The following is a 53,963-nucleotide window of genomic DNA, read 5'->3' on the forward strand; positions in this document are numbered from 1 at the left end:
GCTGGTCGCGCTTCTTCCTGCGCGGCTGCTGTTCCTCGGCTGGAGCGGCCTGTTCGGCCGGCGCCTGCTCGGTCTGCTGCTGCTGGTCGCGCTTCTTCCTGCGCGGCTGCTGTTCCTCGGCTGGAGCGGCCTGTTCGGCCGGCGCCTGCTCGGTCTGCTGCTGCTGGTCGCGCTTCTTCCGGCGTGGCTGCTGTTCCTCGGCGGGCTGCTCGCTCTGGGCAGGCGCGGCCTGCTGTTCAGGCTCGGCCTTCTTGCGCTCGCGCTTCTGTTCGGGTTCCGCCTGCTGCTTTTGTGCGCAGCCTTCGGCCGCTTCGCCTTCGGCGCATGCTGCTTGCGCCAGGATGAATGGGGCTGCCGTGCGCTGGGCAAGGCCGGACGCGACACTTCCCTGAAGCGGGAACGCGCCCAACGGCGCGGATGCCATCAACAGGCCAAGTGCCGTGCCTGCCAGAATCCGTGGTTGGCGTTTCATCGAAATTCTCCTTGTGGGGTCCCATCCTTGCCGAAACCGATCTTGTGCCGATTGGTTCCAGTCTGGCACGGATAGAGGCCGTACGGGGCGATTGACCGACCTTTTGAAGGCAACTTCATGTCATTCACCTGGCGATAGCCGCAATTGCGACCATTGCCGCGCTTGACCTTGCCCGCGGCTGGGGCCACATGCCGGAAATGGAAACGCCATTCTGGAAAACCAAGGCGCTGGAGGCGATGAGCCCGGCCGAGTGGGAATCGCTGTGCGACGGCTGCGGTAAATGCTGCCTGTCAAAGCTCGAGGACGAGGACACCGGCGAGATCTACTGGACCAGCGTCGGCTGTCGGCTGTTCGACGCCGACACCTGCCGCTGTTCGGACTACGTCAACCGGCTGGCGCGCGTTCCCGACTGCGTCGGGCTAACGCCACAGAATGTGCGAACCATCAGTTGGCTGCCCAGCACCTGCGCCTATCGGCTGGTGGCCGAGGGCCGCGACCTCTACTGGTGGCACCGGCTGGTGTCGGGCAGCGCCGAGACCGTGCATGAAGCCGGCATCTCGATGCGCGGCCGGGTCAAGGCGAGCGAAACCGATCTTGCCGAGCCGGAAGACTATTTTGACTATGTGCTGGACGAGGAGCCGTAGGACCAGCGACGGTGAGCAGGAGCCTCCCGTTCGAATGCATTCGGCCAATCAGCGGGGTCGGAACCGGGGCGTCGAGTCAGACGTTCTGGCCTTCACCAAGGGCTGGGGACGACGGCAAATGGCCGGAACTTTCCTTCTTCCCGCCATATGAACCGGAGATGAACGGCAGGTTCGTAAAGAGTTCAGACAGGCAAGCGCATTCTCCCCCTCATCGGTTCACAAGGGGCGAAGGCCCGCAAAAGGAGAGAAGACGATGTTCAACACGATCAAGACGGCAGCCCTTTCGGCCCTGGTCGGTCTCGGCACGCTGGCGGCTGTTCCCGCTCACGCCGACAGCCTTTACCTCGGCTTCGGCAACAACAACGACCCGCGTTTCGGCGTCTATACCGGTGACGACGGTTATCGCCATCGCCGTGACGAGCGCCGTGGCGACTGGCGCCGTGGCTGCTCGCCGGACCGCGCCCTCGACAAGGCCGAACGCATGGGTCTGCGCCGTGCCCGCATCGTCGACGTCAGCCGTCGTACGGTGAAGGTGATGGGCCGCCAGGACGGCGACCGCGTCGTCGTCGTGTTCGCCAATGAGCGCGGCTGCCCCGTCATCTATCGCTAAGGCCGGCTTTGGCGGATCATAGAGGCATGATCGTCTGCGAGGATCAGCCGGGAGACACGACCTTCAGTGAAGGTCGGTCTGGCAGCATGATCTCCTACCAAGATCAGCCGGGACTAGCCGAGCCCCTTTCCGTTTGAAGGGTGTGGCTCGAAAAAACCCCGCGGGAGCAATCCCGCGGGGTTTTTCATGCACGCTATTGGCTGATGATTGCCGTGGTCAGGCTCAGCCACGGATCGTCAGAGCCGCCTACTTCAGTTCGAAGGTGACGGTGACCTGCACATTGTAGGCGTTCTCACCGGCTTGCACCGGAGCCGCAACACCGGCCGCGGCGTCGAAGGCCTTGGCGTTGATCGGCATTGGCGTCGGCGCCATGTTCTGATCGGTGATCTCGAGCACGCGACCGAGGCTGACGCCGGCGGCCTGGGCCAGCGTCTTGGCCTTGGCCATGGCGTTGGCGACCGCCTTCTTGCGCGCCTCGGTGACCGTGGCCGCCGGGTTGTCATTGGTGAAGGCGATGCCGCCGCCCTGGTTGACGCCGAGCGACACTGCCTTGTCGAGGATCTCGCCGGTCTTGTCGACATCGCGCACCCGCACCGAAAGCGTGTTGGTCACCTGATAGGCGACGAGTTCGGCTTCCTGGCTGCCGTCCGGCTTGTTGGTGTAGTTGTAGCGCGGGTTGATCTGGATGCCGGCGGTCTGCAGGTCGCGGTCCTGGATGCCGGCCGACTTCATCGCCGCGATCACGGCGGCCATGGCGTCATTGTTGGCATCGAGCGCCGCGCGCGCGGTCTTGGCCTCGCGCATGACGCTCAGCGTCAGGACCGCCAGATCAGGCGCGACGGTTGCTTCGCCTTCGCCTGACACGATGATGCGGGGTGGCGTCGGCAAATCGGTGGCTCCAGCCATCGCCGGAAAAGCGATTGCAGCGGCGAGCGCGAAAGGCAAAAGGTGTCTGGTCATGAAAATCTCCTTGGTCTGCGATCAAGTCGCAGAGGTCGCGTAGAGCGCGATTATGGGTTGATTTGGGCGATCTCCGTAAGCCCGTCGGGAAAGCCTTGTGCCGCGACGGGAAAAACATTAATCCAGCCGGCGTGGGGCCTGTAGCTCAATGGTTAGAGCCGGCGGCTCATAACCGCTTGGTTGGGGGTTCGAGTCCCTCCGGGCCCACCATCCAGTCCACCCCATTTCCGGGGTTTCCATCCGTCTCAGAATAGCTCCGACATTTCCTTGCGTTAGCGCCCGGTAGCGGGCAACACTTGGCTGAGACGACGCAGTGAGCGCCCAAAACACCTGACTTTTGGCCATCCGTCTCTGTCGGGTTAATTCCGTAGCCAAGTGTTTCGCGAAGGGATGGTTGGCTGAACGGCCAGATGCATGCCGGATGGTTAGAGGCCGAGGAGTGAGGCCTGGTCAGCCCAGGCAAGGGGGAGGTCCGACAATCGGGACAGCCGGTGCGCCGTTAGTTCAATAGGTTGATCACCTGCAACGATGTTGGCCGCAATTTTCGGAGAGAGGAAAGCGAAGGGCAGGAGGCGGCTGACCTCGGATGTATCGGTGCCGTTGAGCATGGCAACGTCGGTGAGGCTGCGGCCGGCTCCATCTGTAAGTTGGCCGAGATACAGGTGGGCGCGGCGCAGAAGATCGATTAAGGCGGCATCGGGTGCCCGGCTGATGTTAGGGCCGTCGGTAAGCACGATACGTGTTTCGACGCCGCGACGCCTCATTCCGATTGGGCATTCGATGGAAGTTATCTGGGCGCCCTCGTTTGGTGGCAGCGCCCGGTCGAGAAGCAATTCTGATAGCGAGCGGCGATCCAGCTCGATGGTCAATAACCCAAGCTTGAGGGTGATCCTGCGAACGATCTTTTGGAGCAGAGATCGCTGCGCATCCGTAGTGCCTGAAGCCCAACACGACCGCATCTTGTCAGCTCGCCGCATCGCAGACTGGATTTCGCCAGCGTCTGCACATTGCCGAATCCAATCAGACATTTGGGCTTGATCGCTGAGAAACCGATTCAGGCGATGCTCAACAACTGATTCAAGTGCGGGTGCCGGAAGACGCCAGCCCTCGGAACCTTTCCTGCGTTCATCGACGAACTGCTTTGAGACATAGTAGCGGTAGCGAACACCTTGCTTGTTGGCATGAACCGATCGCAGTTTCTCGCCGGCTTCATCAAAGAGCAGACCGGAGAGTAGATGCGGTTGCGTGACATTGGAATCGCTTCGCCGCCGCGGCGCCTGCGAGGCGAGAAGTGCCTGGGCCTCTTCGAACATGGCTGACGTGACAATCGGCTCGTGCTCTCCATCGTAGACCTGATCCTTGTGCCTGATCTTGCCGACGTAGATCGGGTTCGAAAGAAGGTGATAGAGATTGCCGCGACCAAACGGCATGGTGACGGCAACTGATCCGTCTTTGCGCTGTCGCGATCGTGTCGAGGGTCCCTCGCTCGCAGCCTCATCAACGAGATCCCGGACCGACTTCAGGATGAGATAGCGAGCGAATAGGTGTCTGACTGTTTGCGCCTCGGTTTCGTCAATCACCAGTTTGCGGTTATCGACGCGATAGCCAAGCGGCACGACGCCGCCCATCCACATACCTTTCTTCTTCGACGCGGCAATCTTGTCGCGTATACGTTCGGCTGTAACCTCTCGCTCGAACTGAGCGAAGGACAAAAGTACGTTGAGCGTGAGCCTGCCCATTGAGGTCGTGGTGTTGAACTGCTGCGTGACTGACACGAAGGAGACGGAACTGGCGTCGAAGATTTCAACGATCTTGGAAAAATCCATCAGCGACCGGGTGAGGCGATCGATCTTGTAGACGACCACCACATCGACTTTCTTGTCCCGGATGTCCTGCAGGAGACGCTTCAGGGCAGGGCGCTCCATGGTGCCGCCCGAGATACCGCCGTCGTCATAGTGGTTTGGCACGAGCTTCCAGCCTAGACCGGCCTGTGATGCAATGAAGGCCGCACAAGCTTCGCGCTGAGCATCGAGCGAATTGAACTCCTGTTCCAATCCCTCTTCAGTCGACTTGCGAGTGTAGATGGCACAGTTGAGGCGGGTCATCGTCATAGGCTAAAGAACCTTGGGCCGGACCAATGGGCGCCGGTAATCCGGCGGGCGACAGCCGAAAGCGATCCGTACGTCTTTCCGTCAAGCACAAAGCCGTCGTCAACGACTTCGACGATATGCATCCGGCCATTCCACTCCCGCATCAGGCGGGAGCCGGCTTTGGGTGGAATAGATCGCGGCGGCGACGCCTCTACCTTGTCCGATGACCCTGGCCGGACTGATGGAACTCCGTCCCAATCCGACCCAGTATTGCCCGGTTGGATAGCATTCACGTTGATCCGACGCGCGTTGCCTGTCCCGAGTATTTTCTTGACGGTTGAAGGCAAACCGCCCAAGCGCTTGGCTTGGAGATGCCAGGCTGCCGACCGCTCAAGCAGCCCACGTTTGATCCCTTTGGGCGGCGAGCAGCCATAGGCCTTTGTCCAGGCTGCTGTGAGTTCATCGCGCGTGAGATCGCCGACCTCGGCGATCTCATTCTCCAAATCGGCTCGCTTGCGCATCAAGGTCAACCGGCGGTCTTTGCCTCGACAATGCGATATCGCCGTTGTCCGTCCTTGCCGGTTTCGCTGAGCAGTTCGTGGCCAAGTTTCTTCTTGATGGTACCGGAAAGGAAGCCCCGCACCGAGTGCGCCTGCCATCCCGTCGCATCCCTCAAGACTTGGATGGTGACACCCTTGGCCGACTTCAGCTTCTTGAGGACGATGTCGGTTTTGGTAGGTGTTACGGGAGCTTCGTCCTTTGCCTTCTTGACGATCACCGAGACGGTCACACCGGACTTCTCGCGCAGCTTCCGGGTTGGGGTGCTGTTGTCGAGGCTGGCCGCCGTCTCGCCTGCTTCGGTGTTGTCGGCCTTGGCGGTCGTGGTATTGAGGATAGCCATTTCAGATCTCCATCAGTTATAAGCTCGGACCATTCCGGCGCTTGTACTGGCCGAAGCCCGCTGTCCGGCGGGCTGGAGATTCTGCTCGGCTTTTCTTAGTTGGCCACTTCTCTGCGGTGCTGAACCAACCAATGCTTGCTGCGACAATGAAGTCCAGTCCAATGTTGGAGGCTACGGTTTTCCAATAAATGCTACCTACCGCTTCTGATGTGCGCCGCCGCAGCGCGCTAGCCGCTCTAGAGAGATAGCCGGTGGCCGGCGCTGGCCAATTAAAAAGCAGGCGCCGCTACTTTATAGATTCTTTGTAGTTTTGCTCTGTATATTCTATGTTTCCGGCTTTCGGCTCATTCGGGGTATTCAGGCGATGGCACAAAAATCCTCTGCGCTCAAATTTGTCTCCGCAATAGATCAGTTAGAATGGACAACGCCTATTGAGAATGTCTCTAGGTCGACTGACGAATTGGTCATCGGTCTAGTAGGAGCTGTCGGTGCAGGAGTCTCAAAGACAGCAGCGGAGCTTAAGCTTACATTGGAAAGAGAATATGGGTATGTCGTCGACATCGTAAAAGCGAGCGATATTATTCGCGAGAACGCTGGAAAAACGGCCACGACTTCTCCGGCTACAGAGGGATCGGAGCGGATTAAGCAACTCCAAGCAATTGGAACGGAACTCAGAGAAAAATACGGCGAAGCCTACATTGCTGCAAAGGCAATTGAAAAGATTGCCATTCAGAGAAAAACCAGCGATGGATATGACGAAAGCACACAGGTTCCGCAGCCAAAACGTCTCAGGCAAGCAACCATCATAGATTCTCTTAAGCACCCTAAAGAGACGACGCTCCTCAGAGATGTCTATGGCGGAATTTATTGGCAGTTCACCGTTTTTGCCCCTGAGGCGATTCGAGAAGCGCGACTAAGCAATATCGGTATTGCTAAGGATGAGCTCCCTGGTATTTTTACAAGAGATGAGAACGATAAAGAGGGAGATCACGGTCAAAAAGTGAGCAAGACCGCGTACCTGTCAGATTTTTTTGTTCGGAATGATGGAGAGAACGATGTTCGCCTAATTTCAGTATTGAAAAGATACGTAGAGGTTGTATTCAATATTTCTGTACACACGCCAAATACCGATGAAGCTGGAATGTATGCGGCCGTGTCAGCAGCTAGCAAGTCTGCGTGCCTGTCACGACAAGTTGGCGCGGCTATCTACTCAGCCGGCGGGGAGCTGATAAGCGTAGGCTGGAACGACGTGCCAAAAGCGCTAGGCGGTCTGTACTCTGCAGACGACGGGGACGATGACCATCGTTGCTATCTCTGGGGCGGCAAGCTCTGCCACAACGATCGCAAAAAAGAAGAGCTCTATGACAAGATATTCAAAAAGCTCGCTGCTGAGGGCTTGCTTGCCAGTGGTGTCGACAAAATTAAGCTGCGATCCGCGCTCGTGGCGACACCAGTGAAGGACCTCATTGAGTACAGCCGGTCCATTCATGCGGAAATGGAAGCGATAGTTTCGGCGGGCCGAACGGGGAAGACTGGCATGGTCGGAGGTACTCTTTATACGACAACGTTCCCTTGTCACAACTGTGCGAGGCACATCGTTGCCGCTGGCATATCGAAAGTGTTTTACGTGGAGCCTTACGCGAAAAGCCTTGCTTTAGAGCTTCATAGCGATGCCATAAGCATGGTCGAGGGCGACACCAAGAAGGTGGCATTCCTTCAGTATGAAGGTGTCGGCCCAGACAGCGTGCTCAAACTGTTCCATCATGGAGTCGAAAGAAAAATTGATGGTAGAGCGCGAGTCCAGGATAAAAAAACTGCGATTCCTGTGCTACCCCCTCCTATGGACGGATTCACAACGCACGAAAAACGCGTTATCGAACGTCTTGAGAACGTTGAAAGCCAATCTGTCGGCGGGGGAGCAGGATGACGCGCACGGGTAAGGGTCCACAACGCGAATTCCTGTATGTTTTCGACTCGAAAGCTTCGCGCGCGCAGTCAAGCGCCGAAAATAAGGAAACTGATCGCTCCGTGACGGGCCGACGTTCGTTAGTTTCCAACGAAGAGGCAAAGGCGGTGCGTGAAAAGCTAATTGCCGAGCTAAAAAAGTTCGGATGTTAAGCTAACGCTCGGCACCTTTTGCTAATTCGGCTACCGCGATTCTCCAATTGCGGCTTTGTGCACACCCTTGGGGTAAGCAACCGGTGCGGTGCTGATCGATGTACCGGCCAACAGCGGGCCGGCCCTTTGCAAAAGCCGTTTACCTGGCGACCCATCAAGGATTTAGCTATCGGGGTTGCGCGGCTGATTTGCCTGAGTCTTCGCACCATTCGACAACCCCGCCGCGTATCCAGAAATGGGCGTGCGATCCCGCCGTCTGCCAGACGGACGGGTGGATAGTCGGCCGGTCGGCCCAATCACGCGTGAGCCGCCAGTGCGGTCGGCGACTGGTCATCAGTGAAAGCTGGATGACCTCCGTCGGATCGGCCGGACAAAGAAAATACGCCCATTTCATATGTGCCCCGCTCGTCACGATATAAACGCGCCCAGGTTTCATCGCGCCGTCGTCGGGATGATCTCTCACTATCGTGACCGTGAAATCGGGTTGTCGCGCGAGGCCGAGCGAGACAAGGAGCCAGAGCAGGATCGAGCGAAGCATTGCCATGTTAACCCGCCCGGCCAAGGAACGGATCTTCGTCGCCTCGTCCCCAAATTGCTGATGAAGAGCAAACCGGGCAGCCTTCGCGCGGGCGATGACCGGGATGCCGGTCTTCTCCGAGATGAAATTTACGGACGCGATTGGCGGCTGATCCTCGCGCGCCCCGGAATCCTTGCAGCCGGTGGATCATCTCGTTCACCGCCATGCAGGCAAGTTCCGTCGTGAAGGTGACGACCGCCGGTGCGGGATTTCCTCCGCCGGCGACATACGCCTCGATCTTGCGACGCTCGTACTCCTCGGGATTGGTACGGCGAAGCGCCTCCGCGCTGGCGATCACTGGCCGGATTACATCCCGGCAGATCAGGCAGGTATAGCCTGGAAAGAGAACGCTCACGCGGCCATCGAACGCGTGGATCGTCGGTATGTCCTCGTCGCCGACATCGATGGACAGGCCCATGTCGATGACGGGTATAAGATAATAGTAGGCGAGGCGGTTCAGAAACAGCCTGCCATCGTGATCGTCAGTGGCGCCGAAAATGACATCGCACGATCGGAGAGCGTCGCGGCATCCAGGATCACCGACCCAGGCTTCCATGGGGATCACCCGAACGCCAAGCGCCATCCGCGCGATTTCGCGCGCGACAACCTCGACCTTCGGCGTCATCGCATCCGCGTCGGCTTGTGTCGAGCCGTGTAACCTATTCAGGTTCGTGCGATCAATGATGTCGTTGTCTATCAGTACGATTTGACCGACGCCAAGGCGCGCGAGGAGCATGGCGGTGGCGCTTCCGGTTCCGCCGCAGCCGACGATGCCGACCCGCATGGAACGCAAGTCGGCGTTCAGCGCGTTGCCGAACGCGAGTGCCTGGCGCTGGATCGCGCCGGACCCGCGAAGGCCGGCACACCACGTAGGCGGCATGTTCGTGCCCGTTTGGCCGCAGCAGGTGATCGTGCAATTCGCGCGAATGCGTCTCCGTCATAGTGAGGCTGAATGTCGTCATGCCGCCCTCGCCAACGCGTCCTCGACGCGCTTGAGCATCGTCCAGATGCCGTCGATGCCGGGGCGCCATTCGCTGTTGTGACGCGACCAGCGCTGCCAGTTCTGCCCCTTGAAAATCACCGGCTGATCTGCCGCGTTCGGATATTTTCCGGCTGGAATGAGCCGGACCCAGGGCATGAGATGGAACATATCAGGGGCCACGTCCGGATAGGCCGGTGGCAGTATGATGAGAATGTCAGCCGCGAGCGCGTCGAAGCGTCCCGAGGGCAACGGAACGGATTTTAGGATGATGGCTTTCTGCCCGCCATCTTGCACTTCCTCGAAGATGACGCTCTTCGATTCTAGATATTCGCGATCGGGCGCGGGCAGAAAGCTCATGGGTCAGCCCTCCGTCGTCGTTTTCTTACCGGTGAAGAACTTTTCCGTGGCCTTCTCGCGCAGATCGACCTTGCGCTCGTCTGCCACGAGAACATCCTCGGGGCCGGGAACGTCCTGCCACGCGTCGAACGTGGCCTGATCGACGCCGGCGAGCCGCTTGATCTCGGATCCCGTGATGAATGGCTCGTGCCAATCATGTGGCCGCCGATCGACGATGATCTTGTAGGTCTCCTTCTTTTTTTCCTCGGACATGACGTAGCTCCTTCTAAGGGCGGGTTGATTCGTTCAGTTCTTGGGGGGATAGGGGTCGTTGCCGTGGCTGTCGCGCTCCCGGATACGGCCATCGCGGCCATGCACGAGCAACTCGCTCTTCTGGTTGCGCGCGACATCACGGGCGCGATCGATCGCCTCGCGCTGCGTGTCATGAAGCGACGAGGCACGGTCCGACCCGGCCGGCTTCACAGCCCAGCCGCGAGGGTGAGGCACAACATGCTGGTTGCGGTTCTTGGTCATCATCAATCTCCATTCCGGTGAGCGACGCTTATCCGCCGATCTGCTGAACAGCGTAGTCTCAGACATGCCGCTGAGTCAAGTGGCATGTCTGAACTGTCCACGGACGTCTAGCGGGCTTTGTCGAACAGCGAGGGGCCGGCGCTTGCGGGCCCAAGGATTCCAAGCTTTAGGAGCCGGATGCGGGCAGCATGGCCCGATACTTGAAAGTCACTCTTGAGGATTTCTATCAGAGCGCGACCGTGCTCATCATTCTGGCCGATGACGCCAAAAAGCCCGTGCGATTCGCAGTAGGCGCGGACGATCGCACGGACGCGGCTGAGCGGCATGAGCAGCGCGCCGCAGACATAGCCCGCCTGCCATTCCATCCAATCCGTCTGCGCTGCGTCAAGCATACCGTCGCGATAACATACCTGCATGTTGGCATTTGGATTGCGCCGGAGTAGGTCCGGCCCAGGCGGTTCCGCCTCCCAAAGATAGGCATGGAACCGAACATGACCGTATTCATGAGCAAGCGTCGTCCGGAGCCGGTTCTCCCGATGCTCGTCCAGTTGCAATTTGTCGGAAATCAACACGCGCGGCTTACGACCCGGCTGAAAGATCGTGGCGCCTTCGACATTAGCCCCGTACCCGGAAAGATCGGCATAGGCATCGAGCGATTCCGTGTCGCGTTCTATCAAGATAGTCAGGTCTTCCGTCGAAACCGGAAACTCCGCCTTGCCATGACGACCCTTGAGAAACATCGCGATAATGGACTCGCACTCCCGGTCCAACTCGTCCGGCTTGTAGTGCGGCCGCTGCGAGAAGCGTCCGGTCTTGTCGGCGACATATTTGACCATTGAAGCTAACCGCCCTTTCCCCTTCCGGGTCCGCCGCGAAACGCCACCATGAGATCGGCCACTTGTTTTTGGGAAAGTCCCTTGTCGCGAACGTCGCTCGGAAACCGCCCCGCGAGATAGTATAGCCAGTCTTGGTTGATCCCGAGCGCTTCGGCGAATTGTTGCACCATCCTGTCTGACGAAGGGCTGCGCCGATCGTGCTCAATGTCGTTAAGATATTGAGGCGAGATGGCATCGCCATCCTCGCGCAAAACCCGCGACGCAAGATCCTTCAAGCTCCACCCCTTTGCTTTTCGGGCTTCGGCTATTGCTCCGCCAAAGGTCTTGTCGTCCAACGCCATCATACTTCCTTTCGTAACGCTAATACGCTGATTAGCGTAGTGTTATTCCTGAATCTGGTCAAGTGGATGGCTTGTCGGAAGCGCGTTTCCGAAGGTTCGAACAATTAGTCTCTGTCGAGATTGCTTCCTAGTTTCAAGACAAGTGGGCGGCGCCGCTGGTTGGCAATCCTAACCTAATTCAACTAGGCGCCAAATAAGGCTGTCAAAGGCGAATTGCCGACGTAGAAGGGTCCATTGGTGGATTGGCCCCATGACCCTGTGTCGGACACTTTGGATGCGACGGATCGCGATTGGGGCTTCGGTGAAGAAATAACAGCGCGTGACAGCCGGCTCCGTCTTCTCTTGGATTCTGACATTCAGTCAGTCGAGGGCCGCATCGCACCTGCCTGAGAGTTCGCTCGAGTTCGGCCGGACTCATCCTATCGCTGTCATCTTGAACTTTCCCCACGTTCGGCGGTTAAGAGGAGCCGAGAGGATCAACGATGTCGAAATCTGATGAGAGAGGGTGCGACGGCATGCGGTCTTCCTATGCAGCGTAGCGGGACCAACTGCTGAGCCATTCACGTTGATACCGTGAAGAGTTTTGGAGAGAGCTCCTGATGACCCGCATCGCAACCTTCAATGTCAACGGTGTGAACGGTCGCCTGCCCGTGCTCATCAAGTGGCTGGGTCAGACCGACTATGACATCGTGTGCCTGCAGGAATTGAAGACATCGGATGAGAAGTTCCCCGCGGAAGCGATCAGGGACGCCGGTTACGGCGCAATCTGGCACGGGCAAAAGTCCTACAACGGCGTAGCCATACTCGCTCGTGGAAAAGAGCCGTTGGAGCGCCGTCGTGGGCTCCCGGGCGATCCTGACGATACGCACAGCCGATATCTCGAGGCCGAGGTGGATGGGATCGTCGTCGGCTGCCTCTACCTGCCCAACGGCAATCCCGCTCCTGGCCCGAAATTCGGTTATAAGCTGCGCTGGTTCGACCGGCTGATCAGCTACGGCCAGCTGCTGCTGAGAGAAGGCATCCCAAGCATTCTCTGCGGCGACTACAACGTCGTGCCCACCCCGATCGATGCCGTGGTGCCGGGACGTTGGCTAGGCGATGCAGTCTATTTGCCGGATAGCCGGCGAGCGTATGCCCAGATGCTTGATGGCGGCTGGATCGATGGCGTCCGCCGCATCCACCCGGAGAAAGGCGTCTACACCTATTGGAACTTCTCCTACCGGGGCGGCTACGATCGAAGCTCCGGCCTGCGGATGGATCATATTCTGGTCAGCCCATCACTTTCGGACAGGTTGTGTGACGCCGGAGTCGACGCTGACGTGCGAGGTTGGGAAAAGCCGAGTGATCACGCGCCAGCCTGGATAGAACTCGGCCGGTGCGGCAAAGACGCGACGTGATCTCGTTCGGGATGTCTCCGGCGAGAATCTTCATTTCCGGCGTTTGCGCTCACGCAGCTTTTCTGACGGCCGCCCTGAACGGACGGTCGATCGTGAAGGCATCTGTACGGATGGCTGCCTCAACCTGGCTCCAGGTCACCGGATGGGCGATTGGAAAGCCGGGGCGCGCCCCGTGGCGAGAAGGCGCCCACCGCAGTGTTGCCCCGACCATTGCGGAGGTAATCTATGAAGATGCGGCCTGTTCGAGCCGACGGCGAGGCCGAAAGTAGATAGCGGTCCGGATGCGCTTCAGCGAGCTGATTGGCGAAGGACCTGGCCAAGAGGCGGCCGCTGTCGTGCGTGATCTTGCTCTCCAGCGGGATCATCAGGTGAATGCCTTTGCCGCCAGTAACCTTCGGCCAGCTCTCCAGACCTTCCGCTTCCAGGATGTCGCGGAGCGCCAGTGCGGCCTCGATGACTTGCTCCCACTCGACGCCCTCGCCGGGGTCAAGGTCCAGAACAATACGATCGGCATGCTCGATATCGTCCACGGTGGCATTCCAGGGATGCAGCTCTACCGCATCCATCTCGACCAGTCCCAGCAAACCCGCAAGGTCGTCCACCCACACGCGCACACCTTCGCCACCCTCGCGCTTCTGCAGCCGCAATTGATGCACTGCCGCCGGGATCTGCGGCAGTGTGCCTTTGTGATAGAAGGTCGCGCCATGAGCATGGCGGACCAGCTTCAGTGGTCTGTGGCCAAGATGAACCAGGGCATGATCCGCAACCCTCTCCCAGTAACGCGCAAGCTCGTCCTTGGAGGGCGAGACAGCGTCTGGCAGCAGTTGCAGGATGTTTTCACTGGGAACGCCATGTTTCCGGGTTGGCCCGCGTCGCTTTGATGGCGCTTGAGGCTTGGCCGGGATTGGCACGAGGTCTTCGCGGAAACCCTTGAACACTGCCTCGCGCAGCACCCCGCGATCGGTGACGCCGCTGAACTGGACCTCGGCCAGCACGTGTGGTCTCACCCAAGTCGCTTTCGGCTTCACAATCGGCTCTGACAAAGGCGACTTGCTGATGATCAGCGGGTCAAGCCGCTCTCGCACAAGTTTCGCAGCGCTCAAGGTGTACCCGCTGCGAGCTTTCCCGGCATAGAGCAGTCGGTTGCCTTCGCGGCGCCCGATATAAAGCGATGCAATGCGGCGCGGGTGAGCACCGAGTTTCTCTACGAAAGCCACGATAGGGAAGGTGTCGCTCTTGATGCACTTTACCTTCAACCAACTGGTCTGAACCCCCGAGCCGTAGGTCGCATCGACGCGCTTGGATACGGTCCCCTCCAACCCCATCCGGCAGGCATGTTGAAACACATCCTTGCCGCTTACCTCCAGATGTTCGGCATAGGTTAGTGTCGGCGCGGTGTTCTCCAGTAGCCTCTCCAGGGCTGCCTTGCGCTTCACCAATGGCTGTTGCCGAAGATCGCGCCCATTAAGGTGCAGCAGGTCGAAGGCATAGAAGATGAGCCTCGCCGAATCTGGATTGCCCAACTCCCTTTCCAGGGCTTGGTAATCCGGAAGGCCGGTGTCGCCGAGAACGACAGCCTCGCCATCGATGATCGCGGTCTTCACGGGCAAGCTCGCGGCTGCTTCAACTATCCGGCGGTATCGATGCGACCAGTCGTAGCCACAGCGCGTGAAGGCCCGTGCTTTGCCGCGCTGAATGATCAGCTCGGTGCGGTAGCCATCGTACTTGATCTCGTGAATCCATTCGCTGCCCTCGGGCGCCGTTGCGACCAGAGTCGGCGACTGAAACTCGACGAAAGAGAGCCCGTTTGCTGCCTTACTCATGCACCCTCCGAACCGCGACTCAAGGCTCAGTGCACCAATAGGTTCCAGGTTTTAGCGAAATAGCATGTTCGACTGCTTGCACCGGCAATCTTGGGCCAGCCGGCTGCAAGGGAGATCAACGACAGGAGAAATCGCACTTTCTTCGTCGGTCAGCGGGCCTATAGCGGGTCTTCGTTGCAGGAAAATTGGGCTATCACTCGCCTACTAAGGGCCAACTGAGGCTAGCTCGGCTTTTGGGGCCGGGAGCGGATCGGCAGCTTGCGGAGCCACGCAGCCGAAGAGCGGTCATTCCATGAATACAGCCCCAGGAGGAGTGTCACTCCTCCCGGAATAACAACCTGCCATTCGTCAACGCCATCCTTCCAACCTGGGGAGAACCGCCGGAAATCAGGCTATCAGATTGCACACCGTCGCGTTGGAGTCATTCATCGCGCCAGTATGGGTGGGAACAGCTGAATTGGCGCGAGCCAACCAGACGGCGTTTGGTCCTCGATATCGTTCTTTGGACCTGCGGATCATTCGCGGTCATGTCGGGTACGACAGTGTAACCCTGATCGACAAGCTGCAGTTTCAGCTCCGCCAGGTGGCGCCTGAATCCGTTTTCAATGTAGCTGCGCGGATACCGCCATCCGTTCCTGCATGCTCGCACGAGAATGTCGGAATACTGTTCAGCGCTGGCAGCTTTCACCGTTTCTTCCGAAGTCAGTTTGCTGTCGGTTTGGGTACCTTCGGACAAGCATGGGTCCGCCGACACCAAAAGCACCAGTAGTACGGTCAAGACAGGCAACTTTGTCATGGAGCCCTCCGTGTTCTAAATCGACCAGGCCTGCCAAGCAACCTAACCTGCCCACCTGCAGAGACTAGGATGCTGACCCGTCGCATGGAATCGTGCAAATGCAGTGTTTTCGATATCGCATCTGTAGTATTTTCATCCTGATGTAAGGCCATCGGGTTCTGGCCACAGGTCGGCAGCAAGGAAAATGGAACGATGCTTCGCGCCGTAGGCAATCCTCTCGCCGGCTTATCGGATCGGGAGTTGATGGTCGCGGCAAAGTTTGCGGAGGGAATGACTTATCGCGAAATTGGCGAAACACTCTTCATAGCGCCTACCACCGTTCGGACCCATCTTTCGGCCATTTATCGGAAGCTCGATGTTCGCAGTAAAGTGGCGCTTGCTGGGTTACTTGCCGATCACCGCCAGCAGGACCGCAGCCATGCACCACCCGGAAGTCTTTCGACCGACGAGCCGGGTCCGCCGGTCCTCGCAGTTCTCCCGTTCGACAATCTAAGCGGAGAAGAACGCTGGACTCGTATCGCTGATGGTTTGTCGGCGGACCTCATAGTTGATCTCTCTCGCTACCGGGACCTTGCGGTGATCGCCCGCCAAACAATGCTTTCCTACAAGGGACGGCGTGTTGACGTGCGAGCTCTCGGACGAGAGTTGAATGCCGACTATGTGATTGAGGGAAGTTTTCAAGTGGACGGGCAGCGGGTGCGCATCCGCGTCCAACTCGTCGACGCCCACACAGGGGTCGATGTCTGGACGATGCGTTACGATCGTTCCGCGAACAACCTGTTTGCGATGCTGGACAGCGTGACCGAAAACGTCATCAATGTCCTTGCAACTTGCCACGGTCAGCTCGCCAATCTGCGACGCGATGCTGCTCGTCGGAAGGCTCCAGCAAGTTTGCAGGCCTATGACTGCTATCTGCTTGGGCTTGAGCAGAAGCACCTTTTCACCCGTGAGTCGAACAAGGAGGCGATACGGCTACTGGCGCGTGCGATCGAACTCGACCCGGGTCTAGCAAGAGCTTGGACCGCGCTGGCACTTGCGCATGCTGTGGAAGCCATCAACGGGTTTACCGACAACCTTTCCGGCTCGATCGAGAGCTGGAGCAAATGTGTCAAGCAAGCGCTGGCGCTCGATCCGGCCGACATTTACGCCCGCATACTGCTTGCCGATCTTCGGGCATTGCAGGGCGATGTCGAAGCTGCTGTCGAAGAACATGACCGAGTGTCGGTGGCTGCTCCAAATGACGCGGACTCACTTGCCTTTCTTGCGGGTAGCCTTGCTCTTGTTGGTAGCGACCCGAAGCGTGGCTACGAACTGGCCAAGCGAGCGGTCCGGCTAAATCCTTATGTTCCTTGGTATTATGGAATGCTTGCGCGATGCAGCTACGTTCTAGGCTTTTACCGTGAATCCCTGGTCGCGCTACGTCAATCTGCGCCAGATTCGCCCGCCACCCTTCTGTTTCTGGCAATGGCTCACGCGATGCTCAATGAAACTCCTCAGGTCGCCAGGATCAATTCGCGACTGAAGGACGAGTTCCCTAATTTCACGGCTGAGGTGTTCATCAGTACCTATCCGGTTACCAATCCTGTCGCCATTGCTGCAATCAGAGAAGGCGCCCGTCGTGCGGGTTTGGCCTAGCTTCTTCACTCTGGTCACCTCAGAGGCGCATTGCTCCTCGGGCAGCATTGGGGCCGCAATCAGACCGACGGCTTTCGGCGCCCGAGCGCGGAAAGCTGACGTTAAGGTCATAGGCCACGCGATGGCGGTTCCGCTATCAGATCATGTTCGACATGCCGAGCGCAGTGAGCAGGTTGTTTTGAATAGGAGCGACGGCCTGATTCAGTCCCTCCACCCCGAAGTCCATGCCCTCTGGCATGACGACGGTGCGCAATGGGCGCCTTTCCGTAGTGTCGACTAGCCGTGCGATGGCGTCAGCCACCAGCTGAGGGCGGGGTGGATTCGCAGGATCAAATCCCTGATCGGAGTTGTTTTTGATTTGGCCTGGGACCAGCGCAACTTCGCCATATGTCGCCAAGACCTGCTCGTCCGAGGGCGCTGGGCTAGATGGAAGCAGATTGCTCGGAAATGGCCCGGGTTCCACGATCACCGAGTCTACGCCGAAGCTGGACAGTTCATATCGATATGCCTCGGCAAGCGCTTCAAGCGCGAACTTGCTCGCGGAATAGACCCCAAAGAACGGAAAGATGACGCGCCCCATCAACGAGGTGACATGGATCAGCACGCCACTACCCGCAGCACGCATATGGGGCAGCACGGCGCGGTCGGTCCTTACGGCCCCAAAAAAGTTCACCGCAAATTGCTGCTCGATGTCTGCCGCCGTGTAGGCTTCGGTCACGCCGACGAACATCGTGCCTGCGTTGTTGATTAGCGCATCAATCCTGCCGTGTTGCTCGACGACCCGATCGATCGCAGCGTTGACCGACGCTTCGTCCGTCACATCCATCTCAATGACCTGCAGCTTATGCCCTTCGGCTTTTGCGGCGTTGATTAGCTCACTGCCTATCTGGCTGTTTTTGCCTTCGATGTCGCGCATGGTCGCGACCACCACGTGCCCGCGCCTGGCGAGCTCCAAGGCGGTGAGCTTTCCGAAACCGCTGCTCGCGCCGGTAACAACTACAACCTTACTGCTCATTTCTCGATCCTTTCGCTTGTCGCTCCGATGGACGAAAGCGGGTATATACAGACCTGTCTGTTCTTGCAAACGGAAAATGGACAGACTATTCTGTCTCTGCAGCGAACGCGCAATGGCAGCTGAAATGAAAACTTTGGATGTCAGTGAGTACGTCGACCTGGAACCGCTGCCGCTGGACGCCTTGGCTCCGCGAGAGCGAATCCTCAAAACGGCGTCCGAACTATTTTACCGGTACAGCATCCATACGGTGGGAATAGATCGCATCATCACCGAGAGCGGCGTCGCAAAGATGACGTTCTATAAGCACTTCCCCTCAAAGGCCAATCTTGCAGCTACCTATCTGCGGCATAAAAGCGCGCTTTGGTTCGACATGCTGGCGACTGCGACCGAGCAGGCCGGACCGGTGCCGCTGAATCGCGTGCTGGCCATATTCGACGCACTGAACGAGTCCTTCCAGGCGCCTACTTTCCGCGGCTGTCCTTTCGTTCGAGGGCTGGCCGAGTTCGGACCGGACGCGGAAACCCCAGAGGTGCAGGCAACGCTCGCAGCATATTTCCATGACTTACATGAGTTTGTCGTGTCGCTCATCCAGCCCTTGAAGTTAAAAAATCAAGAGAGCGTGGTCGTTCAGATCCTAGCGCTCATCCAGGGCTCGCTCGTGAACGCACAAGCCATGAGGGGGGGCATTGAACCTCTTGCAACGCGCGATGCGGCCAAGATGCTGCTCGAGGCTGCGGTTGAACGCGGCTGATCGAAGGAAATTTCGGCGTTTGCGGCGCTCCTGATGGTCAGCTCAGACGAAAAAAAACGTGGCCACAGGCCGAGCGCGAGAATTTGGCGGCGAATGGAGCCCATTCGGCCAAAGGCCGCGTGCCGCCCGTTCATCGCGGGCGGCCGCAATCTAAATCAGGCAGAGAGAGACCGATTGGTTGCGACTGCGCCAGCTCGGGTGAACTCTGCATCCGGCTTGGAGAACGATGCCATGATGGCGTCGCGGTTCGAAGGAGCGCGTTTCCTGTCAGCGGCGGTGAGCGCAGCCTTGAGTTCGTGGGCGGTCAACTCAGTGCAATAGGCGGGAGTGCCCGGCTGCAGTCGCCAGGACTCCTCAAGAGTACCCGCATCAACCGTATCGAAGCCAGTGACGCTGATGAGATCGGATACAAGTGCTTTGGCCGCGGCGTCGTCACCCGAAATCGGGATGGCAATGCGACCTGGAGCACCGGCCTCCAAACCGGCCTCTGCCAATGTTTGCGCTAGCAGCGCATTCCAAGCCTTAACAAGGGGGCGCCCCACCTGCTCGCTGACCCAAACGGTCTCCGGCTTGCCGCTATCAACCTCGAAGATTTTGCTGTCACGGGTTGGATAGTAATTGGAGGTGTCCACCACGATTGCGCCAGCAGGGGCGCCGACAAGAATCGTTGCCAGGTCTGGGTTCTTGGCAAAGGGCACTGACAGGATGACCACATCGGCATCCAGTACTGCCGCCTCTCTCCCAACGGCTTGGATGCCGGTGCCGGCAACTGTGTCCGCAAGACTTTCGGGGCCACGCGAGTTCGCCAGTTTCACCTGATGGCCAGCGGCGTCCAGCTTCTTTGCAACCAGCGATCCGATGTTGCCGGCCCCAATGATTCCGATTTTCATTTTACATCCTTTGGTTTTCAAATTTTAGCAGGGTGAGCGAAGTCATGAAGAGTGTCTCGCAGCGCAATGATCTCGTCCTCGGACATTTGACAGGCACTCTTGATCTTGCCGGAGATGGTCCAGACCTCGTCCTTGATGCTGTGAGCGGCAGGTGTGAGATCGACAAGGACCCGGCGTTCGTCCTCGGGATCGCGCATTCGCGTCACCATCCCGCAGGTATCGAGCCGCTTGAGCAATGGGGTGATCGTGCCGGTGTCCATGCCCAAATAGTTTCCAAGATCACCTACGGACCGGGGTGCGGACGCATAGAGCTCCAGCATCACAAGGTACTGGGGAAAGGTCAGGCCCAGCGGATCGAGGAACGGCTTGTGCATGCGTGCCATCCGGCCCGCCGCCCCGTACAGGGCGAACGAGATTTGCATTCGAACCAAATGTGACGCGCTTTTTTGAGGGGTCATACCGGTGCCGTCCACAGCCCAAAGAGCAAACCGAGTTCGCTGGCGAACTAGTATCTAGTGCACTAGATAATGTGACTATCGAGGATTGCAACCCTCCAGCTGCACTTGGAGCCGGTCCGCATGCGCGACTAATCTTCCGGCGGATGCGCCTTGGAGGGACTGGGGTTCTCGAAAGCCTGATCGACATATGCCCAGCAGCATCGAGGACGCTGGCCAATGGCAGCTTCGGGAGAGGATGCCGCGGCCCTAAACGACTGGAGGGGGCGCAAAGCTGCCGTTCACGCCCTGGCAGGTGCGTCATCCTAGGGTCAGCGGTCCGGCCTACAAAATTCTTGGAAACGCCTAATGGTGTGAAGTGGGTATTCCACACTCGTGAACACCGCAGATATGTTTCTTAAAGGCTACTAACCCTACGCGAAAGCTACTCGCCCTTCTCTCGGGTGGGGTGGTGGGGTCGCAGGTTCAATCCCTGCATCACCCACCATCTACCTTGCTGAAATCACTATTCAATTCGCGTTGGAGGCTTAGCTCCTAAATGGCCACTGACGCCTAACTGTCGCGCAGGCCGAAAAAGCGCCGGTTTCACACCCTGCCCTTGGCAGCGATAATCCGCTTCTTCATCCCGGTGAGTTTGGTCGTCCTCTCACCAAAGAGTTCGGCAATGGCATCTTGAAGAAGCTCAAAGCAGTCGAGCACCGCTTCCCGGGACGCTTCTCCCTCGTGGCTGCCAATGTTGCCGACAAACCTGAGTGCGTCGAATGTGTCGGCATGACCCGGTTGTGCGGTTTTGTATGCTTCGATGCGTTTGGCCAGTACCCCCGCCTTGACGCCTTGATGATCGAGAATCTTCTCCACAATGATGCGAAGCCGATTAGCGCAAGCGCCGAGGTCGATCCAAAAGAGCGCGAAGGCTGTTGAGAATTCGATTTTCAGGTGCTCAGGAGTGCTCTCCGGCACAGTGGCAAGAGGAGGAGCTGGGTCCATGCCGTGCGGAGTTAAAAGGTCGAAGAAACGATCTTCCTCGCGGTCCCACGCGTTCCTCTCCATAAGTTGGCTGTCGCCATGAACAGAAACGATGGTACCGCATTTGGTGATGCCGCATTGAAGGAAGAGATTGAAGTTCGCAACAACATCCGGCGGCGAGATAAACCCCTCCTGCAGCGCCCTGTTCCAGTTGCTACTCGTCATCTGCCGAAGTGATTTCGGCACACAACGCAGTGTGCCTCGGTCGCACTCCGGACAGGGATAAGGTGGAATATCGTCGTCGGGAAAGTTCTTCCCCCATAGGTCGCGCGTCGCCGCCATTTTATCCCTCCCAATTTTTTGGCGAAGACTAAACCGCGGGGGATATTTCGCAACCTCGGCCTAGCGCAGAATCTTGGCCGGAAAAGCTCGACGCTCTCAGGTTCTCCACTGCCGTACCCACTGTGGGCGGGTGGCTGTGGGGCGCGAAGCGCAGGTGCTATTAAATCCTGCCTGCTTCCTGGGGGAGTCGGTGACTGAACGCTTTGTCTGCTTTCTTGTGTGCGGGAACAAGGTCTGCGGAGAGGTCGTGGCTGTCTGCGGCCGAGTTACCCACGAACATCACGAGCAGTACGAGGAAGACGTTGGAAGAATGGTGAGTTTCGACTCCACCTACTATGTGCCAACTCAGATGTATCCTGCCCCGCCGGTGTTTGCCTTATCCACCAGACTCAAAAAGGACCTGGCCGCACATGTGCGGAAGGCGTTTGAGCTGCTGTGGGTTGACCCGGCTTCATGCGCCAACCGCATCCGGGTGTTCCTCGAATTCCTGATGGACTACTTTGAGATTCCGCGCAGCGACATCAATGCCAAGGGTGAAGAGTATGACTTAAAGCTCTACCACCGCATCGAGCGCCTGGAGGCCAAGAAGCCGGGCCACAAAAAGACTTTCAACGCGCTCTGCGCAACGTCGGGAACTATGCAAGCCATTCCGGCAAGGCGAAGTTTGAAACACTGATCGACTGTTTCGAGCTGGTTGAGCTGATCATCGCCGACTTGATCGATGGTCGGCAGGATCGCCTCGACAAAATGACGGAACGGCTCTCCGTGAAGGACGGAGAATTTTAGGGATTTGACTCACCAGAACAAAACAGGAACATATTCCCCTCCTGTTTGCGGGTGTCACCTATGCCTGCCCCTCACAAAGGCATCAACATCATGCCTACCTTTACCTGGGATAAGGCATCGATGCCTACCCAATGTGGCAGCAATTGCCCCTCGTGCGTGGATCCCTTCAGTTGGGATAGATCTTGCGGGCACGCTGACGCGCTATCGCCCCAGCTTCTTTCGCTTCATCATATGTCATCAATGACAGGTCGAGCGGCAATCCGAGCATATCGAGATCAATTGAGCTACGCAGCCTGTCCGCCTGATCAGCATCGCGACACAAAATGAGCAAATCAATATCGGCGACCCCTGATTCTTCGCGATCGACCGAACCGAATAGATACCAAGTGCTGCCGCCGGCAATCACGCCGAGACCATCTGCAAGGGTGCAAAGTGCGGCCGTCGCCGTTAGGCGTCTCACCGGCCCAACCGGCCCATGATGTCGCGAAACATCATCGCCTCCGCGCCCATAGAGCGCGCCGCTTCCTGCGCGGCCGAAGTGACCGAGCCGTAGCTCGACATCTTCAGGGCGATGTCGAACGCGCCATATTGGGCCCGCGCGTGGCGGACATCTTCAGCGCTCAGATTGTAGGCGTCGATCAGTGCGATGGTGAGAGCGGATCCCTTGTTCCGGCGGGCGATGAAGACGAGATCGTACAGACGGGTGAGCTGCTGGACGTTTGAATGCTGCCCGATCGCACGCTCGAAAAAGCCGAATTCTTTGTTTCGGTAGCCCGCAAGATCGCCACGCCTAAACGCTTTCCCTAGATCGCCGAGTGAGCCGAAACCGGCGGGCGCGGCATGGACCAGGTCGATTGCAGAGCCGGTCCAGATCGACTTAGACGGGATGTTGATGACGAATTCGGGCTTGATCGCATGCGCCAGCACGGGCTCGACATCGGCCACCTGTACTATCGGCTTAGCGCCGATCACTGCGACCGGGTGGACGCACTTTTTATCGTCTTCGATCAAGAGGAAGTTCTCAACCGAGCGACCGACGGCCTTGAAGCCTGCGTTTTCGTCGATATGAGCTTCGACCCAATCTGTAACGTTCCCCGCCATCTCAACCCTCCAAGATGTTCTGCATGCCTGCCGGGAAGCGGCTTCCATCCTCGCGTCGGCCCTCGATATGGACGGCCTCAAGATCGTCGATGTGCTGACGGAAGGCCTCAACCACGACCGACTCGTCGCTGGTAAGGAGCGCACGGTTGGCGTCAAGCTGGGCAATGATACGATTGCTGTTCGGGAGAATTCTGGTCAGCATTTTTCGTTGCCAAATTTCCGCCGCGCCGCTCTCCGGGTCTCGCGCCGCCTCGATATGCGGACCGTAGCGTTCGAAGATGGCGCGGTTCTCGTCGAGCAGCGGAGCGACCACTGCGCGAGCCGCACCGCGATCAGGGAACTCGGTCACGCCGAACAGGCCCTGGAGCTTTTTTGCATGGTCCCGCTTCCAGCCCAGGATCATGTCGTCCGGATAGGCGTTCGGCGCCTTGTCGATCATGGTGTGGCAGACCGCGCACAGCAAAATCAGATTCTCGAACGCGCCACGCTGGGCCTTGCTCATCTGCGGTTTGGCGCGCGGGCCATCGTCATTGGCCGCGAAGACGTGCGCCATTTCGGCGACATGGATAGACTTGCCCGCCGCATCGACGAAAAGTTCACGCTCGCAGGCCGGGTTCTGGCAATAGCCGCCGGATGCTGCGAACAGTCGCCTCTGAGTATGTGTATCTGGCGATGCGGCGCCCCGGGGACAAGCCAACTATGTTCTCCACGTCTCGACGCAAATGATCGCCAGACAGGAGATAGGTTGCCACAGGCAAAATTCCAACGGTCGACGAAGAAGCCGCCACGCCTCTTCGTGCGGGCCCTGAACATGGACCGCCGGCGACCCATGCCAAAGATTACAACAGTGATTTGCTTGCCATCATTACGGCTCAGCCGGTGCAAGATAACCCGCGCAGCACAGTATGAACAGACGACCGCTTTTGGGCACGCCCAAAATGTCGCTGAATGTCGGGATTTAGGCGCGAAGCGGACACCCGCTTAAGCTTAACGTACACACCTCATCAGCCGTTCGATCGCGCGCCACATCGAGGTTTAGGCTCCACGCTACCTTGTCACAAATAGTCTATGTCAACCCAGATGTTACATCGACCGGCGAGACTCGCGTTACGTCACCTCAGGGCATACCCTAAAGTGCGAGCTACGAGGCGGGCCAAGTTTGGCATCTAGCTAAAGAGAAGATCTCTGAAGCAGGCGACCCTCAAGTGCGATATCCAATCGGACAGAAAAAAGATCACCAACTCGCGAACCAGAGTCTTCCATAAAAGGGTGTTGGTGGAATCGGTCGTCAGAAACGCTCCCCACGCGCCACGGCCCGTCCGTGACCTAAGTAGCCCCGTACTTCCGTGCCGTAGGGCGCTATGACCGATGCGTTTTGGTGGGCAGCTCAATATGCCCTGCGTCCAGCCGGTCCATCTTGGGTGAACGCTCGCGTATCCCGAGGAACGGTTTCCGGACCCGCTCCCCGCCGGAACGACAGGCGTTCTCGAGCAATTGGCTGACGAAATCCGGCAGTGGTCGGGGGCAGGTGATACCGGCACATCGCTTGCCGGGCTCACTGGACTTAGGCGTAAACGGTAAAATCCCGTCATGCGTTGAAGCCCCTCCGAACATCGTGGCTCACGACCACGCGGAAAAGGTCGCAAAGGCACTTACGTCAGCACGGTGCGCCAGAACGGCTTTTCGAACACGCTGACAATGTAGGTGGTTCTTGCGGGCTCAGGCACGGCTGGCATACTTCACCTTGCCCCATTGACTGCATTGAGGACACAAAGGACGGAGATAGGCCAACTTGTCGCCCGGAATATTTCCCGAACTCGTGATCGTCAGACTGCCGCCCTCGAAACCCTCCAGGCTGTAGGATTCCCAGGTGCCGCTTAGGGCCTTGTCGTCTTCTCGTAGTTTCAAATATCCGGTGCGACCGCATTCGCAAACCAGCTTTTCCCGCAATACAGTTGAGAGCACTTAGGATAGCCTTCTGACGATGCGGCGAACAGGCTCGATGAGACTTGGTATTCGGGCTTCCGCACTGCCCAAGCTACAGGTACATTAGCGATAGCTCAACTAAGACTGAAGTCCCCTAAGCCTCTCTGGAAGTTCGTCTTCTAGCCTGATTGCGCTTCGCCTGGGACCCTCGTAAATCGGGATGCGTGTGAAGAACACCGGTCGTCGGTCGCGGCCGCCAACCTTATGATCCGAGCAGCCAAAGAGCCCGACCAAGTCCCAATGCATCGATCCGTGATCCGGCCCGAGCCCATCGATCAGCGCCTGAATGTCGAGCTTGGTCGACTTGCAGGACATAGTATGCCCGCAATTCACGTAGACGATTTCGCCCGCGGCCAAGGTGTCAGCGAGGGTGTTGGTCATCCTCTGAAGCGCTCGGTATACCAAGTGATTTTGCCGTCGACCTTCATTGGCTTGTGGATCAGCAGACGCTTCGGCAAGTGCTCCGGATGCACCTCCAGCAGCGTGATCTTGATCTGAGGTTTGCACCGGCTGCAATCGAACTTCAGCGTCTGCGGATCGACGCCGCCGCCGTAGACCATCATCAAATCGGCAGATCGGCAGTAGCGGACATTGCCGCAGCTGCATTCCGCTTTCACTAGCATGTTGTGCCGGGTCGCTTTGCCCAGCGTGTCGATCGGTTCGTGTGCCATGAGAACAGAAAAGGAACATTTTCCTTGCCCGTCAAGTCTGACTGTGGAATCTTTCTGCCATGAGCGACGAACCAGCGAGACTAGCCGAAGGCATGACGCCGGCACTGCGCGACGGCGTGAAGGTGCTTGGCCACACATGTGAGCGTGACGGCTGTGGTAAGGTCGCCGGCTGGGGATTTGCTCGGCCGCGCAGGGAATCACATTGGTTCTGCTATCCGCACCGCGGCGACGGCGATCAGTATCTCTAGACGTCGAACAAATCGGTCGGCCCCAAACCGATCTCGTCGATGATGTCGGGCGTGTTGTTGCTTGGTTTCCCGACCCCGCTGGCGATCGGCCACATCTTCATGAGGTCGGATGGATAGGGCTTCATGAGGTCGCGAGGATCCGTCTCCGGCCCGAGCCAGCGCATGTAGTCGGCCGGCGCCAGAATAACCGGCATGCGATCATGGATCGTCGCCATCAACGTATTTGGCTCGCAGGTGACGACAGCGAAGGTCCGGATCAACTCGCCGGTCGCCTTGTCGGCATATTCTTCCCAGATTCCAGCCATGGCAAAAGGATCGTCATCCTTCATGGCTATAGCATAAGGCTGTTTTTTCTTGCCCGAAGGGTCGAGCTTTTGCCATTCGAAATAGCCGTCGACAGGCACCAGGCAGCGGCGCGCGGCATATGCCTTTCGGAACAGGCCATTGCTGGCAATGGTCTCGCAGCGCGCATTGACAGGCGGAGGACGGCCGCCGCCATCGCGCGCCCAGCCGGGAACAAGTCCCCACTTCGCAGAAACGAAACCGGCCATGCTCGTGGAAAGCTCTTCGCGGATTATGATTGGATAGGTCAGGCTGGGCGCACCGTTCCAGATCGGGAAGCCGTTGCCCAAGCGCTCGATGTGGCCGGGGTGCGCGAACTCGAAGCGCCGCACCATGTCCGGGATTGTCGATTTTACGAAAACGCGTCCACACATTTTAGGGTCGTCTCATTGACAAGGATCGAGTCGCGCCCAAAATGGGAACGGAGTGAGAACGAGTCAAGGCTGTCGTAGTGATGCCTAAGAAGCCAAAGGACGTGATGCTGCCAGGGCTATCGGGCGTCACAATCGATATCGACGACCGCGACAACCCCAAGGTCTGCCTGGTCGGGCTGTTGACTGATGAGGGGAAGCATTCCTTCACTTTGAGCGAAAACGGGGCGCGGATGATGGTGAAGGCGATGCACTCGTTTCTCGATCTTCTCGACGGATCTACATCCGAGACGAAGCCCAAAGGCCCCGCCAACTGAGAACGCAGCGCATGATCAATCCACCAAAGAGACAGGACGAATATCAGGACCGGGCCATCGACTGCCAGGAGGCAATGGAGCCCGGATTTCAGGCAATCGTCGATTGCATGATTGAGGCGGGATGGACGCGGGGCGAGATATTGCGGGCGTTGAAACGGCTCATCGCCGCCGACAACATGACGCAGAAAGAGAACGCCAGGACGGAAACGCAGCTCGCGATTGCGCGGGCCATGATGCGCGCCGGCAAGCCGCTCTAATGCTCGCTGACGCCGGCCTCCTCGACTTCCGCTTCCATCTGCTCACTGACAGGCTTGACCTTGCCGGCGTCGGCCAAAGGATGGTCATCAAAACCCTGCAGCCAAGCGTCGGCCTGCTCTACCCAGTACTCCGGCACTGAGCGCTCCTTGCCGTCCTTGCGCGCTTGGGCGCCATATCCAGGCATAGGTGATGCGCTCCTGATCTTTCTTGGCGACCGCCATTATTTCTCCTCCCGGTAATCGAGCAGCTTCGCGTGGCGTAGTTGCTCCTCACCTTTCAGGAACTTCACGCGGCCGACAAGACCCGGCTTCAGCCATTCCGCCTTGTCTCTCTTCAGGCCTTTCGGCACAGGGCCGCCCACCTTTCCCTGCACGCGGTCCCAGAGGCGCTTGCGTTTGTCGAATTTGAAATTGACGTTGGCGGTGCCGAGATAGCGGCCGTTGTCAGCCATAAGAACCCTTGCCGCCTGGCCCGGATCACGCTGAACGCCGATGATGTCCATCTCCTTTTCATCATAGCACTTAATCTTTCGCCAGTTCATCGTCGCGCCGCTGCGATAGAGACTGTCCCGGCGCTTCGAGACGATGCCTTCTTGTCCAGTCTGGTCCGCGACGTAGTAAACGGCGTCACCCGTGCCGGGCATCGCCTCGCTGAATTGGATGCGGCTGCCGGCTTCAATCATTCCCTCCAGGATCTCACGACGGTCCTCGAGCGGCATGTTGCGGAGGTCGTGGCCGTTCAAGTGCAGTAGATCGAACGCAACGAGATAATAATCCTGCGATGGCTCGCTGCTGCTGACAGCCGACTGCAATGCATGAAAATCGGAACGTCCAACCTCATCAACCACGATGGCTTCACCCTCAATGATGAAGTCGTCGGCTTCAATCGCGGCGGCCTGGTCGGCAAGAACCTGATACCGTTCGGTCCAGTCGTATCCTCTCCTGGTCAGCACTCGGATGCCGTCTTCGTCCTTGATGATCTGCGTGCGGTAGCCGTCGAACTTTATTTCGTGAATCCAGTCGTCACCCTCTGGCGGACTATCGACAAGCTCCGGCTCCATCGGCTTGATGAACTTCAAACGCATGAACGGACCCACACCCGCGATTCAATCAGCTTTAGCTAAAATAGTTCCAAGAAGGATGAACAATGCGGCCCGGTGCGCGTTGCGGATCAACAACCTCTAGGAGCAACACCAATGGGAGACGACAAGAGCAAGCGTGATTTCCGCGACCGCGACCGGGTATCAGGCGACGAAGAGTATGAGGTCGGTTATCTCGCCAGCAAGTTTCAGCTTACGATCCCAGAAGTGCGTGACCTTATCGAAAAGCACGGCAACGACCGTGAGACGCTAGAACGAGAAGCAAAAGCGCTGGGCAGTAGATGACCAAGCTATCCGACCTTGGACCACCCATCCCCGGCAGGCAGCACGGCGGCGAGCCAGCCGACGAGCGGGAGAATTTCTACACCTGCCCCACGTGCGGCCAGCAGGTCGACATGCGCGACCTACGCCAAGTCGCTTGGCATGAATTGCCAGGGCACCAGCCCTTGGAACCGGCTCTTTCCACCGGTAGTAGCAGACGTCGGCAGTAGTCGGCACGATCAAGCAGCCGAAGGATCGAGTGAGTGACCGTGCCGACCATGCTGGGCACGAGGGTGGGCCTAATGACCAGGCCCCATATGATACCGGACAATGGCGTTGCTACCAATTACGCCTGATGGCCTATGCCGGATAAAGCGGAAGTCGCATGCTCTTGCCGCTGTGCAATTACATGGAACTGGCCTCCAAGTGGCACATTAAACTACGAGCGGATGTAGCCGCTTAACAGGTCCGCCGCAGGCGCCCCAATAGGCGGCGGACTTCTAATGACGCTCCTTCAAAAATCGGGCTTCACGAAGCAGCGAATTCCAGTCCGTGCCGATAAGCTTGATCAGGGCGCGCGCCTCAGGTTCTGAAATGCCGACTTCTTCAGACAAACGACGGGCAAGCAGTTGCTGATTGCCTTTGTCTACACGCCCATCGCCTTCCTTTTTCATCGGCTCCTCCTTTGGGAAGCCAACTCACGGCATGACCGTTCGTTTCACCGAATAAGAAAAAAGCCCGCCGCCCCATTCACGGCAGCGGCGGGCCGTCCCAGGGATAACGGGACTCGCTGGGGTGTTGGTTCTCCCCTGCTGTCGCGGGCGATGCAAAACAGGTGCCACTAGGGTGGCCCAACTGACACAGCTTGCGGAGCGACGACACGTATATATCGATTAGCTAATATGAAGGAACGGCCGTTGGACAAGCAGAGAACCAACTGGCACAGCTTGGACGTTCGCTGCGAAATGCAAGACTATAGTCCTGCTATCAACCCGCCGCGCCGGCCTAGCACGACGGGTTTTTCCAATGCGGCGACATCCTGAGAATCGACCGCTATGCATCAACCTGGGACAGGTCAGGTCAGCAGCCTTCCGTGGTCTTCTTCACCTGGCCAGGAGCAGCCGAGTTAGCATCGGTATCCTGTTGACCTGGCGCGGCCTGCTTGGCGCTACCAGTTTGTTGACCCGGAGCGCAGTCCTTGGCGGAGTTCGAGTTCGTTCCACTCGTGGTGGTCGAATCCGTCCCCTGATCGGTCGTAGTGCTCGGCATAGTCTTGGTTGTCGAGCTCGACGATCCGCCTGTGGTCGTGGTGGTCGATTGCGCAAAGGCGAGGCCAGTTGAAAGTGCCATAATGGCTGAAGCGAAAAGAACCTGTTTCATGATCAACTCCATCTCGGAACGTCCCTTCGGTACCGAACTTCGCTGCGAAACGACGGTTCCCAGAAAAATGACTAATCAAGGCGCCCGCCCCGCTTGCGGAGCGATGAGGGGAGGCCAAGCGCGTCGCTGTCATAGAACGAGCGTCCTGAACATCGTCGAGTGAATGGGCTAAACAGCGGGGATCCACACAATTGCGCCGCTGCTATCGGTCTTTCGGGGGAGAGTTCACAGTGCACTGCCTGCGGATCATGGTGGATCTCTCACGCGAAGAAGCGAAGCTTGCCTAAAATTCTAAGCTCGGAGGCACCTCGCGTGTCCTGAATAGCCCGTACCTCGGTGCCGTAGTGGCGCTATGCCCGATGCGTTTTGGTGGGCAGCTCAAATTTCTGCAGAGTCGAGTAAACGACTATCATAGTTAATTGTGGCTGCCGGTGACCCTATGTAATCAGAAGCTCAAAGTAGCTTTCCCACGGAGGACGGTATGTTATATCCAGGTCGGTTTTTGGAGCCGAGCGATATTATGGTGCTTGCCCATGTTTGTCGGACGGTCTGCAAAGAGCGCGGTGTACGTGTTGCTTCGCAGGACGGTGAGCGCATAGCTGCACACGTACTCAGACTGTTTATGAACGGCTTGACTGGTGAGAATGAACTCCTCGATGTTGAGCGGAATTGGGCTCGACGGAGTGGCCTGTCTTTCCAGGAGTTTCCCGTCAACGACGCAGAAATGAGAGATGCCGCCTGATTCAGTTGATTGTTGCAGCCGAAGGCGCCCCACCTGCGATAGGTCGGGTGATCGGGAGCAAACCTTGCCTTTGAGAGTTGGTAGAGCCGTTTCAACGGGCGACTAATCGAATGCTTCTTGCCGCGAATAATGCGATCTCGACGGCTGTTTTGGCTGGCAGTGGCGCCAATGCGGAAGTGTTTGGTGTGGTCGACCTCACCACTAAAGCTGAGGCAAAAATCGGTCCCGTCACCTTGGGTATGGCTATTCCGTTCGTGGCCAACGCTTCGGTGCTTGGATACGATGTTCGCAGAGCCATGATCTTCTATGGTGAACCGGGCACCCCGCGTCTAAGGGCAAGAGAGTGCGAACGCTTGTGGGCGCAGTTTGGCGGCGCACTTTTGCGACCGTAACCCGACGATCTTTCGGATTACACATCTCGAAGGGGAGCATTCTCCGTCGGGTAAATGTTTGGCAGATCACCGGCACGACCGTCGGTCCGACCAGTGGCCCAGGCTCTCACAGGGCCGAACAAACCGCTAGGAGATACGAAATGGCCGACCCTCCGCACGTGTGCTGGCACGATCAAGAGCGCCCAGCAATGCCCTCAAGCGCAAGGCGCAGATCTAAGGGATTGCGCCCTTCAGAACCTGCTTTGTACGTTTCCGGCCCTTGCCTTTTTGGGGAAGTGCACCACAGAATGGGTCATTGAGGTTCTGTCTCTCTGGGAGGATGGGATGGACATTCAAGCACCTGTTTGGCCTGCGCAGCTAGCGGCCAAGGAGTTGGTTCGCGAGGCCCTGTTGGGCTATCAACCGGGCGACATAATTTCCGTGAAGGCGACCATTGCGTTGGTGCGCGAGCGCGGCCGTGACCTTCGTGAAACCGACTGCCAACTAGTCGAAATGATCGTTAATACAGCCTCCATTTGGCAGCTCTTCGTCGCGTTCGACGTGCGCGAACCCTGATGCCCCTTCGTTGGTTCAACCCGCCTGTCTATGTCAAAACCGACCGACCGGGATTCCGCCCTGGGATCAGCCGTATCGACACTGCCGCCGAGGAACTATTGAACCTGTTGGGCTCTCAACCGGGCGATATAATTTCCGTGAAGGCGACCATTGCATTGGTGCGCGAGCGCGGCCGTGACCTCCGTGAAACCGACTGCCAACTAGTCGAAATGATCGTTAATACAGCCTCCATTTGGCAGCTTTTCGTCGCGTTCGACGTGCGCGAACCCTGATGCCCCTTCGTTGGTTCAACCCGCCTGTCTACGTCAAAACCGACCGACCGGATTCCTTGGGATCAGCCGTATCGACACTGCCGCCGAGAAACTACTGAAGTGGTCCAACCGTGGCCCAAAATGGCGGTCGGCGGCGGAGGCATGTCTGTCTGCGATGGATGGCAAAATGCCGACTGGTGACTTCCGGCTGCTGTTCGAGGCTGCGGCCGACGAAGAGGAGATGCTGCTGCCGGACTAACAACGTTATACGCACGGGGCCATGTGGGTCTGGTAGCTATGGCGGCGGCGAATTGACCAGCGCCTTTAAGGCTTCGGGTCGCGCTTAAAGCACGGCCCGCTCAGCCTCTCCACCATGTCAGGCGGCGCCCGCAGAACGGTGAATTTGCGGAATTTCGACGCTATCAGGCGCTCCTAGGCAGTCGTACTTAGAGGTCACCTGGGGCGGCCCTTCGCTTCAGGTCGACAAGATTCAGAACCCTGACGAGATCGCGGAATACTCCTCGTCAAGATACTCCGCCGGAGCGCCCCACGCGTCTGCTGGCTGCCCAGTGAACACGTCAAACACCGTCCAGGTTTCGTCGGGCTCCTTCCTGGGGTCGTATCTTTGAGAAGTCATGCCGTCGCTATTTTATGTCTGCGGTCGGGTTCGTCAAGCTGTGATCGGCGGAGGGCTTGGCTGAACGGATTATGAGCGAGCCAGCAGGCTCAGAAACCGGCACCTGTTTGCGCAGCCCTTTGGTGCAGATAGGTAGAGTCAAAATCTGCGGCGCGGACGAGCCCTGCCCAGTCGCTCGCACGAAAAACGCGAGCCAACGGTGGATATCAGACCGTCGCGTCTAAGTTCCTGAAGCACTCGGTTCACGTGCACGGTGGAAAGGCCAAGTGCGTCGCCAAGTGCAGCCTGCGTTATCGGAAGGTGGGCCACAAGATCTTCAATGCGGCCTACGGAGCGCAGGCGGACTATCAGTTCGCAAAGAAGGTGAGCCATACGAGCATAGGCGTCGCGTCTCCCGACGTTGGTGACCCACTCTCGATAAATCTGGCCAACTCGAAGTCTATGCCCGGCTGTTCAGCAATTCCGAGCCAGGTCGGGCGCCCTGATAGTAGGCCAGCCCACCGACACTGCGATGCATTGCCAAGGTCTCCCGAAATGTGCAGCACATTCGGACGGCAAGCCAAAGATCGCCTTCATCCATGTGGCCTTCTTGAAAGTGACGGATCACCGCCGGAGCGATGTGCTCTATTTCTTCGCTCGCATGGTCGAAATTTCGCTCGGAACAAAGCCGCTCGAAGACCCGTTTGCAGGTCTGCAAATCAGCGGGGGAAAGGTTTGGGTGATCGAGGCGGTTCAACATCAAGCGCCTCAAAACGCAACGTACAAGAACGTTCCCTCAGAACCGATTTAGAGATCGCAAGGGGCGCGAGTCAATGAATCGTTAAGGACGTACATTTCGGGTTTTGTCTCGGTTTGAAATGCAGAAAATCGACGGCGGCGTTGCGGGCGTCTCAAAGCCCCGAACGCTTCGAAGGTCGTACCTCATGGTGTGGGCGCCCGAAAACAATGGCAACGAACCCTCCGGGTGCAGATCGCGGCGGCTGTCCTGACCGTAGCCTTTCGCGCTCTGCTACAAGCTGCGATCATTGAGCCGACAACCTCAGTATCTCGGATCGTCTAGCGGCGTCGGCGTGCTACATCGTCCGTTCGCTTTAATGTCCGCTCCTCGGATGGGGCCAGGGTTCTGCTCAACGTCGTTATGTGGGCGCAAAGCTGACATTTCGCGAAAGCGCCCAAATTTTGGAGCAGGACTTCAAAATTTGCCGATATAGAACCTCCCCGTAGGCTTGTCGTCTTTCATCCAGATCAGCGCCTGCGTCATGGAATCGACTTGGTCGTCGTGCCTGCCATGCGGAAATGCGAGCACCTCAAGCAGGAAGTCATCTCTCCAATGTGCGTCTTTCGGAAGATTGACGTTGCCGTTTTCGATCATCGCGGCAACGCGTGACAGCCGACTTTCCTTGTCGGTTCTGGCTTTTACCGCCGTCGTGCTGATGTCTTGGCTTTCCAAGTCGGCGATGAGGCTTGAGCCAGAGCCGGCATCTTCAATGAGGATGATGTCAGGGTCGTGCTCCAAAAGGGAGTTTTTGACGGACTTGATGAGGTCTGGATAAGCTGCCCTGACGCGCACGAGATCAAGGAGATAATAGTTGTTGTCGTCCTTGGCCCATGTCGTTCCGACGGAGTAATCGCTGGAGGGGTCGCCCTTAAGGGCGGTGTCCCAGCTTTGAACGATGGTCATCGACCGACGGTCGAACTGATGCGGATCGTAGTCGCGAAACCACACCCTCTTGACCATGTTGCCGTCCGGTGGGGCAGGGGATTGTTGGTACTGCGCGGAAAAGTTGAGTGATCCTAATAGGCGCTTTAGACCGTCCAGTTCGGCGTGTCCCAGACGCGCGGGGTGGAGCAAGTCGCCAAACTTGCGATCGTGCCAGCGATTTACACTTGTCTGGACGCGTTCGTTCTGCTCGGCAATCGCCGACAGGTTCAAATGCTCCCAGCCGCCAGTCTCCAGAAGCACGCCTGCCAGGTCGTCGACATGCAATCTTTGCATGACAAGGACGACGGCACCGGCAGCGGGATTGTCGAAGCGCGACATCAATGTCGTGCGAACCCAGTCGGCGCACCTATTGCGAGCCGATTCCGAATGCGCTTCATCTGCCTTCAAGGGGTCATCGATAATGATGATGTCGCCACCGCGGCCGGTTAGCTGACCACCGGTCGAGGTCGCCAGGCGCCCACCGCCGAGCGTGGTCTGCAGTTCATTTTCAGTATTCTTGCGCGGGCTAACTTTGAACGTCGGAAACATCGACCGGTACCAGGCGGTGTTAATGACGGTTCGAAAATCGTTGGCGTGCTTGACCGCAAGAGGTTGAGCATAAGAGACGCAAATCATTTTCTTCGACGGATCGCGGCCAAGAATCCATGCCGGGAACGCGACCGAGCTGGTGACCGACTTCAACGATCGCGGTGGCATCGTAATGATCAGGCGCTTGCACTTGCCCGCTGAAACGCGCTCGAGTTGATGCGCAATCGCTCGGATGTGCCAGTTGGGCAAATACTTGGCACCTGGATCGACAGCGGAGAAAGCCAGCGCCACGAAGGTCGCCAGGTCATCGCGGGCCGCGCCCAACAGCAGCTGAAGGGCAGTCGGTGCAACGGGCGAGGAGGATGGTCGGCCCGGTAGGGGGAGTGGGGCGTTCATTCCTCATCTCCCTGGTCGCCGGTCTTGGAAGGGGCCTCAGTATCGTTCTCTGGCGAGTTCTTGTGGTCGAGATAATCCCGCATCATCTCGACCATTGTTTGCGGATCGAACACGTCGACCTCCGCATCGGGTTGCCGGCTTTCCTCAAGTTCGGCACAACGCGATGCGAGCTGAAGAGCATGGGCCGCCGACCGGAAATCGCCTGACAGCGCGTTGTTGCGCATTTTGAGGAGGATGGCCTCGAGTGCCGTCACCGTCGTCGTCCTTCCATTCTGCTGGATTTGGATCGGCCCAAAGAGCGTCTCGCGGACAATAGTGTTCATGTTTTTTTTGCCTTTCGGTCGCCCTTTCGGATTGCCTGACATTCCTTTCTGGAACCGGGCTTCAGTTGGAGGCTTGCCGTAGCCTATCGGGTAGTCGGCAGGTTTCTTTCTCCGTGTCACAGCAGGCCTCCCACAGTTTCAGGCGCTGGGGTCGCGGACGCTGTTTTGGCGAGTACGCCGGAAGCTTTGACGCTTCCACGCTGCTCGAACATTTCCTCGAAAGTCTCGCCCGTGGTGGCGAGCGTTGCCTGCTTGCCCGTATGTCTTTCGAAGCGGCGGATGATCAGATCGCAATAGTGAGGATCGATCTCGATGAGGCGTGCATGGCGCCCCGTCTTGTGCGACGCGAGTAGCGTGGTCCCCGAGCCGCCAAATGGGTCCAGCACGACGTCGCCGCGGCGGCTGACGTCCAGCAGTGCGTCGGCAACCAGAGCGACAGGTTTGACGGTCGGATGCGCTTCGAGCTCCTCCATCCGCGTCGTGCCAAAGCTGTTGGCGCCGCGGTAGGTCCAGACATTGCTGCGGTGACGTCCATGTTTGCCGAGTTCGACGTTATTGCGATGCGGCTCCTTGCCATTCCTGAACACCAGCACCAGTTCGTGCTGAGAGCGGTAGAGGCTGCCCATGCCGGCATTAGTCTTATTCCAGACGCACAGATTGAGCAGATCGCCGAACGTCTGTTTACCCGCCAACGTGGTCTCTGCGATATGGCGCCAATCCATGCACACGAAGGCGATCGCGCCCGCCTTGCTCGACCCAGCAATCAGTGAGAACGACTGCTCCAGAAACCCTGCGAACTCGGCGTCGGACATCTCGCCGGATGCCATTGCAAATTCCCGATGGCTCGTCTTGCCAAGACCACTGACGTGTCCGCCGATCGGAACATTGTAGGGCGGGTCTGTAAAACAGACGGATGCCTTCTCGCCCTGCATCAGCATATCGAAATGCTCTGCCGAAAGCGCGTTGCCGCAAAGCAGTCGATGATCGCCAAGCAGGAACAGATCGCCAGGCCGTGTTACTGCTGGTCCCGCCGATTGCTCCAGATGTTCCGCTTCGTCCCCTTCGGCTTCATCATCCTGATTGTCCGGCGAGAACTCGCTGATGATCAGGTCGACCTCTGGGATGTCGAAGCCGGTGAGGCTCACATCGAAGTCGAGATCGACCAGCGCCTGCAACTCGATGGCCAGGATCTGCTTGTCCCAGCCGGCCTTCTCGGCGATCCGATTATCGGCGAGGATGTAAGCGCGCTTCTGCGCCTCACTGAGATGGTTGATCGAGAGGGTTGGAACGTCCTTCCATCCCAGCAGGCGCGCTGCTGAGAGTCGGCCATGGCCGGCAAGGACGTTGTTCTTCTCGTCGACCAGGACCGGATTGGTGAAGCCGAATTTTTCGATGCTGTCGGCAATTTGTCGGATTTGTTTCTTGGAATGGGTGCGAGCGTTGTTGCGGTAAGGGGTGAGTGCGTCGATCGAAACTGTGGTGATGTTGGTGGCCATGAGATCCTCTGAATGCCAGCGCAGGAACGACCGACATCGGTATCTTCCTGAGAATTACCCAGAGAATAGCGACTATTGACTTGGCGCAAAATACCAAATCTTCGGATCCATCGAACGAAACTTGAACTAAATGCATTTTTCTTTGTGTTATCACGACTTGAGATTGCAACAAAATATTTTGTCGCTCGGCAAAAGTGATGCTGAAGGCCGACAAAATGTTTTGTTGGCCTACATCTAGGCCGAACCAATACATGCTTTTTCAGCGACCTCAGCGTCGCAAGCTGATTCGCAAAATGCTGAGCTAAAGGGCCTCCTGTTTGAGCCGCAGAGCCAATGCCTTGGCCTCTTCCGGCGTCAGTTGATTGAGAGCCACACGAAGCGCTTCACACAGTTCGTCGAGAATTGGGTCATTGTCTTCTGATCCGGTATGGCGATGGGCGCGTTGCTGGAAGAACAAACTGAGCCAAAGGTCGAGCGCGCTGCCTTGCCATTTGCCCGTCTTGCGAGCTTGCCCCGACATTGCGATGGCAAGGCCGGCTAGAGCGTCCATTCCTCCGGCGACCTCGTACCCGTTGAGGAAATGGGCGAAGCGGCCGGATTGATCCCACTTAAGGGGCGCGGGCATGGTTGAGAAGTCGCCCTCCAGGGCCAGCCGTTCCCATTTGAGCAGCCTTGTCATTCGGCAGCCTCCGCCATCAGGCTGAGCCTTGGGCGGATCAACGAAACAAAGCGATTAGCCGTATGGCAGAGCCAGTCGAGCTGCTGGCCTTCGTCTGCGAAGTCTGACCTTGGCCTAAACACGCCCAACTCCGCATGAAATGGCCTGTCCGATTTCAGCCGCGCGACCAAATCAAGGCCGGTTTCTCCGCGCAATTCTGCAATGTCGTTGTGGAATTCATCAAAGAGAGCCTGACCATCCTCTTCGCGGAAGGTCAGGAACAGGCCGACTTCGGCTCTGCTGCCAGTCGACCGAAAGGCAGTCAGCCATCCTAGCGGGTCGGGCAGGGGAACTCTCACCCAGTTGTCGCCGCCGTGGCGTGGTGCCAGTTGGTCTGCGTGGTCGAACTGTACCTCATCAATGAACCGCTGCCAGAATGCGCGGTTGATGCCCCGCCGGTTTACTCGGTCGGGATCGACAACATTCTCCATGGTGTCAGCGGGCAGGGCGCTGATAGGTTCTGGCGTTTCCAAATAGAGCGGCATACCGCCGAGATCGACCAAAACTCTCTGCTGTAGGACTTCGGTCCGCAGCGGCACCGTAGGCACAACGATAATATTTCCAGAAGTCGCTTGCCAAATCTGGATTTCAAGCAATGTCAGTTGGGCCAGACCGGCGCCTTGCGAATTTAGATGCTCGGCAATCGCGTGCGTATCTGAGCGGATGCCATCTCCGGCGACAACGAGCTGAAAGTCACCCAGTCTTAGCGACCGCGTCACGGCATCGACAAATGGAGCCTCTTCAAGCTCTGGCCACCGAAGCTTCGCCGCGGCAAAGATCGGGTTCGGCTCACGGGTTGCGAGCCTGCGCTTTATTCCTGCGGTCAGATCGCCAAAGCTCCAGCGTCGCAGCAGCGCGGCATATTCCAAGATTTGCGCCAACACTTCGCGACGCGCCTGCGGGTTGCGCCAAAGCTTGCACTCAATAACGATCAGCCGGCCGCTCCTGGCCACGCCCAGGATATCCGCGAACACTGTCCCGCCCGCACGAGGAATGGCGAGTTCCCGGCATAAGGGGACGACATCGCCGAAGCCGCCTTCAAGGCGGTCGGCCACGATCAACTCGGGATGCCGAAACAGCAAATCTTGTAGCCAACGCTCGTCATAAGCATGCTGCGACAGAGCATTCGAAATTGGCATTTGCCCTGGGGCAGGCGTTGGATTTCGCGTTAGAGAACGACGAGCCAGTGGCTCCGCATCTGTTGAAATAAAGGCAGAAAGTAATAAAGCGCTCATTTTAGGGTCGCTATCTCCAATATTTTGTCGTCAAAATGGGAAACCACCGTCGAAGATATTTCGGTTATATTCAGGTGTTCACAACCATTCGTGACACGGACTTGCGCTCGATTTGAAGCGGCAGTCAACTCGAATTGCCGAGGCCATTTTCTCTCGGCGAGCGAATTGGACGCGGGCGAAGCACATGTGCCCTACGTCGCATAATAGGTGATTTGGAATTTGCAGAGACGCCGTGATGCTCGGGTGCATTTGATCCGGAAGGGCTCTAATAGCTGTTTGACATCAAGAAAATTCGATCAACTATTGGAACTTGCGGCTTCCGACGGGAGAGCCTCGGGCTCGATCTTCCTTTCTGGAAGGCTCAGCCGGCCATGCTGAGATCCCGATGGAGAGCCTGTCGGTCTCGACACAGTTGAGCGCAATTCATAGGCGCTTGAGCAGTTCGATTTTGCGCTTGAGGGGACACCACGGTAACCCCGGCCATCTTCAGCTTACACAGGTGGCCCGATGAAAAAGCGTACGATACTGCACATAGACTCGAGCGCCCGCGTCGCACGGTCGCACTCCCGCCGGCTTGGCAGGATATTTGTGGATGCCTGGCTCGCAGAGCGCAGTCAAGATGAAGTAATCTACCGCGACGTCGGCAAAAATCCGCCACCGTTCATGACCCAGGACTGGATCGCGGCCGCCTTCACCAGGCCCGAGGCGCGCACCGATGCCATGAATGCGACGCTCGCCTGCTCCGATGAACTTATCGATGAAGTCGAGAAAGCCGATTTGATTGTGCTTGGGGCGCCGATGTACAACTACAACATGCCAGCGGCCCTCAAGGCCTGGTTCGACCAGATCGCGCGGATCGGACGTACGTTCTCTTTTGATCTCGCGCGCGGTGACTTCCCGATCGAGCCAATCCTGCGCGGCAAGACATTGGTGGTCGTGTCTTCGCGCGGCGAATTCGGGTTCCAGGACGGCATCCGTCAGCACATGAACGCACTCGATCCCGGCATTGCTGCATGTGCGCACTATCTCGGCGCTTCCGACATCCACACCATATCGGCGGAGTATGAGGAGTTTGGCGGCGATCGGCGTGCGAAATCCGTCGAACAGGCCGAAGCGAAGGCAAGGGCGCTGGCCAGTTCGATCTCTTTCGGCCTCAAGGCGGCCGCCTGAGGCTTGGCAACGAGCCGCCGTCCAAACGTGTTGCGGAGGTAATCCCAGGTGACTGCGGGCAAGGTCGACCTTCGCCATTGCCAAGTCAGTGGCGAAAGTTGAGGAAATCGTGCCAGCGCCTGACCAGGTAATTGTGCTCGTCCATCACCGCATTCCAGATCGCTATCCTTGATACGCGCTCATGGTAGGCGCCACCCTCCCTGATGTGCCCCCGGCCAACGACGGGGTCACCGAGAGGACCTGCAAGATCGTCAACGGCCGGCAGGCCGCCATACCAGTAGTCCCATTCTGCTGCCGTCAGGTGCCTGCGAACCAAATCAGGTGCCGAGAAGTAATAGCCATGACGGGCGACGACCGCGCCTGGCCAGCCGTCCAGCCACCAGTTCAGGTATTCATACGCCATGTCGAGCGCCGGCCCGGCGGCATGCCGCGATATCGACATGCCGCCAAACCAGCCGCGATATCCTTCCCTTGGCACCGCCGTCCTGATGTCGACGCCGCGCAGTGCCGGCAACACCAGCGCCGAGGACCAGATGCTGCCGATGCGGGCGCGGCCTCTTGCGAACAGCTCCGCTGATTGTGCCTGGGTCTCCCAGAACTGCGGGAAATGACCGCGCCGGCGCAACGACATGAGAACGCCCATCAGGCTGTCGATTTCCGCGATAGAGAGATTCCCAGGGTCAAGGAACCGGACCATGCCGGCGGCCTGGACGGCAAGTATGGCATCGATGGCGCCGATGGAGGCATTGCTCTGCAATGTCGCGCGCTTCCAGGCCGGGTCGAGCAGCCATGACCAGCTCTCCGCGTCGATATCAGCGCCCTCCGGCAGCAGTTCGCGACGATAGCCGAAACTGTCGGCGCAATGGCTTAGCGGCAGCATGCTGATCCGGTCGGCTGGCGTTTCTGAGAGGCGCCCGTCGTCCTGCACGTAAAGCAGCCTGTTCGGTCCGCCGCCCGGGACCGGCGGCAGGGCTGCGTCCGCCTTGCCGGTGAGCGCAAGCTCGCCGACATCACTCCACCTCTTGATCCGGCTGAGCTCGATTGGGCGGATGGAATGAGCTGTCCAGACGAATTCGAGATTGTGGAACCACTGATCGTAGACGTCGAAGCTCTCGGGCGCGACGACACCGACCTGATGGGCGATGTTGCCATCAAGCACCTTGCCCTCGACGGTGAAACCCAGATCGGCCTTCGCCTGCCGCAGAATGGGCTCCAGCACCGTGGATGCGGTCCCGAGCACCCGCAGGATACGTGGCGTGGTGAGGACAGCGGGACGGGAGAGTGGTTCGTGGGCGCGGGGCATGATCGGGTATCCTTGGGAGCGTTCCCCATACTGCAAAATACGACTATTGTTTACAAGCATCATTTTTTATGGGAACGTAGCTCCAGCTGAAACGGAGCAGACTGATCGCTCCCGTTGCGACAGGTTCGATGCAGAGCCGGGGTTCAGAAAGTCCAGAGCAGAAAAAGGCGGGCATCGCGCTGTACCGGCGTTGCGCCCTGCAGATCGCGTCCGCGATCAGAACCGGCGCGCTCGAACCCGGCCTCATCTTGCTGGAAGGTCCGATTTCATCCGTCTTCGAGACGAGCCGGGCCACTGTGCGCAAAGCAATGGGGACACTTGCCGATGACGGCCTCATCGAACGTTTTGACGGGCGCGGATTTGCCGTCGCAGGCCGGCCTGACGGCTCGCCGCTGACAAAACGACGGCTGTCCGGGCAGGATTTCATGCTCGATGAAGCAGTCAGGCTGGACGGCAAGCCGGCGGCGGACCAGATGATCGCCAGCGTCGAGGCCGCCATAATGGTCGCCATCGCCTTCGGCCATTATCGGGTTGACGAGCAGGGGCTTGCCGACAGTTTCAGCGTCAGCCGCCCGGTTGCCCGCGAAGTGCTGTGGCGCCTGCGCGAATCCGGTCTGGTCGAGAAAAACCTTCACTCGTCTTGGCTGGTGGGGCCGGTCACGGCACAGGCAATCGCGCATGATCGCGAAGTGCGCATGCTGCTTGAGCCACACGTGCTCAAACAGTCGGCGCCACACCTGCGGCATGAAGAACTGGCGGCGATGCGCGAAGCCGTTTCAGGCGCCATGGCGATGGAGGGAAAGATACCCAGGGATGTCATCGAAGGCATCGAGCGGGATCTCCACGTCTCATGTCTGCGGCACTTCGACAACAAGCGCATGAGCCAGATACTGCACGGGTGCCGCCTGCCGATGATCGTGGACGCGCTGTTCGCGCAATTCATAGGAATCTATCGCGACGAATCGACCTTCGCCGAGCACCTGGAAATCATTGACAGGCTGCTGGCGGGGGCGTTCGAAGACGCGGCGGCTTCCCATGCGGCGCATCTGCACAACGAAGGCCGCCGTACGCTGGACCGGCTCAAAGTTCTTTCGGTCCTGCCGGAGCCCGAGGTGGCGCCATACCTGCAACGAATTGTCTGAACAGGAGATAGTCATGCGCAAGATTCCGCCTTTGAACGCTATTCGCGCATTCGAAGCCGCCGCCCGCAACCGCAGCTTCACGGCTGCGGCGTCGGAACTTTGCGTGACGGTGACCGCGATCTCGCACCAGATCCGCCACCTCGAGGAGCAGATCGGGCAGAAGCTGTTTGAGCGCACCCCGAGGGCCGTCACCCTGACCCTGCTTGGCGAGAGGCTTTATCCGGTCTTGCGCGAAGGTTTCGACCGGTTCGCTGAAGCCTTCGAGGAACTGGAAGACAGGAGCCAGGGCGACACGCTGACCGTGACCACGACGCGCGCCTTCGCCGAGCGCTGGCTGATGCCCAGGCTCTCCCGCTTCACAAAATCGTTTCCGGGGCTGAGCGTGAATGTCGAGGGATCGGATGCGCTGGTCGACCTGCGCACAGCCAGTACCGACGTCGCGATCCGATACGGCATGCCGGCAGGCGACGAGCTTTCCTCGCTGCCACTCCTGACCGACGTCTATCACCCCGCGGTCGCCATCCCGGCGGATGGTCGTGCCTCGACCAGGATCGAGGATTACATGTCGCGCCCCTTGCTCGCCTATCGATGGCACAACAGGTCGATCGACTGTCCCAATTGGGCGAAGTGGCTGAGCGCCGCCGGCAAGGCTGGCGCGGAGGACTACCGGCTGTCCTGGATCAACGACGAAAGTCTGGCGCTGCACGCCATGGAACGCGGCTTCGGGCCACTTCTGTGCTCCAGCGTGATGATTGCGGAAGGCATCGAAAGCGGTCGGCTCGCGCGGATCGATGGTCCCGACCTGAACGGTTTCAGTTACCGCGTCGCCTTCGTTCCGTCACGCAGGACCAAGCGCACCATTGGACGGTTCACCGATTGGCTGCGCAGCGAAGCATCCGACTTCGGCAACACCTACAGGGGACTTGCCGCCTGACCGCGATCGGTCATCAACGCGACCGGCCCGTGATAATAAGGCAGGTTCTCCACGCGCACATGGCCACCACCACGCCGGAAGGCATCCACATGCGCGACGATTTCGGCGAGCGGTGCGAACCAGACATTGTGGCTGGCAAGAATCCTTTCGAGAAATTTTTCCACCAGCCGCCATCGCGCAAGCCGGCCTGTCAGGAAAGGATGCCAGACCGGCATCCACAAGCCCCCGGCCTGATAGTGCGCCTCGAACTCCTCGAAGAAGGCCGATAAGCCAATCGAAGGGGAGCGCACGGGCATCATATAGCCGATCTCCTCGAAATGCGCGAAGGCCGGCCAGTCATCGTTGCCCCAGTGCGGCGGTACTTCAAACAGTTCTCCGGCGGGGGTTTTCATTAGGTAGGGAATGTCGTCGGCCATCAGTGAGGAATCGTAGCTGAAACCATGTTCGACAAGCAGGTCCACGGTTCCCTGGGTCACATTGTAGACAGGTGCCCGATAGCCGGTGGGTTTCCTGCCTGTCATGCGCTGATGCACCTGCAGCGCCCGTTCGAACCAGTGGCGCTGTTCGGGTTGCGCGATGGTCGTTGGGTCTTCATGCAGGAACCCGTGATGGCCGATCTCGTGACCGTCGCGCAGGATTGCCTCCACCGCGTCCGGGTACTGTTGCATCGTCCAGGCGGGTATGAAGAACGACTGTTTCAGCCCGAGGCGCCGATAGGTTTCCAGGATGCGCGGCACCGCCACCGTCGGGCCGTAGCGGCCCATCGTGATGGGATAGAGCCGGTTGAAACCGTCGCGCGGCTTGGCGATGTGGATCAGGCTGTCGGCGTCCATGTCGAACGATATCGAACACGCGCATCGGGCCCCGTTTGGCCAGGCGATAGGGTTGAGGATCATCAGATCATTCCCCTTCGCCGACAATGAACGCTAGGCTTTGCGGCATCTGGTCGGCGCCGTTGATCGGGACCATGTCCTGCGGGCACGCCGACATGACCGCGACGACGTCGATCTCTGCTCGGAGCACGAACCGGTCGCCGCTGGATGTGACCGGCGCCAGCCAGGAGATCGAGCCATCGGGCGCGACGGGCGTGTTCATCCAGATGTTGAGGGGCGCCGGCACGGTGGCCGGCTGGCGGCCAACAGCCTGCAGTGCCTGCTTGAAATTGTCCGTGCAGTTGTCGTGGTAGCCTTGCGCGCCCAATTGGCGATAGCGATGGACGTCGCAAGCTGCGACGACCGTGTCGTGGACGCCTGGCGAGGTGTCCTCGATCACGGTCATCAATGGCCGGCGGGCATTGCTCACCAGTGCGCTTTTCTTGCGCAACCCGATTCCGCTCGCGACCGCATGCTGGTGCGGCATCGACGAGAATTCGTTGAGGTCAGCCGCGTTGAAGGCCCAAAAATCGCACACCTGCGAGCCATGGGTGTTGATAATGGTGAGTAGCTGGCCAGCACCGACCACGACGGCGCGGCCCTCGCGGGCGGGAATTTCATAAAGGTGTCTGAGGATCGGGATGCCGTTTTCGGATACCCTGGCGGATGAACTGCCATTTCGGCCGTCAGGAATGCTGGGTTCGCTCATTGCCCGGGATGTCGCCATGATTGTTCTCCTTCGATGGCAATCATCCTTGCCATTGCGGAGACCCTCGCACGAATGGGATATTCTCAACCGCAGTTACGAAAAACTGTCGGCGCCATGGACACGTAACACCAGCCGCCCGGCCGCCAGGACCGCATCGTCAAAGCCGGTTGCCCCGGTCAGCAGCACCGATGTCGGCAGCCCTTGCGGGTCGGTTCCAGAGGCCATGGCCAGTCATGGCATGTCGAGAAAACTGCCAATCATCGTCATCGACAAGGTACGCAGGTTGAGTCTGGCGAAGAGTTCGTCATTGCTGGCCAGCGGAGCCAGTAGCGGGGCAACATGTGGGACGGTCGGCAGGATCAGGATGGCGCCCTCAAGTTCGTGGCGCAGTGCGCGGATCAATCCGGTCCGGATTCGCCGCAAGGCAATCATGTTCTCCACCGGGGTCGCCGCCGCGATATCAAGGCGGGCTACGACACGCGGGTCGATAAGCGCGCGTTCCTTCGATGCCAGCAGACCCCGATGAAGCGTCGCCGCCTCGACGCCGCCGGGCCATCCGAATTTGCCGATGGCGGCCCTGGCGCGGCCGATCGACGGCATCAGGCGCGGTTCGACAAGCCCGCCGCCGGATCGCAGCAGGCCGGCGAACGCCAGCAGATTTTGGCCAACCGTAGGCTCGAGCTCGGGATCATCGAGCAGGCTCCGCTCAATGATAAAGCGGCGCGGCGCGGCGGTGTTCGCAAGTGCCACGCCGCGCATCAGGGCGTCCATCACAACGCAGTCCTCGGCGTTTTTCGCCAACAAGCCGGCGGTGTCGAAACTCGCCGCCAGCGGATAAACCCCACGCATGTCATATCGTCCCAGCGAGGGGCGAAAGCCGGCGATGCCGTTGAAAGCGGCCGGCACCCGGACCGAGCCGGCCGTGTCCGTCCCGAGCGCGACGGGCACGATTCCACGCTGGACCGCGATGGCTGATCCCGAAGAGGAGCCGCCGGGGACGCGGTCTTCCCGCCCCGACGCGGTGGGGGTGCCAAAGTGAGGATTGAGGCCGAGGCCGGAAAACGCGAACTCGCTGAGATTGGTCTTGCCGATCGGGATCATGCCGAGTTTGCGCAGGTTGGCCACTATGGCGCTGTCGCGCGGCGCGGTGGGCACGGCCAGTCTTGTCCGTGAGCCGGCGGAGGTAACCGAGCCCGCGACGTCGAACAGATCCTTGGCGGCGAAGGGGATGCCGTCGAAATCGCTGAGCGCCGCGCCTGCCGACCTTCGGCGCGTAGCGGCCGCGGCTTCGGCCAGTGCGGCTTCCTCCATCAAGCTTATGAATACGCCGGCCGACGCCCTGGCCTTGTCCAGTGCCGTGCTCACGAGCATGTCCGGTGTCTCGATATGTTCGATCAGCAGGCGTGCCTGCCCGGCCAACGTCCCACTATCCATCTCTTCACCTCCAGATGGTGACTTCTGGCGGGGCTTGCAGCCGATGCCAGTGAGAAGACCTCAAGGGGGCTTGAGCGCAATCACCCGCCCCTCCATTCAACCCCTCTTGAGAACTGCTCACTTGAGCGATCGGCACGCCGCACGATTAGTAGCCGGCGTGCGGAAGCGTCAATCGTTGGACCGCGCAATTCCTGGGAGGGAGAACCCGATGAAAATCACGAGACGCGGATTGCTTGCGACAGTGGCCCTGGCGGCGCCGGCGCTTTTGCTGGCACGCACCAGCTTCGCAGCAAGCGGCACCTTGAAGGCGGCGATTGTCATGCCGGGCGCCATTACCGACCACGGCTGGAGCCAGTCGGGTTACGAGGCGATGGGGGTCGTCACCGAAAAACTCGGTGTCGAGACGGCATACAGCGAGAAGGTAACGCAACCGGACCACGTCGAGATTCTCTCGGACTACGCGCGGCGCGGCTTCACCCACGTGATCGGGCACGGCGGAGAGTTCCAGGATGCGATCGACCGCGTGGCCGCCCGGTTCACCGACACCCGCTTCATTGTCACCAATGGCCTTCATGCCGCCGATAACGTCAGCACGGCCGATTTCTATTTCAGCCAACCAGCCTATGTGCTGGGCTTTCTTGCCGGGCGCCTGTCGAAGTCCGGCAAGGTCGGCCTGATCCAGGCGCAGAAGTTCAAGTTCACCAACGACACGCTGGCTGGCTTCGAGGCAGGATTCAAGGTGGCGCGGCCTGATGGCGCGGTGTTCGTCACCTGGACCGGCGACTGGGACGATGTCGCCAAAGGCAAGGAGGCGGCACTGAACCAGATCGCGCAGGGCGCGGATATCATATGGCCGACAATGGACAGCGCCACGCAGGGCGCCCTCCAGGCCGTCCGCGAGAAGGGCGTGAAGGCGTTCGGCCTCTACTACGACGCCATCACGAAATGGCCCGATATCATGCTGCAGTCGTCAATCCTTGATGTGAAGTCACTGATCGTGGCGTTGCTGACGACAGCCAGGGATGAAGGGCTGACGGGCAAGAATTACAGGTACGATTTCAACAGTCCCGATGTGGTGCGGCTGGGAACGTTCGCATCCGAGATTCCCGCCGACACCGCCGCCGAGGTTGCAACCCTGATGTCGAGGATCAAGTCCGGGCAACTTGTCATCCGACCGGCCTGAGCGCCGCCATCGCGGCCACGCCGGCCCTTTCGGGCCGTGCCTGGCTTTGCGCGAATGTCGCGCCGGCACCGGTGGGTAATCCGGGAAACAAGGTGGGAGAGGTGATTGTCGTACCTAGTTCTTGATCGGATCAGCAAGCGGTTTGGCGGCTTCAGTGCACTGACCAATATCAGCCTTTCAGTCGAGCGGGGGACGGCTCGTGCGGTACTCGGCGAGAACGGAGCAGGCAAGACCACGTTGATGAACGTGCTTTTCGGCCTCTACCGGCCAACCGAGGGAAGCATCCAGATCGATGGCAAGGCCGTCTCTTTCAGGTCGCCAGCCGATGCCATCGCCAATGGCGTGGGCATGATCCACCAGCACATGCATCTGGCCGAGGCGCTGACCGTTACCGAAAACATCGTGCTCGGTCTCGGCGGTTTGCACAGTCCGCTCAACCTGCGCCGGCACTCCGCGAAAATCGCGGCGCTGAGCGAGCGTTATGGCCTCGCTGTCGAGCCAGACCAGCCGGTCTGGAAACTGCCGATCGGCATGCGCCAGCGGGTGGAAATCCTGAAGATGCTCTACAGGGGCGCCAAGATACTGGTGCTGGATGAACCGACAAGCGTGCTGGCGCCGAACGAGATCGACTCGTTCCTTGAGCGCGTGAAGGCATTGCGCGACGACGGTACGACCATCCTTTTCGTCACGCATAAACTCGATGAGGTCATGCGGATCGCTGACACGGTTTCGGTCATGCGCCACGGCCAGTTGGTGGCCGAACGCAACATTGGGCAGACGGATGTGCGGCAGCTTTCCCGACTGATGGTCGGCAGGGATGTCGAGCCGGTGCGGGTTCCGCGTCTGACCGCGCCGGGAGGTCCGGTTCTGGAATGCGTGGATCTTGTCGCGCGCGGCGAACGCGGACTGACGGCGCTTGACCGGGTTTCGCTGACGATACGCCAGGGCGAGATACTGGGCGTGGCCGGTATCGACGGTAACGGACAAAGCGAACTGGCCGAAATTATCTGCGGTCTGCGCAAGCCAGAGTCCGGCACCATTCGCGCTGGCGCCACGGAGATTACCGGGCTCGGTGTTTCAGCGCGGATGCGCGGCTCTCGGATTGGGTTCGTGCCCGAGGACAGGCACGGCAACGGCCTTGTGCTTGACCATTCGATTGCCACCAACTTCGTGCTGCGATCCTTTCGTCGCAGGCCTGTTTCACGCTTGGGCCTGATCAATGCACGCTTTATCGCTGAACAGGCGCGGCGGATGATGAAACGCTACGACGTGCGGTCCCACTCGCCCGCTCAGCCGGCACGGGAGCTTTCCGGCGGCAACCAGCAGAAAATCATCCTGGCGCGCGAAATTGAAGCAGGACCCGAGATCCTGGTCGTCATGCAGGCGACCAAGGGCCTTGACGTCGGCGCGATCGAATTCGTCCAGCGGAAAATACTTGAGGCGCGGGATCGCGGCGTCGCGGTCCTCTACATTTCGACGGAGCTTGAACATGTCGCCGAGGTTGCCGATCGCATCGCCGTCATGCATCGCGGCCGCTTCACGGGAGAGGTCCTTCCAGGGGAGGCGACGGCCGAGCACATCGGCCTGCTGATGTCGGGCTTGTCGGTGGGAGAACAACAATGACGCGACTGCGGGACGCACTTGTCGGCTTGCGGGTTGTCATGGCCGTCGCCGTGGCGCTCGGGCTTGGCTCAATCCTGATCCTGGTGACGGGAGCCGATCCGGTGAAAGCCTATGCCGCTCTCGTTCACGAGGCGCTTTTCGACTATTGGGGCCTGTCCAACACAATCGTGAAAACGTCTCCCATCCTGCTTGCCTCGCTTGCGGTCATGGTGCCGCTGCGGGCTGGCGTCTACAATATCGGCGGCGAGGGCCAGATCTACATGGGCGGCCTGTTCGGCACGCTGGCGGCGCTGCATCTGCCCGCGCTTCCTTCCATGATTGCAATTCCCTCGGCGCTCCTGTGCGCCATGCTGGGCGGGGCGCTTTGGGCGGGCATCGCAGGCTTGTTGAAAGCATGGCGGGGCATCAACGAGGTCATCGTGACCCTGCTGATGAACTACATCGCCATCCACGTCGTGAGTTTCGCCGTCAGTGGCCCGATGATCGCCAGCGGGGCACCTTACCCCTACTCGGACGAGATCCCCGAGCAATACCGGTTGCCGCTGCTGATGCCGCAGACGGACGCTCATATCGGAATCATTTTCGGTCTTGTCGCGGCAGGTGTGATCGCCTTCATCTTCGCTCGCACAGCGACTGGCCTGTCACTCGACATTGTCGGCAAAAGCCCGAGGGCTGCCAGGTACGCCGGGCTGAACGTGAAAACCCATATCGTCGCCTCAATGGCCTCGGGGGGAATGCTGGCTGGCCTGGCCGGCGGCATCGAAGTGCTTGGCCTGAAATATCGCCTCTTCCATCTTTTCAGTCCCGGCTATGGTTTCGATGGCGTCGTCGCCGCCTTCATCGCCAACGCCAATCCGGCCTTTGCCCCGCTGTCAGCCCTGTTCCTTGGCGCGCTCAAATCCGGCGCCAGTGTGATGCAGCGGGCCGCCGGCGTGGAGGGAACCGTCGTCGACGCCATTGTTGGCCTGGTCGTCATCCTGGTCGCCGCCAGCCTGGCCTGGAAAGGCGATCTTCTGGGCGGCCTGATCGAGGGGTTCAGGCTAAAGCCGACGCCGGCCGACCAGGTTAACCCGACGGAGCGACAATCATGAGTTTCCTCCCCGACATTGGTCTGATCGCCGTCCTGCTGGCTTCCGGGGTCAGGCTGGCAACGCCGATCGGCTTCGCGGCCCTGGGCGGCGTGCTTGCCGAGCGCAGCGGCGTCTACAATGTCGGCCTGGAAGGGATAATGTTGTGGGGTGCGTTTGGGGCGGCGGCCGGCACCTATCTCACAGGCTCACCGGTCGCGGGGCTGGTCGCCGGGGTCCTGCTGGGCGCGTTGGCGGGACTGCTGCTTGCCCTGCTGTGCGTCAGCCTCGCGGTCAACCAGCTCGTAGCCGGGATTGCCATCAACTTGCTGTGCGCTGGCCTCACGGCCTTCCTGGCCCGCGCCCTGTTCGTGCTTGCGGGCGGCGGAACCGCGGTGAGCGGATTTGCTTCGCTGCCTGTCCCTTACCTCTCGGGATTGCCGCTGATCGGTCCGGCCCTCTTTAATCAGGATCCGCTGGCTTACATGCTGCCTGTGCTCGTGGCGGCCGTGACGATCTGCCTTTATCGAACGCAGGCGGGTCTAAGACTAAGGGCCGCCGGCGAGAGCCCGAGGGCGGCTGATTCAGCCGGGGTCAACGTAACGGCGGTCCGCTACGTTTCGCTGGCACTGAGCGGCGCGTTCGCCGCGGCCGGCGGCTGCCATCTTGTGTTGTGCCAGGTCTATATATTTTCCGAGGGCATGAGTGCGGGAAAAGGCTTTATCGCGCTGGCCGCGATCATCCTCGGCCGCTGGCATCCGGTCGGCGCGGTCGTCGCGGCTCTCTTCTTCGGATTGTGCGACGCGTTGCAATTGCAATTGCAGTTCTCCAATCCGCTTGTGCCCTATCAGATCTTTCTGATCCTGCCCTTTGCCGCGTCACTGGTTGCGCTTGAGTGGTTCAACAAGGGCACTCGGCAACCGGCGGCGACAGGCACTGTGTTCGATCGGGAAGCCCGTTAGGGCACGGACAGCGGCTCGATCCATGCGGGCCGGCTAACCACGAGGGCCGACCGCATTTCGCCCGCGCCCGATATCGCCGCCTTTTGGCATCTCACGGAGTTGCTCCGTTCGGCGCCGATCAGCGCCGCCTTCAGTGCGCGCAGGCCAGGACAACGCCATCCTGCATGAAGGCAACCCGCCCGGTCTTGACACGCAAAACGCGTATTGTTTATAATGCAATCAAGTTGCAAATAGTGCAACAAATGGGAGAAGACATTGCTGAAAAAGTTGCGAGCGGTGGTCGCCAGGCTCAACGGGTTTGTACCGGTCGTAATTGTGTGCGCTGCAGGTGGGCATCCGGCATGGGTTGTTCCGGGCAGGGTGCTGCCGCCACATGCAAAGATGGCGGGCTAGACGATGCGGTCGCCGAACCTGAAACGGGATACGCAGCTGGTGCATGCCGGCCGCCACCCGGCCGATTTCGGTGGTGTCGTGAACACGCCAGTAGTCCGCGCCTCGACGGTGCTCTATCCCGATATCGGCGCTTACGAACGCTCCCGGGCCAGCAAATTTGGCGCGTTGCGCTATGGCCGTTATGGCACGCAGACGTCCTTCGCGCTCGCCGAGGCGATGGCCGAAATTGAAGGTGCGGATGGAGCCGTTCTCTATCCGTCAGGCCTGGCGGCAATTGCCGGCGTGCTGAAATCCCTGCTTAGCCCGGGAGACCATCTGCTGGTCACCGACGCGGTGTACGGCCCGGCGCGAAATTTCTGCGATACTGAGCTTCGCCGCAACGGGATTGACGTCACGTTCTTCGCTCCCGGCATCGGTGCGTCCATTGGCGATCTGGTGCGACCGCAAACCCGGGTGGTCTATTGCGAGTCGCCAGGCAGCCTGACCTTCGAGGTCCAGGACATTCCGGCGATTGTGGCCGCTTGCCGTTCACCCGATGTCGCCATCGTTGTCGACAACACCTGGGCGACGCCTTTCTTCCACCGGCCGCTGGACCTTGGCGCCCATGTCGCGATCCACGCGGCGACGAAGTACATCGTCGGGCACTCGGATGCGATGCTGGGTGTGGCGGTGGCGAACGAACGCCACTTGGCGCGGATCCGGGACTGGGCCGCCGGACACGGCGTGCTTGCCGGGCCGGATGAATGCTGGCTTGCTCTGCGCGGGCTACGCTCGCTGGGCGCCAGGTTGCGCCAGCACCAGGAGAGCGCGAAGACGATAGCCGGGTCGCTGAAGGGGCATCCCGCCGTCGAGAGAGTGCTCTATCCAGCACTTGATACCGACAGCTCCTACACGATCTGGAGCCGGGATTTCTCGGGAGCGACTGGGCTGTTTGGCGTTGAACTGGTGAACACCAGCCCTGATACGGTCCGCGCCTTCATCGACTCCCTGGAACTGTTTGGCATCGGCTCCAGCTGGGGCGGTTTCGAGAGCCTGATCCTTCCCTCGAAACCGGTGCGCACAGCCAGCGAACCACACTGCAAAGGTCCGCTGCTGCGGCTTCACATCGGCCTTGAGGATCCCGATGATCTTCTCGACGACCTTCAGCGCGGTCTTGATGTGCTGCATGAAGCCAACTGCCGTGACGAAAGGAAACGCAATGTCCAGCATCGCTGACGGTGAGGTCCAGGCACTCGTTGCCGAGGCAAAGACGCGTATCGAGCGGGATGGTGCGAACCGCAGCAGTCTCGCCGATGTCCTCGCGGTCATCGAGCGGGCCGCGAGCCTGCCCGGGCGCTGGGGTCCCGATCGCTATCCCGATCCCGATGCCGGAGAACGGCAGGCCCGCTATCTGATCGCGACCGATCCCGATGACAGCTTCACGCTCTATCTCAATGTGATGCGGCCAGGAAACCGGATACCGCCCCACAATCACACGACCTGGGCCTGCATCGCCGCCGTCGAGGGTGCCGAGCACAACACACTTTACGAGCGCACCGACGGACGCACCGGCGCCGGGCCCGCGACGCTGCGCTCAACCGGTGAGGTCGACGTGCGGCCGGGCAGGGGCATCGCGCTCCTGGCGGACGACATTCACTCGGTGGAGATCCGCGGCGAACAGCCGATCAGGCATTTACATTTCTACGGGAAGGCGCTCGAGACGCTCAGCGAGCGTCTGATGTTTGATCTCGATGCGGGTGAGGCGAAGCCAATGAAGATGGCTGTCGCGACGAAGAAATAGGGCAGGCAGGATGCGATTTCCCTCACCTATCAGTGCTTCCACTGCGAAGGCGTGGCTATCCGACGGGCAAGAGCTTGCCCTCCTCGACGTTCGCGAGGCGGGAG

Annotated in this window: 62 protein-coding genes, 1 tRNA gene and 3 pseudogenes (1 of these 66 running past the window's edge); 27 read left to right on the plus strand and 39 right to left on the minus strand. The window is 59.3% G+C overall.

Annotated features, from left to right (window positions below):
- Positions 1–472: pseudogene (locus NKH06_RS01610) on the minus strand (OmpA family protein); the annotation flags it as partial.
- A 197-nt stretch (positions 473–669) separates the two neighbouring features.
- On the opposite strand from NKH06_RS01610, the gene NKH06_RS01615 reads away from it, so the two are divergent.
- Positions 670–1,116, plus strand: coding sequence for a YcgN family cysteine cluster protein (locus NKH06_RS01615; protein ID WP_352892174.1), 447 nt, complete (start codon positions 670–672; stop codon positions 1,114–1,116).
- 253 nt (positions 1,117–1,369) lie between these two features.
- Positions 1,370–1,726 (plus strand): hypothetical protein, encoded by a 357-nt coding sequence (locus NKH06_RS01620; protein WP_023809642.1) that lies wholly within the window; start codon positions 1,370–1,372, stop codon positions 1,724–1,726.
- 246 nt (positions 1,727–1,972) lie between these two features.
- On the opposite strand, the gene NKH06_RS01625 is transcribed toward NKH06_RS01620, so the two are convergent.
- A complete protein-coding gene (locus NKH06_RS01625) occupies positions 1,973–2,686 on the minus strand; it encodes an SIMPL domain-containing protein (RefSeq protein WP_352891958.1) in 714 nt (237 codons plus the stop codon).
- 134 nt (positions 2,687–2,820) lie between these two features.
- Between NKH06_RS01625 and NKH06_RS01630 the strand changes: the two genes are divergently transcribed.
- A tRNA-Ile gene (locus tag NKH06_RS01630) sits at positions 2,821–2,896 on the plus strand.
- A gap of 215 nt (positions 2,897–3,111) precedes the next feature.
- Here NKH06_RS01630 and NKH06_RS01635 read toward each other — a convergent pair.
- From NKH06_RS01635 to NKH06_RS01645, 3 genes are read right to left on the minus strand one after another with little or no spacing between them, the layout of a single operon-like run.
- Positions 3,112–4,797 carry a recombinase family protein gene (locus NKH06_RS01635; RefSeq protein ID WP_352891960.1) on the minus strand — a complete coding sequence of 562 codons (1,686 nt, stop codon included), beginning with the start codon at positions 4,795–4,797 and terminating at the stop codon, positions 3,112–3,114.
- Positions 4,794–5,297, minus strand: coding sequence for a DUF2924 domain-containing protein (locus NKH06_RS01640; protein ID WP_084627170.1), 504 nt, complete (start codon positions 5,295–5,297; stop codon positions 4,794–4,796). The genes NKH06_RS01635 and NKH06_RS01640 overlap by 4 nt, the downstream gene beginning before the upstream one ends.
- A 5-nt stretch (positions 5,298–5,302) precedes the next feature.
- Entirely contained in the window at positions 5,303–5,677 is a 375-nt protein-coding gene (locus NKH06_RS01645) for a DUF3489 domain-containing protein (protein WP_352891962.1), read from the minus strand.
- Between the two features lie 364 nt (positions 5,678–6,041).
- On the opposite strand from NKH06_RS01645, the gene NKH06_RS01650 reads away from it, so the two are divergent.
- A complete protein-coding gene (locus NKH06_RS01650; RefSeq protein ID WP_352891964.1) occupies positions 6,042–7,604 on the plus strand; it encodes an anti-phage dCTP deaminase in 1,563 nt (520 codons plus the stop codon).
- A 357-nt stretch (positions 7,605–7,961) separates the two neighbouring features.
- On the opposite strand, the gene NKH06_RS01655 is transcribed toward NKH06_RS01650, so the two are convergent.
- The 7 genes from NKH06_RS01655 to NKH06_RS01685 form a co-directional block, all read right to left on the minus strand.
- Positions 7,962–8,339, minus strand: coding sequence for a ubiquitination-like system serine protease family protein (locus NKH06_RS01655; protein WP_352446408.1), 378 nt, complete (start codon positions 8,337–8,339; stop codon positions 7,962–7,964).
- Position 8,340: 1 nt separating this feature from the next.
- Positions 8,341–9,252, minus strand: coding sequence for a HesA/MoeB/ThiF family protein (locus tag NKH06_RS01660; protein ID WP_352891965.1), 912 nt, complete (start codon positions 9,250–9,252; stop codon positions 8,341–8,343).
- A gap of 78 nt (positions 9,253–9,330) precedes the next feature.
- Positions 9,331–9,711, minus strand: coding sequence for an E2/UBC family protein (locus tag NKH06_RS01665; RefSeq protein ID WP_352891967.1), 381 nt, complete (start codon positions 9,709–9,711; stop codon positions 9,331–9,333).
- Between the two features lie 3 nt (positions 9,712–9,714).
- Positions 9,715–9,963 (minus strand): multiubiquitin domain-containing protein, encoded by a 249-nt coding sequence (locus NKH06_RS01670; protein WP_023713879.1) that lies wholly within the window; start codon positions 9,961–9,963, stop codon positions 9,715–9,717.
- 33 nt (positions 9,964–9,996) lie between these two features.
- The gene (locus tag NKH06_RS01675) at positions 9,997–10,224 is read right to left on the minus strand and encodes a DUF2188 domain-containing protein (RefSeq protein WP_352446413.1); all 228 of its coding nucleotides are present in this window, start codon (positions 10,222–10,224) and stop codon (positions 9,997–9,999) included.
- A 107-nt stretch (positions 10,225–10,331) separates the two neighbouring features.
- Complete coding sequence (locus NKH06_RS01680; RefSeq protein ID WP_352446414.1) at positions 10,332–11,060, minus strand: ImmA/IrrE family metallo-endopeptidase; 729 nt, start codon at positions 11,058–11,060, stop codon at positions 10,332–10,334.
- A 5-nt stretch (positions 11,061–11,065) separates the two neighbouring features.
- Positions 11,066–11,395: a helix-turn-helix domain-containing protein gene (locus tag NKH06_RS01685; protein WP_245275287.1), complete on the minus strand. Its 330-nt coding sequence runs from the start codon at positions 11,393–11,395 to the stop codon at positions 11,066–11,068.
- Between the two features lie 605 nt (positions 11,396–12,000).
- Here NKH06_RS01685 and xth point away from each other — a divergent pair.
- On the plus strand, positions 12,001–12,798 hold the full coding sequence (gene xth / locus NKH06_RS01690) for an exodeoxyribonuclease III (RefSeq protein WP_352891969.1): 798 nt from the start codon (positions 12,001–12,003) through the stop codon (positions 12,796–12,798).
- A 49-nt stretch (positions 12,799–12,847) separates the two neighbouring features.
- Here xth and ligD read toward each other — a convergent pair.
- Positions 12,848–14,621 (minus strand): annotated as a pseudogene (gene ligD, locus NKH06_RS01695) (DNA ligase D).
- A 421-nt stretch (positions 14,622–15,042) separates the two neighbouring features.
- Positions 15,043–15,417, minus strand: a complete 375-nt coding sequence (locus NKH06_RS01700) for a hypothetical protein (protein WP_352891971.1) — start codon at positions 15,415–15,417, stop codon at positions 15,043–15,045.
- 192 nt (positions 15,418–15,609) lie between these two features.
- Here NKH06_RS01700 and NKH06_RS01705 point away from each other — a divergent pair, with 192 nt between their 5' ends.
- Positions 15,610–17,052 carry a LuxR C-terminal-related transcriptional regulator gene (locus NKH06_RS01705; RefSeq protein WP_352891972.1) on the plus strand — a complete coding sequence of 481 codons (1,443 nt, stop codon included), beginning with the start codon at positions 15,610–15,612 and terminating at the stop codon, positions 17,050–17,052.
- A 136-nt stretch (positions 17,053–17,188) separates the two neighbouring features.
- Here NKH06_RS01705 and NKH06_RS01710 read toward each other — a convergent pair whose 3' ends face one another.
- Positions 17,189–18,067, minus strand: coding sequence for an SDR family oxidoreductase (locus NKH06_RS01710; protein ID WP_352891973.1), 879 nt, complete (start codon positions 18,065–18,067; stop codon positions 17,189–17,191).
- 112 nt (positions 18,068–18,179) lie between these two features.
- Between NKH06_RS01710 and NKH06_RS01715 the strand changes: the two genes are divergently transcribed.
- Positions 18,180–18,818, plus strand: coding sequence for a TetR/AcrR family transcriptional regulator (locus NKH06_RS01715; RefSeq protein ID WP_352891975.1), 639 nt, complete (start codon positions 18,180–18,182; stop codon positions 18,816–18,818).
- A gap of 155 nt (positions 18,819–18,973) precedes the next feature.
- Here the strand turns inward: NKH06_RS01715 and NKH06_RS01720 are convergent, their stop codons facing one another.
- The 3 genes from NKH06_RS01720 to NKH06_RS01730 form a co-directional block, all read right to left on the minus strand.
- Positions 18,974–19,708, minus strand: a complete 735-nt coding sequence (locus NKH06_RS01720) for an NADPH-dependent F420 reductase (RefSeq protein WP_352891977.1) — start codon at positions 19,706–19,708, stop codon at positions 18,974–18,976.
- 17 nt (positions 19,709–19,725) lie between these two features.
- Complete coding sequence (locus tag NKH06_RS01725; RefSeq protein ID WP_352891978.1) at positions 19,726–20,082, minus strand: MarR family winged helix-turn-helix transcriptional regulator; 357 nt, start codon at positions 20,080–20,082, stop codon at positions 19,726–19,728.
- Positions 20,083–20,748: 666 nt separating this feature from the next.
- Positions 20,749–21,471, minus strand: coding sequence for a DUF4145 domain-containing protein (locus NKH06_RS01730; RefSeq protein WP_352891979.1), 723 nt, complete (start codon positions 21,469–21,471; stop codon positions 20,749–20,751).
- Between the two features lie 190 nt (positions 21,472–21,661).
- Between NKH06_RS01730 and NKH06_RS01735 the strand changes: the two genes are divergently transcribed.
- The gene (locus NKH06_RS01735) at positions 21,662–22,147 is read left to right on the plus strand and encodes a DUF4145 domain-containing protein (protein WP_352891981.1); all 486 of its coding nucleotides are present in this window, start codon (positions 21,662–21,664) and stop codon (positions 22,145–22,147) included.
- A 276-nt stretch (positions 22,148–22,423) separates the two neighbouring features.
- Here the strand turns inward: NKH06_RS01735 and NKH06_RS01740 are convergent, their stop codons facing one another.
- The 4 genes from NKH06_RS01740 to NKH06_RS01755 all read right to left on the minus strand — a co-directional run bounded on the left by NKH06_RS01740 (position 22,424) and on the right by NKH06_RS01755 (position 26,015).
- Positions 22,424–22,717, minus strand: a complete 294-nt coding sequence (locus tag NKH06_RS01740) for a nucleotidyltransferase domain-containing protein (protein ID WP_352891983.1) — start codon at positions 22,715–22,717, stop codon at positions 22,424–22,426.
- A complete protein-coding gene (locus tag NKH06_RS01745) occupies positions 22,714–23,358 on the minus strand; it encodes a hypothetical protein (RefSeq protein ID WP_352891985.1) in 645 nt (214 codons plus the stop codon). Before NKH06_RS01745 ends, NKH06_RS01740 begins: the two co-directional genes overlap by 4 nt.
- A 1-nt stretch (position 23,359) precedes the next feature.
- Positions 23,360–23,911, minus strand: coding sequence for a hypothetical protein (locus NKH06_RS01750; RefSeq protein ID WP_352891987.1), 552 nt, complete (start codon positions 23,909–23,911; stop codon positions 23,360–23,362).
- Positions 23,912–25,721: 1,810 nt separating this feature from the next.
- Positions 25,722–26,015: a hypothetical protein gene (locus NKH06_RS01755; RefSeq protein ID WP_352891989.1), complete on the minus strand. Its 294-nt coding sequence runs from the start codon at positions 26,013–26,015 to the stop codon at positions 25,722–25,724.
- A gap of 59 nt (positions 26,016–26,074) precedes the next feature.
- Here NKH06_RS01755 and NKH06_RS01760 point away from each other — a divergent pair, with 59 nt between their 5' ends.
- Positions 26,075–26,263: a hypothetical protein gene (locus NKH06_RS01760; RefSeq protein WP_352891991.1), complete on the plus strand. Its 189-nt coding sequence runs from the start codon at positions 26,075–26,077 to the stop codon at positions 26,261–26,263.
- Here the strand turns inward: NKH06_RS01760 and NKH06_RS01765 are convergent.
- Complete coding sequence (locus NKH06_RS01765) at positions 26,260–26,979, minus strand: SOS response-associated peptidase (protein WP_352891992.1); 720 nt, start codon at positions 26,977–26,979, stop codon at positions 26,260–26,262. The two genes, NKH06_RS01760 and NKH06_RS01765, sit on opposite strands and share 4 nt — an antisense overlap.
- An 80-nt stretch (positions 26,980–27,059) precedes the next feature.
- Here NKH06_RS01765 and NKH06_RS01770 point away from each other — a divergent pair, with 80 nt between their 5' ends.
- Positions 27,060–27,293 (plus strand): hypothetical protein, encoded by a 234-nt coding sequence (locus NKH06_RS01770; protein WP_352891994.1) that lies wholly within the window; start codon positions 27,060–27,062, stop codon positions 27,291–27,293.
- Between the two features lie 11 nt (positions 27,294–27,304).
- Positions 27,305–27,550: a hypothetical protein gene (locus tag NKH06_RS01775; protein WP_352891997.1), complete on the plus strand. Its 246-nt coding sequence runs from the start codon at positions 27,305–27,307 to the stop codon at positions 27,548–27,550.
- Here NKH06_RS01775 and NKH06_RS01780 read toward each other — a convergent pair.
- Both NKH06_RS01780 and NKH06_RS01785 read right to left on the minus strand, forming a co-directional pair.
- Positions 27,547–27,735, minus strand: a complete 189-nt coding sequence (locus NKH06_RS01780) for a hypothetical protein (RefSeq protein ID WP_352891999.1) — start codon at positions 27,733–27,735, stop codon at positions 27,547–27,549. The two genes, NKH06_RS01775 and NKH06_RS01780, sit on opposite strands and share 4 nt — an antisense overlap.
- Before the next feature lie 36 nt (positions 27,736–27,771).
- Positions 27,772–28,635 carry an ATP-dependent DNA ligase gene (locus NKH06_RS01785; RefSeq protein ID WP_352892000.1) on the minus strand — a complete coding sequence of 288 codons (864 nt, stop codon included), beginning with the start codon at positions 28,633–28,635 and terminating at the stop codon, positions 27,772–27,774.
- A 111-nt stretch (positions 28,636–28,746) separates the two neighbouring features.
- On the opposite strand from NKH06_RS01785, the gene NKH06_RS01790 reads away from it, so the two are divergent.
- Positions 28,747–28,935, plus strand: a complete 189-nt coding sequence (locus NKH06_RS01790; RefSeq protein WP_352892001.1) for a DUF3606 domain-containing protein — start codon at positions 28,747–28,749, stop codon at positions 28,933–28,935.
- Between the two features lie 476 nt (positions 28,936–29,411).
- Here NKH06_RS01790 and NKH06_RS01795 read toward each other — a convergent pair whose 3' ends face one another.
- Complete coding sequence (locus tag NKH06_RS01795; protein WP_023809614.1) at positions 29,412–29,585, minus strand: hypothetical protein; 174 nt, start codon at positions 29,583–29,585, stop codon at positions 29,412–29,414.
- 406 nt (positions 29,586–29,991) lie between these two features.
- Entirely contained in the window at positions 29,992–30,291 is a 300-nt protein-coding gene (locus NKH06_RS01800) for a hypothetical protein (RefSeq protein WP_127291957.1), read from the minus strand.
- A gap of 852 nt (positions 30,292–31,143) precedes the next feature.
- On the opposite strand from NKH06_RS01800, the gene NKH06_RS01805 reads away from it, so the two are divergent.
- The 4 genes from NKH06_RS01805 (at position 31,144) to NKH06_RS01820 (ending at position 32,490) form a co-directional block, all read left to right on the plus strand.
- The gene (locus NKH06_RS01805) at positions 31,144–31,425 is read left to right on the plus strand and encodes a hypothetical protein (RefSeq protein ID WP_352892003.1); all 282 of its coding nucleotides are present in this window, start codon (positions 31,144–31,146) and stop codon (positions 31,423–31,425) included.
- 324 nt (positions 31,426–31,749) lie between these two features.
- On the plus strand, positions 31,750–31,980 hold the full coding sequence (locus tag NKH06_RS01810) for a hypothetical protein (RefSeq protein ID WP_352752127.1): 231 nt from the start codon (positions 31,750–31,752) through the stop codon (positions 31,978–31,980).
- On the plus strand, positions 31,980–32,252 hold the full coding sequence (locus NKH06_RS01815; protein WP_352892005.1) for a hypothetical protein: 273 nt from the start codon (positions 31,980–31,982) through the stop codon (positions 32,250–32,252). Before NKH06_RS01810 ends, NKH06_RS01815 begins: the two co-directional genes overlap by 1 nt.
- A 10-nt stretch (positions 32,253–32,262) precedes the next feature.
- The gene (locus NKH06_RS01820) at positions 32,263–32,490 is read left to right on the plus strand and encodes a DUF982 domain-containing protein (protein WP_352892006.1); all 228 of its coding nucleotides are present in this window, start codon (positions 32,263–32,265) and stop codon (positions 32,488–32,490) included.
- A 516-nt stretch (positions 32,491–33,006) separates the two neighbouring features.
- Here the strand turns inward: NKH06_RS01820 and NKH06_RS01825 are convergent.
- The 7 genes from NKH06_RS01825 to NKH06_RS01855 all read right to left on the minus strand — a co-directional run bounded on the left by NKH06_RS01825 (position 33,007) and on the right by NKH06_RS01855 (position 39,287).
- Entirely contained in the window at positions 33,007–33,240 is a 234-nt protein-coding gene (locus tag NKH06_RS01825; protein ID WP_502914382.1) for a helix-turn-helix domain-containing protein, read from the minus strand.
- A gap of 67 nt (positions 33,241–33,307) precedes the next feature.
- Positions 33,308–33,607, minus strand: a complete 300-nt coding sequence (locus NKH06_RS01830; protein ID WP_352892009.1) for a hypothetical protein — start codon at positions 33,605–33,607, stop codon at positions 33,308–33,310.
- 453 nt (positions 33,608–34,060) lie between these two features.
- Positions 34,061–35,515, minus strand: coding sequence for a phage terminase large subunit (terL, locus tag NKH06_RS01835; protein WP_352892012.1), 1,455 nt, complete (start codon positions 35,513–35,515; stop codon positions 34,061–34,063).
- A complete protein-coding gene (locus tag NKH06_RS01840; protein WP_352892014.1) occupies positions 35,512–35,958 on the minus strand; it encodes a DUF5681 domain-containing protein in 447 nt (148 codons plus the stop codon). The genes terL and NKH06_RS01840 overlap by 4 nt, the downstream gene beginning before the upstream one ends.
- Complete coding sequence (locus NKH06_RS01845) at positions 35,955–37,334, minus strand: site-specific DNA-methyltransferase (protein ID WP_352892017.1); 1,380 nt, start codon at positions 37,332–37,334, stop codon at positions 35,955–35,957. Before NKH06_RS01845 ends, NKH06_RS01840 begins: the two co-directional genes overlap by 4 nt.
- A gap of 301 nt (positions 37,335–37,635) precedes the next feature.
- Positions 37,636–38,013, minus strand: a complete 378-nt coding sequence (locus tag NKH06_RS01850) for a hypothetical protein (protein WP_127291969.1) — start codon at positions 38,011–38,013, stop codon at positions 37,636–37,638.
- Positions 38,010–39,287: a hypothetical protein gene (locus NKH06_RS01855; RefSeq protein ID WP_352555080.1), complete on the minus strand. Its 1,278-nt coding sequence runs from the start codon at positions 39,285–39,287 to the stop codon at positions 38,010–38,012. Before NKH06_RS01855 ends, NKH06_RS01850 begins: the two co-directional genes overlap by 4 nt.
- Positions 39,288–39,794: 507 nt before the next feature.
- Between NKH06_RS01855 and NKH06_RS01860 the strand changes: the two genes are divergently transcribed.
- The gene (locus tag NKH06_RS01860) at positions 39,795–40,457 is read left to right on the plus strand and encodes an FMN-dependent NADH-azoreductase (RefSeq protein WP_352892018.1); all 663 of its coding nucleotides are present in this window, start codon (positions 39,795–39,797) and stop codon (positions 40,455–40,457) included.
- Positions 40,458–40,542: 85 nt separating this feature from the next.
- Here NKH06_RS01860 and NKH06_RS01865 read toward each other — a convergent pair whose 3' ends face one another.
- Positions 40,543–41,760 (minus strand): ABC transporter substrate-binding protein, encoded by a 1,218-nt coding sequence (locus NKH06_RS01865; RefSeq protein WP_352892019.1) that lies wholly within the window; start codon positions 41,758–41,760, stop codon positions 40,543–40,545.
- A gap of 128 nt (positions 41,761–41,888) precedes the next feature.
- Here NKH06_RS01865 and NKH06_RS01870 point away from each other — a divergent pair.
- From NKH06_RS01870 to NKH06_RS01880, 3 genes and pseudogenes are all read left to right on the plus strand, one after another.
- Positions 41,889–42,116 (plus strand): annotated as a pseudogene (locus tag NKH06_RS01870) (GntR family transcriptional regulator); the annotation flags it as partial.
- Between the two features lie 117 nt (positions 42,117–42,233).
- On the plus strand, positions 42,234–42,902 hold the full coding sequence (locus NKH06_RS01875; protein ID WP_352892176.1) for a GntR family transcriptional regulator: 669 nt from the start codon (positions 42,234–42,236) through the stop codon (positions 42,900–42,902).
- A 13-nt stretch (positions 42,903–42,915) separates the two neighbouring features.
- Complete coding sequence (locus NKH06_RS01880; protein WP_352892021.1) at positions 42,916–43,836, plus strand: LysR substrate-binding domain-containing protein; 921 nt, start codon at positions 42,916–42,918, stop codon at positions 43,834–43,836.
- Here the strand turns inward: NKH06_RS01880 and NKH06_RS01885 are convergent.
- The 4 genes from NKH06_RS01885 to NKH06_RS01900 form a co-directional block, all read right to left on the minus strand.
- On the minus strand, positions 43,815–44,669 hold the full coding sequence (locus NKH06_RS01885) for a polysaccharide deacetylase family protein (protein ID WP_352892023.1): 855 nt from the start codon (positions 44,667–44,669) through the stop codon (positions 43,815–43,817). The two genes, NKH06_RS01880 and NKH06_RS01885, sit on opposite strands and share 22 nt — an antisense overlap.
- Before the next feature lie 67 nt (positions 44,670–44,736).
- Positions 44,737–45,435 (minus strand): DUF1989 domain-containing protein, encoded by a 699-nt coding sequence (locus NKH06_RS01890; RefSeq protein ID WP_352892024.1) that lies wholly within the window; start codon positions 45,433–45,435, stop codon positions 44,737–44,739.
- 75 nt (positions 45,436–45,510) lie between these two features.
- Positions 45,511–45,642 (minus strand): hypothetical protein, encoded by a 132-nt coding sequence (locus NKH06_RS01895; protein WP_352892026.1) that lies wholly within the window; start codon positions 45,640–45,642, stop codon positions 45,511–45,513.
- A 6-nt stretch (positions 45,643–45,648) separates the two neighbouring features.
- On the minus strand, positions 45,649–46,836 hold the full coding sequence (locus tag NKH06_RS01900) for an amidase family protein (protein ID WP_352892028.1): 1,188 nt from the start codon (positions 46,834–46,836) through the stop codon (positions 45,649–45,651).
- A 223-nt stretch (positions 46,837–47,059) separates the two neighbouring features.
- On the opposite strand from NKH06_RS01900, the gene NKH06_RS01905 reads away from it, so the two are divergent.
- From NKH06_RS01905 to NKH06_RS01935, 7 genes are all read left to right on the plus strand, one after another.
- Entirely contained in the window at positions 47,060–48,034 is a 975-nt protein-coding gene (locus NKH06_RS01905; protein ID WP_352892029.1) for a BMP family protein, read from the plus strand.
- Positions 48,035–48,139: 105 nt separating this feature from the next.
- A complete protein-coding gene (locus NKH06_RS01910) occupies positions 48,140–49,657 on the plus strand; it encodes an ABC transporter ATP-binding protein (RefSeq protein ID WP_352892031.1) in 1,518 nt (505 codons plus the stop codon).
- A complete protein-coding gene (locus NKH06_RS01915; RefSeq protein WP_352892032.1) occupies positions 49,654–50,748 on the plus strand; it encodes an ABC transporter permease in 1,095 nt (364 codons plus the stop codon). The genes NKH06_RS01910 and NKH06_RS01915 overlap by 4 nt, the downstream gene beginning before the upstream one ends.
- On the plus strand, positions 50,745–51,686 hold the full coding sequence (locus tag NKH06_RS01920; protein WP_352892033.1) for an ABC transporter permease: 942 nt from the start codon (positions 50,745–50,747) through the stop codon (positions 51,684–51,686). The genes NKH06_RS01915 and NKH06_RS01920 overlap by 4 nt, the downstream gene beginning before the upstream one ends.
- 396 nt (positions 51,687–52,082) lie before the next feature.
- Positions 52,083–53,294, plus strand: a complete 1,212-nt coding sequence (gene metC / locus NKH06_RS01925) for a cystathionine beta-lyase (RefSeq protein ID WP_352892035.1) — start codon at positions 52,083–52,085, stop codon at positions 53,292–53,294.
- On the plus strand, positions 53,278–53,859 hold the full coding sequence (locus tag NKH06_RS01930) for a cysteine dioxygenase family protein (protein WP_352892036.1): 582 nt from the start codon (positions 53,278–53,280) through the stop codon (positions 53,857–53,859). The genes metC and NKH06_RS01930 overlap by 17 nt, the downstream gene beginning before the upstream one ends.
- A gap of 10 nt (positions 53,860–53,869) precedes the next feature.
- Positions 53,870–53,963: the beginning of a rhodanese-like domain-containing protein gene (locus tag NKH06_RS01935; protein ID WP_352892038.1), read on the plus strand. The gene runs 1,544 nt beyond the window's last position; only the first 94 of its 1,638 coding nucleotides appear in the window; the start codon lies at positions 53,870–53,872; its stop codon lies beyond the right edge, outside the window.

It is taken from the genome of Mesorhizobium sp. M1342 (genome assembly GCF_040317955.1).
In the GTDB taxonomy this organism is placed as follows: Bacteria; Pseudomonadota; Alphaproteobacteria; order Rhizobiales; family Rhizobiaceae; genus Mesorhizobium.

Bases quoted from the DNA above. Each gene is read 5' to 3' on its own strand.
- NKH06_RS01615 (WP_352892174.1), top strand. From the start codon at position 670: ATGGAAACGCCATTCTGGAAAACCAAGGCGCTGGAGGCGATGAGCCCG.
- NKH06_RS01760 (WP_352891991.1), top strand. From the start codon at position 26,075: ATGAGCGACGAACCAGCGAGACTAGCCGAAGGCATGACGCCGGCACTG.
- NKH06_RS01810 (WP_352752127.1), top strand. From the start codon at position 31,750: ATGGACATTCAAGCACCTGTTTGGCCTGCGCAGCTAGCGGCCAAGGAG.
- NKH06_RS01845 (WP_352892017.1), bottom strand. From the start codon at position 37,334: ATGGCCACCAACATCACCACAGTTTCGATCGACGCACTCACCCCTTAC.
- NKH06_RS01865 (WP_352892019.1), bottom strand. From the start codon at position 41,760: ATGCCCCGCGCCCACGAACCACTCTCCCGTCCCGCTGTCCTCACCACG.
- NKH06_RS01895 (WP_352892026.1), bottom strand. From the start codon at position 45,642: ATGGCCTCTGGAACCGACCCGCAAGGGCTGCCGACATCGGTGCTGCTG.
- NKH06_RS01750 (WP_352891987.1), bottom strand. From the start codon at position 23,911: ATGGCGCACGTCTTCGCGGCCAATGACGATGGCCCGCGCGCCAAACCG.
- NKH06_RS01920 (WP_352892033.1), top strand. From the start codon at position 50,745: ATGAGTTTCCTCCCCGACATTGGTCTGATCGCCGTCCTGCTGGCTTCC.
- NKH06_RS01770 (WP_352891994.1), top strand. From the start codon at position 27,060: ATGCCTAAGAAGCCAAAGGACGTGATGCTGCCAGGGCTATCGGGCGTC.
- NKH06_RS01930 (WP_352892036.1), top strand. From the start codon at position 53,278: ATGTCCAGCATCGCTGACGGTGAGGTCCAGGCACTCGTTGCCGAGGCA.
- NKH06_RS01705 (WP_352891972.1), top strand. From the start codon at position 15,610: ATGCTTCGCGCCGTAGGCAATCCTCTCGCCGGCTTATCGGATCGGGAG.
- NKH06_RS01645 (WP_352891962.1), bottom strand. From the start codon at position 5,677: ATGGCTATCCTCAATACCACGACCGCCAAGGCCGACAACACCGAAGCA.
- NKH06_RS01665 (WP_352891967.1), bottom strand. From the start codon at position 9,711: ATGAGCTTTCTGCCCGCGCCCGATCGCGAATATCTAGAATCGAAGAGC.
- NKH06_RS01855 (WP_352555080.1), bottom strand. From the start codon at position 39,287: ATGAGCGCTTTATTACTTTCTGCCTTTATTTCAACAGATGCGGAGCCA.
- metC (WP_352892035.1), top strand. From the start codon at position 52,083: ATGCGGTCGCCGAACCTGAAACGGGATACGCAGCTGGTGCATGCCGGC.
- NKH06_RS01635 (WP_352891960.1), bottom strand. From the start codon at position 4,797: ATGACGATGACCCGCCTCAACTGTGCCATCTACACTCGCAAGTCGACT.
- terL (WP_352892012.1), bottom strand. From the start codon at position 35,515: ATGAACGCCCCACTCCCCCTACCGGGCCGACCATCCTCCTCGCCCGTT.
- NKH06_RS01725 (WP_352891978.1), bottom strand. From the start codon at position 20,082: ATGCACAAGCCGTTCCTCGATCCGCTGGGCCTGACCTTTCCCCAGTAC.
- NKH06_RS01805 (WP_352892003.1), top strand. From the start codon at position 31,144: ATGCTTCTTGCCGCGAATAATGCGATCTCGACGGCTGTTTTGGCTGGC.
- NKH06_RS01715 (WP_352891975.1), top strand. From the start codon at position 18,180: ATGGCAGCTGAAATGAAAACTTTGGATGTCAGTGAGTACGTCGACCTG.
- NKH06_RS01675 (WP_352446413.1), bottom strand. From the start codon at position 10,224: ATGACCAAGAACCGCAACCAGCATGTTGTGCCTCACCCTCGCGGCTGG.
- NKH06_RS01885 (WP_352892023.1), bottom strand. From the start codon at position 44,669: ATGGACGCCGACAGCCTGATCCACATCGCCAAGCCGCGCGACGGTTTC.
- NKH06_RS01800 (WP_127291957.1), bottom strand. From the start codon at position 30,291: ATGAAACAGGTTCTTTTCGCTTCAGCCATTATGGCACTTTCAACTGGC.
- NKH06_RS01765 (WP_352891992.1), bottom strand. From the start codon at position 26,979: ATGTGTGGACGCGTTTTCGTAAAATCGACAATCCCGGACATGGTGCGG.
- NKH06_RS01650 (WP_352891964.1), top strand. From the start codon at position 6,042: ATGGCACAAAAATCCTCTGCGCTCAAATTTGTCTCCGCAATAGATCAG.
- xth (WP_352891969.1), top strand. From the start codon at position 12,001: ATGACCCGCATCGCAACCTTCAATGTCAACGGTGTGAACGGTCGCCTG.
- NKH06_RS01755 (WP_352891989.1), bottom strand. From the start codon at position 26,015: ATGGCACACGAACCGATCGACACGCTGGGCAAAGCGACCCGGCACAAC.
- NKH06_RS01780 (WP_352891999.1), bottom strand. From the start codon at position 27,735: ATGCCTGGATATGGCGCCCAAGCGCGCAAGGACGGCAAGGAGCGCTCA.
- NKH06_RS01710 (WP_352891973.1), bottom strand. From the start codon at position 18,067: ATGAGCAGTAAGGTTGTAGTTGTTACCGGCGCGAGCAGCGGTTTCGGA.
- NKH06_RS01795 (WP_023809614.1), bottom strand. From the start codon at position 29,585: ATGAAAAAGGAAGGCGATGGGCGTGTAGACAAAGGCAATCAGCAACTG.
- NKH06_RS01660 (WP_352891965.1), bottom strand. From the start codon at position 9,252: ATGCCGCCTACGTGGTGTGCCGGCCTTCGCGGGTCCGGCGCGATCCAG.
- NKH06_RS01680 (WP_352446414.1), bottom strand. From the start codon at position 11,060: ATGGTCAAATATGTCGCCGACAAGACCGGACGCTTCTCGCAGCGGCCG.
- NKH06_RS01875 (WP_352892176.1), top strand. From the start codon at position 42,234: ATGATCGCCAGCGTCGAGGCCGCCATAATGGTCGCCATCGCCTTCGGC.
- NKH06_RS01655 (WP_352446408.1), bottom strand. From the start codon at position 8,339: ATGGCAATGCTTCGCTCGATCCTGCTCTGGCTCCTTGTCTCGCTCGGC.
- NKH06_RS01915 (WP_352892032.1), top strand. From the start codon at position 49,654: ATGACGCGACTGCGGGACGCACTTGTCGGCTTGCGGGTTGTCATGGCC.
- NKH06_RS01730 (WP_352891979.1), bottom strand. From the start codon at position 21,471: ATGGCGGCGACGCGCGACCTATGGGGGAAGAACTTTCCCGACGACGAT.
- NKH06_RS01640 (WP_084627170.1), bottom strand. From the start codon at position 5,297: ATGCGCAAGCGAGCCGATTTGGAGAATGAGATCGCCGAGGTCGGCGAT.
- NKH06_RS01625 (WP_352891958.1), bottom strand. From the start codon at position 2,686: ATGACCAGACACCTTTTGCCTTTCGCGCTCGCCGCTGCAATCGCTTTT.
- NKH06_RS01785 (WP_352892000.1), bottom strand. From the start codon at position 28,635: ATGCGTTTGAAGTTCATCAAGCCGATGGAGCCGGAGCTTGTCGATAGT.
- NKH06_RS01720 (WP_352891977.1), bottom strand. From the start codon at position 19,708: ATGAAAATCGGAATCATTGGGGCCGGCAACATCGGATCGCTGGTTGCA.
- NKH06_RS01890 (WP_352892024.1), bottom strand. From the start codon at position 45,435: ATGGCGACATCCCGGGCAATGAGCGAACCCAGCATTCCTGACGGCCGA.
- NKH06_RS01775 (WP_352891997.1), top strand. From the start codon at position 27,305: ATGATCAATCCACCAAAGAGACAGGACGAATATCAGGACCGGGCCATC.
- NKH06_RS01860 (WP_352892018.1), top strand. From the start codon at position 39,795: ATGAAAAAGCGTACGATACTGCACATAGACTCGAGCGCCCGCGTCGCA.
- NKH06_RS01850 (WP_127291969.1), bottom strand. From the start codon at position 38,013: ATGACAAGGCTGCTCAAATGGGAACGGCTGGCCCTGGAGGGCGACTTC.
- NKH06_RS01815 (WP_352892005.1), top strand. From the start codon at position 31,980: ATGCCCCTTCGTTGGTTCAACCCGCCTGTCTATGTCAAAACCGACCGA.
- NKH06_RS01745 (WP_352891985.1), bottom strand. From the start codon at position 23,358: ATGGCGGGGAACGTTACAGATTGGGTCGAAGCTCATATCGACGAAAAC.
- NKH06_RS01670 (WP_023713879.1), bottom strand. From the start codon at position 9,963: ATGTCCGAGGAAAAAAAGAAGGAGACCTACAAGATCATCGTCGATCGG.
- NKH06_RS01905 (WP_352892029.1), top strand. From the start codon at position 47,060: ATGAAAATCACGAGACGCGGATTGCTTGCGACAGTGGCCCTGGCGGCG.
- NKH06_RS01880 (WP_352892021.1), top strand. From the start codon at position 42,916: ATGCGCAAGATTCCGCCTTTGAACGCTATTCGCGCATTCGAAGCCGCC.
- NKH06_RS01830 (WP_352892009.1), bottom strand. From the start codon at position 33,607: ATGTTGAACCGCCTCGATCACCCAAACCTTTCCCCCGCTGATTTGCAG.
- NKH06_RS01700 (WP_352891971.1), bottom strand. From the start codon at position 15,417: ATGACAAAGTTGCCTGTCTTGACCGTACTACTGGTGCTTTTGGTGTCG.
- NKH06_RS01790 (WP_352892001.1), top strand. From the start codon at position 28,747: ATGGGAGACGACAAGAGCAAGCGTGATTTCCGCGACCGCGACCGGGTA.
- NKH06_RS01620 (WP_023809642.1), top strand. From the start codon at position 1,370: ATGTTCAACACGATCAAGACGGCAGCCCTTTCGGCCCTGGTCGGTCTC.
- NKH06_RS01825 (WP_502914382.1), bottom strand. From the start codon at position 33,240: ATGGCTCACCTTCTTTGCGAACTGATAGTCCGCCTGCGCTCCGTAGGC.